This is a genomic window from Nodosilinea sp. AN01ver1 (assembly GCF_050565655.1).
GTDB lineage: Bacteria > Cyanobacteriota > Cyanobacteriia > Phormidesmidales > Phormidesmidaceae > Nodosilinea.
On sequence record NZ_JBNXVS010000044.1, the window covers coordinates 1 to 52988 of the forward strand.

The 52988-nt window shown below is 56.6% G+C and carries 50 protein-coding genes, 2 tRNA genes and 2 pseudogenes; 18 read left to right on the top strand and 36 right to left on the bottom strand.

Going from position 1 to position 52988, the window contains the following annotated elements; translation table 11 throughout:
* Positions 1-123: 123 nt before the first annotated feature.
* The 7 genes from ACQ4N7_RS24295 to ACQ4N7_RS24325 form a co-directional block, all read right to left on the bottom strand.
* Positions 124-456: a hypothetical protein gene (locus ACQ4N7_RS24295; RefSeq protein WP_430714032.1), complete on the bottom strand. Its 333-nt coding sequence runs from the start codon at positions 454-456 to the stop codon at positions 124-126.
* A gap of 169 nt (positions 457-625) precedes the next feature.
* The gene (locus ACQ4N7_RS24300) at positions 626-1996 is read right to left on the bottom strand and encodes a restriction endonuclease subunit S (RefSeq protein WP_430714033.1); all 1371 of its coding nucleotides are present in this window, start codon (positions 1994-1996) and stop codon (positions 626-628) included.
* 75 nt (positions 1997-2071) lie between these two features.
* Entirely contained in the window at positions 2072-2509 is a 438-nt protein-coding gene (locus ACQ4N7_RS24305) for a type II toxin-antitoxin system death-on-curing family toxin (RefSeq protein ID WP_430714034.1), read from the bottom strand.
* Between the two features lie 3 nt (positions 2510-2512).
* The gene (locus ACQ4N7_RS24310; protein WP_430714035.1) at positions 2513-3526 is read right to left on the bottom strand and encodes a DNA-binding protein; all 1014 of its coding nucleotides are present in this window, start codon (positions 3524-3526) and stop codon (positions 2513-2515) included.
* A 28-nt stretch (positions 3527-3554) separates the two neighbouring features.
* Entirely contained in the window at positions 3555-5771 is a 2217-nt protein-coding gene (locus ACQ4N7_RS24315) for a type I restriction-modification system subunit M (protein WP_430714036.1), read from the bottom strand.
* A gap of 152 nt (positions 5772-5923) precedes the next feature.
* Positions 5924-6394 carry a GIY-YIG nuclease family protein gene (locus ACQ4N7_RS24320; protein ID WP_430714037.1) on the bottom strand — a complete coding sequence of 157 codons (471 nt, stop codon included), beginning with the start codon at positions 6392-6394 and terminating at the stop codon, positions 5924-5926.
* A 27-nt stretch (positions 6395-6421) separates the two neighbouring features.
* Positions 6422-8974, bottom strand: a complete 2553-nt coding sequence (locus tag ACQ4N7_RS24325) for a GmrSD restriction endonuclease domain-containing protein (RefSeq protein ID WP_430714038.1) — start codon at positions 8972-8974, stop codon at positions 6422-6424.
* 808 nt (positions 8975-9782) lie between these two features.
* Here ACQ4N7_RS24325 and ACQ4N7_RS24330 point away from each other — a divergent pair.
* The 3 genes from ACQ4N7_RS24330 to ACQ4N7_RS24340 all read left to right on the top strand — a co-directional run bounded on the left by ACQ4N7_RS24330 (position 9783) and on the right by ACQ4N7_RS24340 (position 12195).
* Positions 9783-9983, top strand: coding sequence for a ribbon-helix-helix domain-containing protein (locus tag ACQ4N7_RS24330; RefSeq protein ID WP_430714039.1), 201 nt, complete (start codon positions 9783-9785; stop codon positions 9981-9983).
* Between the two features lie 395 nt (positions 9984-10378).
* On the top strand, positions 10379-10537 hold the full coding sequence (locus ACQ4N7_RS24335) for a hypothetical protein (protein ID WP_430714040.1): 159 nt from the start codon (positions 10379-10381) through the stop codon (positions 10535-10537).
* 239 nt (positions 10538-10776) lie between these two features.
* On the top strand, positions 10777-12195 hold the full coding sequence (locus ACQ4N7_RS24340) for a recombinase family protein (RefSeq protein ID WP_430714041.1): 1419 nt from the start codon (positions 10777-10779) through the stop codon (positions 12193-12195).
* On the opposite strand, the gene ACQ4N7_RS24345 is transcribed toward ACQ4N7_RS24340, so the two are convergent.
* Positions 12132-15251 carry a plasmid replication protein, CyRepA1 family gene (locus tag ACQ4N7_RS24345; RefSeq protein ID WP_430714042.1) on the bottom strand — a complete coding sequence of 1040 codons (3120 nt, stop codon included), beginning with the start codon at positions 15249-15251 and terminating at the stop codon, positions 12132-12134. The two genes, ACQ4N7_RS24340 and ACQ4N7_RS24345, sit on opposite strands and share 64 nt — an antisense overlap.
* Before the next feature lie 121 nt (positions 15252-15372).
* Positions 15373-16167, bottom strand: a pseudogene (locus ACQ4N7_RS24350) (Rieske 2Fe-2S domain-containing protein); the annotation flags it as partial.
* Positions 16168-16836: 669 nt separating this feature from the next.
* Here ACQ4N7_RS24350 and ACQ4N7_RS24355 point away from each other — a divergent pair.
* Positions 16837-18807, top strand: coding sequence for a diguanylate cyclase domain-containing protein (locus ACQ4N7_RS24355; RefSeq protein ID WP_430714043.1), 1971 nt, complete (start codon positions 16837-16839; stop codon positions 18805-18807).
* A 44-nt stretch (positions 18808-18851) separates the two neighbouring features.
* Here ACQ4N7_RS24355 and ACQ4N7_RS24360 read toward each other — a convergent pair whose 3' ends face one another.
* Positions 18852-19421, bottom strand: a complete 570-nt coding sequence (locus tag ACQ4N7_RS24360) for a hypothetical protein (protein ID WP_430714044.1) — start codon at positions 19419-19421, stop codon at positions 18852-18854.
* 6 nt (positions 19422-19427) lie between these two features.
* Here ACQ4N7_RS24360 and ACQ4N7_RS24365 point away from each other — a divergent pair, with 6 nt between their 5' ends.
* The 4 genes from ACQ4N7_RS24365 to ACQ4N7_RS24380 all read left to right on the top strand — a co-directional run bounded on the left by ACQ4N7_RS24365 (position 19428) and on the right by ACQ4N7_RS24380 (position 22793).
* On the top strand, positions 19428-20585 hold the full coding sequence (locus tag ACQ4N7_RS24365; RefSeq protein ID WP_430714045.1) for a cysteine desulfurase family protein: 1158 nt from the start codon (positions 19428-19430) through the stop codon (positions 20583-20585).
* A 164-nt stretch (positions 20586-20749) separates the two neighbouring features.
* Positions 20750-22057 carry a tetratricopeptide repeat protein gene (locus ACQ4N7_RS24370; protein WP_430714046.1) on the top strand — a complete coding sequence of 436 codons (1308 nt, stop codon included), beginning with the start codon at positions 20750-20752 and terminating at the stop codon, positions 22055-22057.
* Positions 22018-22560 carry a hypothetical protein gene (locus ACQ4N7_RS24375; protein ID WP_430714047.1) on the top strand — a complete coding sequence of 181 codons (543 nt, stop codon included), beginning with the start codon at positions 22018-22020 and terminating at the stop codon, positions 22558-22560. Before ACQ4N7_RS24370 ends, ACQ4N7_RS24375 begins: the two co-directional genes overlap by 40 nt.
* A 23-nt stretch (positions 22561-22583) precedes the next feature.
* On the top strand, positions 22584-22793 hold the full coding sequence (locus ACQ4N7_RS24380; RefSeq protein WP_430714048.1) for a hypothetical protein: 210 nt from the start codon (positions 22584-22586) through the stop codon (positions 22791-22793).
* Between the two features lie 145 nt (positions 22794-22938).
* Here ACQ4N7_RS24380 and ACQ4N7_RS24385 read toward each other — a convergent pair.
* Positions 22939-23011, bottom strand: a tRNA-Arg gene (locus ACQ4N7_RS24385).
* A 146-nt stretch (positions 23012-23157) separates the two neighbouring features.
* Between ACQ4N7_RS24385 and cobO the strand changes: the two genes are divergently transcribed.
* The 3 genes from cobO (at position 23158) to ACQ4N7_RS24400 (ending at position 25491) form a co-directional block, all read left to right on the top strand.
* A complete protein-coding gene (cobO, locus tag ACQ4N7_RS24390; RefSeq protein WP_430714049.1) occupies positions 23158-23835 on the top strand; it encodes a cob(I)yrinic acid a,c-diamide adenosyltransferase in 678 nt (225 codons plus the stop codon).
* A gap of 106 nt (positions 23836-23941) precedes the next feature.
* Positions 23942-24787, top strand: a complete 846-nt coding sequence (locus ACQ4N7_RS24395; protein WP_430714050.1) for an oxygenase MpaB family protein — start codon at positions 23942-23944, stop codon at positions 24785-24787.
* 107 nt (positions 24788-24894) lie between these two features.
* Positions 24895-25491, top strand: coding sequence for a GIY-YIG nuclease family protein (locus tag ACQ4N7_RS24400; RefSeq protein WP_430714051.1), 597 nt, complete (start codon positions 24895-24897; stop codon positions 25489-25491).
* On the opposite strand, the gene ACQ4N7_RS24405 is transcribed toward ACQ4N7_RS24400, so the two are convergent.
* The 10 genes from ACQ4N7_RS24405 to ACQ4N7_RS24450 all read right to left on the bottom strand — a co-directional run bounded on the left by ACQ4N7_RS24405 (position 25488) and on the right by ACQ4N7_RS24450 (position 34116).
* Positions 25488-25913: a YggT family protein gene (locus tag ACQ4N7_RS24405; protein WP_430714052.1), complete on the bottom strand. Its 426-nt coding sequence runs from the start codon at positions 25911-25913 to the stop codon at positions 25488-25490. The two genes, ACQ4N7_RS24400 and ACQ4N7_RS24405, sit on opposite strands and share 4 nt — an antisense overlap.
* A 188-nt stretch (positions 25914-26101) precedes the next feature.
* A complete protein-coding gene (locus ACQ4N7_RS24410) occupies positions 26102-27280 on the bottom strand; it encodes a TRC40/GET3/ArsA family transport-energizing ATPase (RefSeq protein WP_430714053.1) in 1179 nt (392 codons plus the stop codon).
* A 492-nt stretch (positions 27281-27772) separates the two neighbouring features.
* Complete coding sequence (locus ACQ4N7_RS24415) at positions 27773-28549, bottom strand: YebC/PmpR family DNA-binding transcriptional regulator (protein WP_430714054.1); 777 nt, start codon at positions 28547-28549, stop codon at positions 27773-27775.
* Between the two features lie 39 nt (positions 28550-28588).
* Entirely contained in the window at positions 28589-29644 is a 1056-nt protein-coding gene (locus tag ACQ4N7_RS24420; RefSeq protein ID WP_430714055.1) for a glucokinase, read from the bottom strand.
* 12 nt (positions 29645-29656) lie between these two features.
* Complete coding sequence (larE, locus tag ACQ4N7_RS24425) at positions 29657-30478, bottom strand: ATP-dependent sacrificial sulfur transferase LarE (RefSeq protein ID WP_430714056.1); 822 nt, start codon at positions 30476-30478, stop codon at positions 29657-29659.
* Positions 30479-30590: 112 nt separating this feature from the next.
* Positions 30591-30842, bottom strand: coding sequence for a toxin-antitoxin system HicB family antitoxin (locus ACQ4N7_RS24430; RefSeq protein ID WP_430714057.1), 252 nt, complete (start codon positions 30840-30842; stop codon positions 30591-30593).
* A 301-nt stretch (positions 30843-31143) separates the two neighbouring features.
* Positions 31144-31440: a hypothetical protein gene (locus ACQ4N7_RS24435; RefSeq protein WP_430714058.1), complete on the bottom strand. Its 297-nt coding sequence runs from the start codon at positions 31438-31440 to the stop codon at positions 31144-31146.
* A gap of 37 nt (positions 31441-31477) precedes the next feature.
* Entirely contained in the window at positions 31478-31744 is a 267-nt protein-coding gene (locus ACQ4N7_RS24440; protein ID WP_430714059.1) for a hypothetical protein, read from the bottom strand.
* Positions 31745-31903: 159 nt separating this feature from the next.
* Positions 31904-33124 (bottom strand): glycosyltransferase family 4 protein, encoded by a 1221-nt coding sequence (locus ACQ4N7_RS24445; protein WP_430714060.1) that lies wholly within the window; start codon positions 33122-33124, stop codon positions 31904-31906.
* Positions 33124-34116, bottom strand: coding sequence for a glycosyltransferase (locus ACQ4N7_RS24450; RefSeq protein WP_430714061.1), 993 nt, complete (start codon positions 34114-34116; stop codon positions 33124-33126). The genes ACQ4N7_RS24445 and ACQ4N7_RS24450 overlap by 1 nt, the downstream gene beginning before the upstream one ends.
* A gap of 110 nt (positions 34117-34226) precedes the next feature.
* Here ACQ4N7_RS24450 and ACQ4N7_RS24455 point away from each other — a divergent pair, with 110 nt between their 5' ends.
* Complete coding sequence (locus tag ACQ4N7_RS24455) at positions 34227-35135, top strand: phosphodiester glycosidase family protein (protein ID WP_430714062.1); 909 nt, start codon at positions 34227-34229, stop codon at positions 35133-35135.
* Positions 35136-35444: 309 nt separating this feature from the next.
* On the opposite strand, the gene ACQ4N7_RS24460 is transcribed toward ACQ4N7_RS24455, so the two are convergent.
* The 8 genes from ACQ4N7_RS24460 to ACQ4N7_RS24495 all read right to left on the bottom strand — a co-directional run bounded on the left by ACQ4N7_RS24460 (position 35445) and on the right by ACQ4N7_RS24495 (position 43058).
* Positions 35445-36143 (bottom strand): lecithin retinol acyltransferase family protein, encoded by a 699-nt coding sequence (locus ACQ4N7_RS24460; protein ID WP_430714063.1) that lies wholly within the window; start codon positions 36141-36143, stop codon positions 35445-35447.
* Positions 36144-36283: 140 nt separating this feature from the next.
* The gene (locus ACQ4N7_RS24465; protein ID WP_430714064.1) at positions 36284-36859 is read right to left on the bottom strand and encodes a hypothetical protein; all 576 of its coding nucleotides are present in this window, start codon (positions 36857-36859) and stop codon (positions 36284-36286) included.
* A gap of 23 nt (positions 36860-36882) precedes the next feature.
* Complete coding sequence (locus tag ACQ4N7_RS24470) at positions 36883-37809, bottom strand: zinc-dependent metalloprotease family protein (protein WP_430714065.1); 927 nt, start codon at positions 37807-37809, stop codon at positions 36883-36885.
* 76 nt (positions 37810-37885) lie between these two features.
* Positions 37886-41257 carry a single-stranded-DNA-specific exonuclease RecJ gene (gene recJ, locus ACQ4N7_RS24475; RefSeq protein ID WP_430714066.1) on the bottom strand — a complete coding sequence of 1124 codons (3372 nt, stop codon included), beginning with the start codon at positions 41255-41257 and terminating at the stop codon, positions 37886-37888.
* Between the two features lie 231 nt (positions 41258-41488).
* Entirely contained in the window at positions 41489-41764 is a 276-nt protein-coding gene (locus ACQ4N7_RS24480) for a type II toxin-antitoxin system RelE family toxin (RefSeq protein WP_430714067.1), read from the bottom strand.
* Positions 41764-42063, bottom strand: a complete 300-nt coding sequence (locus ACQ4N7_RS24485; protein WP_430714068.1) for a hypothetical protein — start codon at positions 42061-42063, stop codon at positions 41764-41766. Before ACQ4N7_RS24485 ends, ACQ4N7_RS24480 begins: the two co-directional genes overlap by 1 nt.
* A gap of 68 nt (positions 42064-42131) precedes the next feature.
* Positions 42132-42213, bottom strand: a tRNA-Leu gene (locus tag ACQ4N7_RS24490).
* The gene (locus ACQ4N7_RS24495; RefSeq protein ID WP_430714069.1) at positions 42192-43058 is read right to left on the bottom strand and encodes a M48 family metallopeptidase; all 867 of its coding nucleotides are present in this window, start codon (positions 43056-43058) and stop codon (positions 42192-42194) included. Before ACQ4N7_RS24495 ends, ACQ4N7_RS24490 begins: the two co-directional genes overlap by 22 nt.
* Positions 43059-43301: 243 nt before the next feature.
* Here ACQ4N7_RS24495 and ACQ4N7_RS24500 point away from each other — a divergent pair, with 243 nt between their 5' ends.
* The 3 genes from ACQ4N7_RS24500 (at position 43302) to ACQ4N7_RS24510 (ending at position 45824) form a co-directional block, all read left to right on the top strand.
* A complete protein-coding gene (locus tag ACQ4N7_RS24500; protein WP_430714070.1) occupies positions 43302-43667 on the top strand; it encodes an EamA family transporter in 366 nt (121 codons plus the stop codon).
* A 119-nt stretch (positions 43668-43786) separates the two neighbouring features.
* The gene (locus tag ACQ4N7_RS24505; protein WP_430714071.1) at positions 43787-44428 is read left to right on the top strand and encodes an AAA family ATPase; all 642 of its coding nucleotides are present in this window, start codon (positions 43787-43789) and stop codon (positions 44426-44428) included.
* A 277-nt stretch (positions 44429-44705) separates the two neighbouring features.
* Complete coding sequence (locus tag ACQ4N7_RS24510; protein ID WP_430714072.1) at positions 44706-45824, top strand: site-2 protease family protein; 1119 nt, start codon at positions 44706-44708, stop codon at positions 45822-45824.
* A gap of 113 nt (positions 45825-45937) precedes the next feature.
* On the opposite strand, the gene ACQ4N7_RS24515 is transcribed toward ACQ4N7_RS24510, so the two are convergent.
* Positions 45938-46714 (bottom strand): Mut7-C RNAse domain-containing protein, encoded by a 777-nt coding sequence (locus tag ACQ4N7_RS24515; protein WP_430714081.1) that lies wholly within the window; start codon positions 46712-46714, stop codon positions 45938-45940.
* Between the two features lie 264 nt (positions 46715-46978).
* Between ACQ4N7_RS24515 and ACQ4N7_RS24520 the strand changes: the two genes are divergently transcribed.
* Complete coding sequence (locus tag ACQ4N7_RS24520) at positions 46979-47467, top strand: orange carotenoid protein N-terminal domain-containing protein (RefSeq protein WP_430714073.1); 489 nt, start codon at positions 46979-46981, stop codon at positions 47465-47467.
* 164 nt (positions 47468-47631) lie between these two features.
* On the opposite strand, the gene ACQ4N7_RS24525 is transcribed toward ACQ4N7_RS24520, so the two are convergent.
* Entirely contained in the window at positions 47632-49407 is a 1776-nt protein-coding gene (locus ACQ4N7_RS24525; protein ID WP_430714074.1) for an ABC transporter ATP-binding protein, read from the bottom strand.
* A 120-nt stretch (positions 49408-49527) separates the two neighbouring features.
* A complete protein-coding gene (locus ACQ4N7_RS24530; RefSeq protein WP_430714075.1) occupies positions 49528-49728 on the bottom strand; it encodes a type II toxin-antitoxin system HicB family antitoxin in 201 nt (66 codons plus the stop codon).
* A gap of 191 nt (positions 49729-49919) precedes the next feature.
* Here ACQ4N7_RS24530 and ACQ4N7_RS24535 point away from each other — a divergent pair, with 191 nt between their 5' ends.
* Together ACQ4N7_RS24535 and ACQ4N7_RS24540 are read left to right on the top strand one after the other, a co-directional pair.
* A complete protein-coding gene (locus tag ACQ4N7_RS24535; protein ID WP_430714076.1) occupies positions 49920-50252 on the top strand; it encodes a nucleotidyltransferase domain-containing protein in 333 nt (110 codons plus the stop codon).
* On the top strand, positions 50221-50595 hold the full coding sequence (locus ACQ4N7_RS24540) for a HEPN domain-containing protein (protein ID WP_430714077.1): 375 nt from the start codon (positions 50221-50223) through the stop codon (positions 50593-50595). Before ACQ4N7_RS24535 ends, ACQ4N7_RS24540 begins: the two co-directional genes overlap by 32 nt.
* Here ACQ4N7_RS24540 and ACQ4N7_RS24545 read toward each other — a convergent pair.
* From ACQ4N7_RS24545 to ACQ4N7_RS24560, 4 genes and pseudogenes are all read right to left on the bottom strand, one after another.
* Entirely contained in the window at positions 50592-52382 is a 1791-nt protein-coding gene (locus ACQ4N7_RS24545) for an ABC transporter ATP-binding protein (protein WP_430714078.1), read from the bottom strand. The genes ACQ4N7_RS24540 and ACQ4N7_RS24545 overlap by 4 nt on opposite strands.
* A gap of 47 nt (positions 52383-52429) precedes the next feature.
* Positions 52430-52528, bottom strand: a pseudogene (locus ACQ4N7_RS24550) (DUF5996 family protein); the annotation flags it as partial.
* 12 nt (positions 52529-52540) lie between these two features.
* Complete coding sequence (locus tag ACQ4N7_RS24555) at positions 52541-52723, bottom strand: DUF5996 family protein (RefSeq protein WP_430714079.1); 183 nt, start codon at positions 52721-52723, stop codon at positions 52541-52543.
* On the bottom strand, positions 52698-52988 hold a 291-nt coding region (locus ACQ4N7_RS24560), incomplete at its 5' end, for a DUF5996 family protein (protein WP_430714080.1). The genes ACQ4N7_RS24560 and ACQ4N7_RS24555, both read right to left, overlap by 26 nt.

Here is a 52988-nt window from a genome sequence, read left to right on the forward strand (position 1 = left end):
GCCCCTTGCTCTTCAGGGTCGATCTCCGGCAGGTTTGGCTCTGGACGTGGCTGTATCGTCATGCCCCTTATGCTACAAACTTTTGCCCCATTCCCAGTAGGTCAGCTTTGTTGCGGTGACTAATTACGTCGGCGTTTCTATCACTTCTATCATTGATAGCTTTGTCATTGAGGTGATTTCCTGACGGTCTTGCTGTAAGTCTTGTGTGATTGCCTCAAAGTCAGCATCGCCCTTAAACATGCCGCCATACTTAAGCCAGGGGTTTTCGCTGACTGGTGCTGGCATGGACAGGGAAACGATCTCTGCACCAGCGAGGCGCTTTGCTAGAAGCCGTTGAATCTCTTTGAGGGCTGTAACTCGATCGCTGGCTTTTACCTGAAACGAGGGCAATTCAAGAACAGTTGCGGTGGTTTGCCCATCGGTAGAAGGTTCAATCAGAATATTCCAATTTGTCATGATGGGTTCCCTGCCTGGGTATTGCTTATAGCTTACTAGAATCGGCGAGATATATGCCACAGATGCTACATACAGCGTCTTTGCAGCTCATGACTTCATCGCTGGAGTAGCTCAGATGCCTGGGGAATGTTGAATATCGGGTTGGGGCCACGACCAGCCTGTGTGGTGGTCATCGGTTGGCCTCTGCTGGGATGGGGGCGGGTAGTTTGAGATCGCGCACGTCGATTTTGCCGGTGACGGCGTTGGTGATAAGGGCAGTTCGGTATTCTCGGAGTTTTGCGATAGCCTGAAAGATTTGAGTATTTTGTTCTTCAAGAGCCTCTATCTCTCGATCTAAAAATCTCGAAATGGCTTCTTGTTCAGACAATGGAGGTTTTGGAAAGCGGTAAAGCCTCAGTTTTTCCCCTGTCAGGTGTGGAATTGTATTTGGATTTCCTCCAGCCAAAAACACTCCTAGACTAGCTGCCCAAAACATTGTATAGAAGAGAAATCGGGGTGATTCTTCTACAGACAGAGCCCTTAAACGGTGTAGTGCCTTTTGAAAGGCTAATAAGTCTTCTGTTTCAGGAACGATTGCAGTTCTACCAACTTCGCCTCCTTCACAGATGAGAAGGTCTCCTGACCGAATCAAGTAGCGTACGTATTCATGAGAGCGAATATCCATTTCTGGCAGGTCATGCAAATTGATAACATCCCATTGGACATCAACATTCCTTAAATATGGCACGAGGTAGTCACCTGTGATGCGCCCCTCGTGCAACATTTTTCCAAGCTCGATTGAATATCGGGCATATAAAGGTGGAGTATCCCAATGTGCGGGTATTTCACCGAGCCAGTCGATGCCGGAGTCTTTCATGGGGACGGTGAGATCTAGCCCTTTGGTCACGGCTTGGCTAATGAGAGCCGTGCGCTTTTCCGCTAGCTTTCCCAGCAGCGCCTCTTTTTTGGCAATCAACGCATCGATCTGTGCTGTCTTGTAGTCGAGGAAAGTTGCGATTTGGTGCTGTTCTTTTAAGGAAGGAAGGGGAGCAATGAGTTCAGAAAGAATTCCAATATTAACTACTCCCATAGTACCGCCTCTGCTCAGTCTATCAAATTGAAAAAATGATATACTACTCGAGAGTAGGATGCCGAAATATTTTGAAAGAACGCTGCTGTGGTCAGGCCTCAGTTTAATCAGTCGTGGATTTATAATCCCTTTTTCAGCATTTTTAGGAACTACAGCGACCTTGCCAAAAGTGCCAACACAACTGACCAAAAGGTCTCCTGGAAGAACTGTATAGCGCTCCATTTCGCTATATTTTTCACTCGCCACATAGTAATCGCCAATAGTGAAGTCATTAGCTATAACTTGTTCTTGGCCATAGATTTTGTAACCTGAGGGGGCATACATATCCTTAGTTAAGGATGAACCAAAGGGGCCAGCAACTATCTCTTGGCATAAGAACTTAATTCGTTGGACTTCCCAATGCGCCGGAATCCTCCCCAGCCATTCAACCCCAGACTCCTTATATTCTGAGTACGCCAAATATCCGCCCATTACATCGCTCCCTTTGTAGGGTGGGCACTGCCCACCAAATAACCAATATTCCAATTCCTAGATTGGTCAGCGCTACTACTCCATCACCGCCAAAGCCAACTTTAACTTCAAAACTTCGCTGTAGTCTTCTTCAAAAAGCATCGACTCAACCAGCTCCCCCAGCAAATCTTTATCGATTTTCCCTTCCGCTAACCACACCGCAACATTTTCCATCTCTAGCACAAACTTTTTAATCAAAAAATCATAGCCATTTAGCTCTAGCAAGTAAGCCCCCAGCACAATGCTCGATCGTTTGTTGCCATCGGTGAAAGCGTGAAATTTGTTCACGGCAAACACGAGATGAGTGAGTTTGTGATGCAGCTCAGGGTAGTAGAGGTCATTTTGCACATGCTGTAGAGCGCTTTCTAGCAGACCAAGATTATTGACCCCAGGCAGCCCACCCGAATTTTCAATAATCCAGTCGTGTTCTTTAAGCGCATAGTCAATATCAAAATAAAAGAACTGCTCAGTCATGCCCTAGCGATCCTTCAGGCGCTTAAACACCGCCAAAATCTCTGGATCGGATAGCTGCTGTTCTAAAGACCGACTGGCCTCGCCCAAAAACTTCTCAAAATCGCTCTCGGGCACGCTCTGAATGTAGGCCTCTAGCTTTTGGTGCAGCGCATCTCTAAAACCCAAGTCGCGGCTGGCCATTTTGACCCGAGCATCTTCAATGATGGGCTTAAGAAACGGGTTAGTCTCTGCTGCATTAAATAGCGCATCCACCTCCGCCAGTTTTAGCTTGCGGCCTAATTGTTCAGACTGAGCCTGCATCTGGGCTGCTATGCCATTTTCAACACTGGCAATCGCTTTAAGCACCTCGGCATACATGGTGTCGCGGGCACTATCTTTTTTGCTGAGGCTCAAAATTTGCTTGTATTCTTGGGCATTTTCGCAAAACACCAGCTGATACACCTTATTGGTGTAAATACCGTACTTAACCTTGCCCATTTCCAAATAGTTGTCGAGGGCATCGGTAAACGCCTTGCGGTAATTGAACTCCTGGTAGGCAGCAGGTAAATAGTTACCATCGCGCTGGTTGATGTACTTGGTATGCCCCCCAGTTCGCTCCGCCATCACATCGATGACGATATCTAAAATGCGAGAGCGAATGGCGCGGGCGCGATCGCTCTCCACCAGCACCATCGCCATATTCAGCGTTGCCCGGAAGGTGAAGACCCCTAGGGCAGGCGATTTGTTACCGTAATCAATTACGGAGACATCCATCAAACCCTTGAATTCTCGTAGCTTTGCCCCCCGCAGCACCCTGTAGCCATTGGTGCTAAGCTCGTCGCTATGGCTCGCTAGGTACTTCTCAATGGTGCTCTCGCTGACCCCAAACAGTTCTACCAGCTGCTGCTTGGTAAACAGCAGCTCCTCCTCATAGTAGGTGCCCCCTAGTCCCAGGTGCTCCTCCAGTGTCTCTAGGGCGTAGCGGTTGTTTAAGATGTTTTGCCGGTCTAAGGGCGATGTCGTTAAGTCTTTGGCCATCGTTTGCCTCCCGTAAATACTTCATTCATCAGACGATCGCCCCCAGCATCTTCACGATATCCGCTTCTAAGGTTTTGATATCGGCCTCAATCTCGTGCAGGGGGCGCGGCGGCTGATACACATAGAAATGCCGATTCAGCGGTATTTCGTAGCCCACCTTGGTTTTGCTATGGTCGATCCAGGCATCGGGCACATGGGGCAACACCTCAGCCTTCAGGTAGGCCTCGCAGTGGTCGCGTACTAGCGCGAGTAGGTCATCGTGACCAGTCTCACCGTCATAGCCCAGGGGTAGCGGTAGAGCAATATCCTTCGGCAAGGGCACAATCTCAGTATCGCGCAGGTCACTGTTGGGTTCGGGGTTGCCGTTTCTGTCGCAGCACACCTCTGCGGCGGGGTCGGCTTCACTCAGCGCCGCCAAAATCGCCTTTTGCACTGGGGCGGGTAGTTTCAGGTTTGCCGCCTTCAGTGCCCCCGTCAGCACCTTGAGAAAGGCGGGGCGCGCGGTATAGAGGGTGTTGCCTTCCAGCAACCCTAGCACCGTCAGAATAGACTGTTGCAGGGCTTCCCCCGCTTTAATGTCTGCCTTGGCAGCCTTATCATCTTTGCGCTTTTTGGTAGTGGCTAGGTTTTGAAAGGCCCGCTGTTGCCAGAGTCGCTCTATTCGCTCTGGGCTGGCTTGGAAGTTTAGCCGCAGGGGCCGCTCCACGGTCATTTTGAGAAAGCCAAACTCCCGATTGTCAAAAATCTTGGAGCAGATGCGGGTTTCGAGCTTGTTTTCCACCTTGACCTGGCTAGTAGCCTCGTGCCCAAACTCGCTGTAGAGGCGCACCAACTCGGCAATATCGTCTTCGGATAGCTCATTGCGTTTGTTGCCCAGGCTTTTTTTCATCTTCTGAACGTGACGCGAGCCGTCGATGAGCTGCACTTTGCCCTTACGGTGCTCGGGCTTTTTGTTGGTTACCAGCCAAATGTAGGTGTAGATACCGGTGTTGTAAAACATTTGGTCGGGCAGGGCCACCACCGCTGCCAGCCAGTCGTTCTCGATGATCCAGCGGCGAATGTTGCTCTCCCCGCTGCCGGCATCCCCCGTAAACAGGGGCGATCCGTTGAAGACAATGGCAATTTTGGAACCGTCGCCCCCCTCGTCTGGGGCTGGGCGCATTTTGGAGCTCATGTGCTGCAAAAACAGCAAGGAACCGTCGTTGATCCGGGGTAAACCGGCCCCAAAGCGACCGTTAAAGCCCTGCTCCTCAGCTTCCTCTTTAACAAAGTCTTCCTCAGGCTTCCACTCCACCCCAAAGGGTGGGTTCGCCAGCATGTAGTGAAACTGCTTATCGGCGTGGCCATCGTGGGGCACAAAGTTGTTGGCCCGGTTCCTAGCCCCCTTCACCCCCAAGGTGTCACCGAAGACCAGGTTGTTAATGGGCTCATCCTTAATCAGCAGGTCAGAGCAGCAGATAGCGTAGGATTCGGGGTTGTACTCCTGGCCAAACAGCTCCAGGTTGGCGTCGGGGTTCTGCCGCTTGATGTGCTCTTCCGACACCGAAAGCATGCCCCCCGTCCCGGCGGTAGGGTCATAGATGCTTTTGTAGATGCCCGGTTTAAAGACATCTTCTTCGTCACAGAACATCAGGTTCACCATCAGACGAATCACCTCACGTGGGGTGAAGTGGTCCCCAGCCTCTTCGTTGGCCTGTTCATTGAACTTCCGCACCAGCTCCTCAAACACATAGCCCATGGCCAAGCTAGAGAGCCGTCCTGGGGAGAGGTCAATCTCGGGCTTACAAAACTCTTTGATGATCAGAAATAGCCGGTTGTTCTCATCCAGCTTTTGGATTTCGTTCTCAAACTCGAACTTCTCGAAGATGTCGCGGGCGCGGGGCGAAAAGCCATTGATGTAGTTGACCAGGTTGCTGGCGATGCCTTCGGTATCCCCCAGCAGTTTCTGGAAGGTCCACTTGCTAGTGTTGTAGAGAGGTTGCGATCGATCTTCCCCAATAGCCACCTTTGACAGGGCTTTCTCCAGAGCTTGCCCTTCGAAGCCCTTAGCCTCTAGCCGCTCTTTTTCCCTCAAAACGGCGTCTTTGGTTGGTTCCAGGACACAGTCCAGACGGCGCAGCACAATTAGCGGCAGCATAACCCGCCGGTACTGGGGCGGACGGTAAGGCCCTCGCAGCTTGTCGGCGATACTCCAGATAAATCCAATCAGGTCTTGATGCTGAGTCGTCGGTTGGGTCGATTGCATGGAGCAGGTGTCGTTCCAAGGTTTGCGTAGCTACTTATTCTAAGCACTGAGGCGCTATCAGCCTTGAAATCGTGATTGTTTTTGGCTTTCGGGCGATGCCCCAATCTCTATAGCATTTGGCAAACAGCTTATGCGGAGCTGCCGACAGCCATTTATCCAAGACAAAGCTGTCCCATCCACTTATCCTGTTTTTCCAAAGACCAGCCTAAAGCAGCCGCAATCTGACGCATTTTATTCTGACTTGGCTTTTCATACGACTTTCCTGGAGTAACACAGTAACCAGAAATTTTTCCATAGCTGTCGATCTTCAATTTGGGAAGTTGAATATTTAGATCTGGCTCCAAAATAGCTATCCATAAGGCCTCACAGGTATCCATTACCTTGTCAGATGAAATAACGTTTCTGTAAAGGATGCTATATGGGTCGATATGCTCAAGAATAAATGCTTTAGTGGGGCGTTTGATCCCATGCTCCTGATACCGGATCTCGATACACTTGCTCTGCCCTACATAGGTTTTGTCATCCTCGCAGAACAAGCAATATATCCCGTTGTGAACCAGATTAAATCCAAAGTCATTTAGAGGAATCGTTTCCTCGACACGCCGTTTCTGGAACCTTTTCATAAGTGCGTCCTCTAAGTTCCAGGAATCTTATGCTGCTTCTACTAAATCACTGTGTTTTTCAAACGCCTGCTGAATCAGGGCCATCACATCATTTAGCTGAGCCATTGAATCGAAACCAATTTCAACATCACCATTGCCCCAACGGCCTAGGTCAGTCACATCCCGGCATAGTCCCTTAGGATCATTGATCTCATCGAACTTCATGTTTAGGCTCAACCGTAGCCTACTGCGTTGGGGCACAACATCCACAAAGTTGGTTGAGGTCTTGTAGGCAATGTAGAGCTTCTTGAACTCCTCTCGCACCGAGGGGTCCAAATTCAAAATACGCTTCCTTAGAGCCTCAAATAGCTCACCCATTTCCCCTTGCAGGTACTCTGCATGACGGCTGCGTTCTGTCTCAGCTACCAACTCCTGGGCTAGAGCTGGCTGATGATAGTTCATGTAGCTGCTTGAATTCCAGCCCTTAAACACCTGGTAGGCATAGCGAATGGCCGATAGCCATGCTTCCAGAAAATCCTGTGGTAGTTGAACCTGGCTATTCCAACTAATTGTCGCCAGGTAAATGGTCTTATCGCCCGACCAGCGCTGCGAAAAGGCTTCCCGCTTCTCAATGACGATGCCCTCACACGTCTGGTTCTCTTCAATATCTAGGGCAAATAGTGCCTCCATTCCCCCAGCCTTTCGGCGAAAACGCAGCACCAACCACTGCCCTAGGGTGACGGAAAGGGCGTCGTTATCGCTACGCCCAGTAATTGCTAGGATGTGCTCTATCTTGTCGTAGCCAATCTGATCGACCACTTCCTGAATATATTGCTTAGCCGCCTGTAGGTCTTCTTCGCGAGGAAAGATTTGCGCCAAAATATCGGCGACGTCCGGCTCTTGTGTTGCCACTTCCACATCAGGATAGGTCCAAATCTGTACGGCCCACTCCGCCAGCTTGGCTGCTCTATCTTTAATTTCAGTTTCATCCCATTTTTCGATCTGCCCCAGCCCCTGGTTCAGAAACAGAGGACTGACCTTGAATCCACAGGCCATATCTCGCTTTTCCTGGAAGGGGCGATCGCTATATTCCGGGTTGTAGCCGGTCAGAGTCAGGTTACCAATGGTATGAAGGTACTTGGCCTGGACTTCCTTCCACTGCTCTCCCAGGTCCGACCGCCACGCTTCAGACAGCCGAGGATTCTGGGGCAGAATATGCTCGATGGTGTAATTTTCGGGGTCGGCCAACTCCTTCGGCCGCTGGTGGTTCTCCAATTTCCGTAGCAGGTAGGAACGGCTGCGGAAGTTATAGATGTCCTTGACCACAAACTCCTGGCGAAACTCTTGATCAGAAGGGAAGCGCTTATAGCTGTCCTTCCGGACAAAAGCCAGCTTGATGCTTTCAAGATAGTGCTCCCGGTCGATCTCTCGCCCTAAGTTGGCAAAGGTCTTGTTCATGGAGTTGGTGGGGATACCACAAATGACCCGCCGGAATACATAGCTCTCCACCAGCCTGAGTACCTGAATGAACTCCTCCTTGGAGAGAGTATTTTGGGAATAGTCTTCGTACACCTCTAGCAGAAACGGGTAAGACACCTCCACCCGCAGGGTATTGATATCCTGTAGCGCTCGGTTGATGTCTGGGTCAGATTCCTGACCTAAAGCCAGTCTGGCGTAGTACTTGGAGTAACGATAGACGTCTGCCATGATGTCGGCTACGGGTACCCCACTCTGCTTGTCTATGTAAGCTTTGAAGCTGTTGTAGACATCCCGAATGTTTGGGATTGTTCCGACTCGAGATTTCAGCGTCAAATAGTCCCGCATAAAGCGGTCAAACTGACCTGATTGCTCCGCCCCACCAAAAGTCTCCTCCATGGGGTACCAGTAGCGGTTGTAGACCTCCTCTTGCTCCCGTGTAGGCAGCCCCATTAGCACGTAATTGCGAATCAGGTCTGCCTGAGAGAGATCCAGTCCTGTGGAATTGAGGCTCTCAAAAATCAGCTGGGGGTTGTCGCGATCGCGATCAAGGGAGATATTGACGATAATCAGCTTTCCGAGCCCCTGGTACAGAGTGTTCAGGTCTACACCACCTCTGCGAATCTGGCTCTCAAAGTACTGGTAGTTCTCAAGAACGCGCTTTGAGGCTTCCTTGGGCAACTCCCGTTCCTCTATCAGTCGAATAAACGTTTCGCGATCGCCCTGAGTCAGCGAGAGCTTGTAGCGATCATCTCCCTCCTCCTCATTGTTGAAAAGGAAATAGTTTTCAAGCTTGCGCCGGGTAATCTCTAAGTCTTCTTCTGCCGAAGCACCGATCGCTTTACCTAAGGCCGATAGCAGCAACGAAATTGTCGTGAGCCGCTGCTGGCCATCAATCACCAGTAACTGGGGCACCGAGGCTACCTGATAAAGCCCTGCCTCGATATAGACAATAGAGCCCACGAAATGCCCAGAGACGTCCTCGTCCTGTGCCACCCGGATGATGTCAGTCCAGAGTTGCTGACATTGCTTCAGCGTCCAGCTGTAGGTTCGTTGATAGATGGGGATAACGAACTGATTGGGCTGTTTGAGGAACTTGAGCAGGTTGACTTCGGTGGCTTTCATGAGGCGGCTTTAGAGATCTGGGAGTGTAACCAGGGCACTGCAATAGATTGCCCACCATCTTGACCAAGTCAGTCAACTACTAGACTGGAATGTTGTCAATCAACTCTAAAGCAACACAAAACAAGAGGGACTAGAGCTTGCGACCTAATCCCTCCCTTGTTACCTGCGGCTTCCTTGCAGAAGCCCCGAGCAACCAATACAGCATTCTTATTTGTCCAGATTCTCCCGTCGTAACTGCCGGAATGGCTCTATTGTACCCAGTCCTTCCTTGACCCGTCGGGTCTAGTCCTTTCTCACATCTAGATTAGGGGCTGTCCCTGTTCCCACCTCCCACCTTGATTCCGTCAACGCCGCCGTCCGTGCCGCAATAATTTCCTGAGGGGTAGGGTCGGCAGAGGGCAAATGTTTCATCAATCTCTGGGCTGCATCTGGGCTTTAATTCTTCAAATCCAACACCATCGCCAAGGCCGCATCCGAGAGTAGTTGCCTAAACTGCTCCATCGCCTGCTGCTGAAACTGGGGAGCCGCATGCCACAGCTTGGCTAGCTCTGCCTGGTTGGAGTCCTCTTGTGAATTTGAGAAAGCTGCTTCAATGCGTTTTTCTGAATATTGTCTACTCAATTGAAAAAGCTTTCATGGTTACTTGCAACGATCTACAACAAGATGGTAGCATTTTAGTGCTTATTTAGGCACTAGTCAGATACTTAAAAAGCACATTGACTCGGGTGCAAGGATCAGCAGCTGTCTCTAAAGGTTTGCCTAAGTGCTCAAGGCGTAAGATAGGAGCGTGTAATCAGTGCCTGAACTTGTGAGCAAGCGTTATAACATCACCCTGCCAGACGGCATCGCCCAGGTACTCGAACACTGGGCCCAAATCGAGAACAATAAGCCGTCTACTCTAGCGGCTTTCTTGGTTGAGCGTGCCGTCCGAGAAACGATGGAGCAGGGTAAGGTGCCTCAACCCTGGGAGATCGAGGGCATTGATGCGCAGAAGCAAGGTTTAGAGTAAATACGCTTTTAAATTCCTACGGCTGAGAGTGCAGAATCAGCACTCTCGCATCACATCGACGGGAAATAGTGTCATTAACTTTGGCAAGTCAACCCAATGAAGGGCTACGTCTCGGATTTCCTGGCCTTTGTATAAGTAAAGTTTCTGAAGTACGGCATTTTTGTCGTTAAGGGGGCTTCCCTATGCTGACGATGCCATTACTCAAGACTTTACATTCGGGCAAATATTTTTGCCCAAAGCAAGACACTTGTATTACTATGACAACAGTTCAATCCGACCCCATAGTCAAATACGCTCGGTCAACCTAAACAAGGAGCCCGGCCCTAGATGCGCTCGCCTTCAGAGAGGCAGCGCCAGAGGGATCGGCTCCTTTGTTGTTTTTAGGAAGACCACCTATGGCTCAGAAGACTAAAACAGTGAGACTGCCCGTTTACTTGATCGACAAAGTTGAGATCGTTTTGGGTAAAGACGGAACCTTTAGCAGCGCTATACGAGAAGGCCTGAATCTCTGGCTAGATCTGCATTTCAAACAAATAGCTCAACAGTCAGAGTAGTTTCATTGCCAGAACTAACTAGACGATCAACAAAAAAGAGCCGCTAACGGCTCTCAATGTAGTTTTCTAAATTTCCTCATGACACATTCTAACATTTCCCGGAAAGGGCCGCCTGCCGCTGCCCCACTGGTGGAGTTTGCATTCCATCGTACGAAAAAGACGCTAAAGCTCTCCTCTCTTGCCAAAGAGGTCATATACCGTCGCCTAACAGAACTTCAGGCACAGAAGGAGGGAGGTCAATGAACAGCAATCTATCCCTTCAAGCCGATCTTGTACCTGCTATTAGGAGTGACTCTAACGTCAATAAAAGTCATACGCACCCAATAGCAGGCTCTATGCTAATTCTTGGATATGCGAGAGTTTCGACCAAACATCTTTCTCAAGCCACTTCGATACCCAATCAGGTGGCTAGGCTCGAAGCTTACGGCTGCCATAAGGTCTGGAAGGAAAGAGCTTCAAGCGGTGATAGCGATCGCTCTGAGTTCCAAGATATGATTGCCTATGCTATGAAGGCAGCCAAATCTCAGTCAGTTTGTATTGTTGTAAGCGAAAGAGAGCGGCTTTGGAGAAACCTTGAAGAACAAATGATTGTTCTTCAGCATTTATACGATCACGGAATAGAATTCCATGATTTAGCAGGGAAAATCGAAATTCATGAGCCAGAGGGACGATTAACAACTCATATTCTAGGGGCAGCCGCAGAGTTTCAACGTAACCTCACAATTAAGAAGGTTAAACGTCAGAAAGCTGAAGCTCGAGACCAGGGACTACCTCTAGGAAAGCCTCCTTTCGGATACCAATTAAGTGACGATAAGCGTCAATTAGAGCCAGATCCAAATACATGGAATATTGCAAAAGAAATTGTAAATAGGTACTTGCAAGGGGAAGGGCTCCATAGAATTTCTTCCTGGCTCTTGAAAACCCACGGAATCAAAAGGGATCGGGCTAGCATCAGTCGCTGGCTTGATTCTCCAAAAATTAGCGGGCATCAAAGATACATCATCACTGAGAAAGACGGTACTTGTGAGAAGTGGGTATATAACACTCACAAAGCTTTAGTTACTCCTGAGATTGAAAAGTCCATCATTCAACGCAAAAAAAATAACAAGGCTCATTGTGGAAATAATCAGCCGCTCTATGCTGTTTCGGGAATTGTCCATTGTAAGTCATGCGAAGTCGGTATCAACTGGTCGAATCAGAAGGAGTTCAGGTATGGAAGGTGTAAGGGGAAATTTCCCAAAAAATGCCCTCATAGCGGTACTGTTAGGGCTGATAGAGTAGAGCAGGCAATTATTACTGCGATTTGTCTTAGAGCCGATGAAATCGCAGAGGCTATCTTACCTCCTAAAGGAGATAGACCGGATCCAGAGATTTTAAAGTTGGAACAGCAGATTCAAAAGAAAAAGCAGTTTCACAAAGAAAATGGTGGAGATGGCCTTGAGCAAGATATCTGGAAACTTGAAACAGAATTAGCCCACATGCGTAACCAGATTGATGCACGGCATCAAAATAATGAGCGCAATAATGAAGTTATCCAGATGCTAGCCCAACCCACATTTTGGGATGGCATGAGTGAGCAAGATAGGAATCTGATTTATAAGGACTTGGGTATCGTTGTTTGGGTTAGGGGAAGAGAAATCGTAAGCGTTGAGCTTTGAACCCTATCATGACTATTGGGGATTGGAGCGAGTACTTTGCTGCCAGTGTTTTTTTGATCAGAGATAATAGACTGAAATGTGCTGTCTTGCTTGGTTTCTAGCCTGTCACACACCCCCCATAATTTATTACTAACAAGGGGGGTATGTGACAGGCCCTGTTCTTCCTCACGACGCTGACGTCTTCGCTGTAGGATAGCCAAAGACTCTCGCATAACCTCGACATCCAGTTGATAATATCGGGTCACTCTACCATCCTTACGGACTTGCTTAGACTGGGTCTTAAGCCCCAATTGGCGTAAGAGCATCCCCAGCATTGCGGTCGCGCTCATATCTTCTCGCAGTTGTATACCCAGCTGGTGCTTAACCACCTTGCGGTAGCGGAGGGCTTTTTCCTTGAAGTCTTTCAAATCTTCCAAACACCACTTCGTGCCTGGGGATATGAAATTTGTCAATCCAAGTTGTTCCCGACAAAAGCGTTTGAGGCTTTCCACTGAGAAATCCCAAGGAGTTAGCATCCCATCACTTTTAGCTTGCTGATTCAATATCTTAAGATCCCTATCATTAGCCACGTCCTCATCTAGCAGAGCTTCCAAACGGCTTAGTTCTAACCGTCTTATTCCACCATCATCGGCTAAAACAAAATCGGCGGTTACCTTCTCAAAGGGGACAGCATAGAAATGGGCAATTTTCCACTTCTCCAAAGCTAATCTTTCTTCTGGCTGCAAATTTTCAGATTCAGCTAGTCTAGCAGCTTCAGCATCGGTTAGATTGATAGAGTTTGCTATCGCATGTGCCTGTTCGGCATTCAGATTCTGAGTGGCTTGCCTCAAAATTTTCTGTGTTTCTGAATCGCTCTCAACATCGAGTACTCTAACTTGATGCCTTAGGCTCAATAGACGAACTTTGAGAGCCGCGCGTAAATTCAGCATCGAACTATTACGACTTGCTTCAAGTCGGCACCATAGGTCTATATTGGGGTTTTCCCATGGGTAGTCTGTTATTTTTTCTTTGGCAGCAGTTGTAAGCTGATGCTGCAATATTATTGCAGTCGCAGTTGTCTGCTCATGCAGTTTTTTCTTTAAAATTCTTGGACTTGTCTCCTTGCCGATGGGGCTAAATGCCTGTCCTCTACTCTTACACCAAATAGTTCGAGGAACAGTATTGCGAACTCTGGAAAGTGCTTGCAACATATCGGCATCAGTAGAACTGGCCCCGTAGAAAACCCCAAAAACCTTATCAAAGTGATTGCTTTCAATCGATACTCCTGTAGCCATACTAGGAGTAGTAATTACGATATCGAATGAGACCAAATTCTCATCTGGCTTCTGGATAAATTCCTGCTCTATATCTCCACCGCTGGTCTCTGAATTAATGATCAAAACTCGCTTGCCCATGCATTCAAGGTTGTCAATCAATTTCTTGATTCTCTTGGAACTCTTCAAGCTATCTGTGGCTATAAACAGTTTCTTGCCCTGTACTGCATCTTGCAAAATTCTTGCTGTTATCACCGACGCGTTGGGGCATTGAACGAATTCAACTTCCCATCCTGCAGGCTTATAGTTGTTTCTTAAAAGGAAAGCCTTTGAGCCTTCCCCTCTTAATCTTTCAAAATATTTGATAATGTCATTTGACAAATCAGCGTCAGCAATAATTACTCTTTTAGCTACTTTGACAAGAGCTTCTAGCCTTTTAAGGAGTGGCCCTCGCATTCCGTCTCGGCTACAAGTATTACTTGTCAGAAGGTGCCTTATTACCTGACAAGCTTCATCAATTACTAAATTTCCTTCTTCAAAATTCTGAGGATTAAATAGCGGATGAAGAAGACTGTCAACACAGGTGCCTACTTTGAGAGAGTAAAAAGCTTCTCCATTTTTGATCGCATTACTATTAGCCCAATCTAAGTCACCTCGGTAAACAAGATTCAGTCGCTCGCAAAGATTGCGCATGAGTGCAATCCTATGTCCTGCGAGTAGAGTCGTATCTTCATCTTTCAAGAGATTGTTGATCGTTTTTGTCTTGCCAGTTCCCATGGCGCTGGAAATTGCTATGATTCCTTCGTCTGGAATGCTTTCTGGAGCAATATGCTCAAGGGTAGGCATATTTACTACAATATCTGGCATGCGGGTTAGTTGATGGTCAAGAGCTAATTTGGCTTGAAATTCTAGGAATTCCCATGATTGATTGATCGCGCTAACAACGCCTTCTTGACCCTGAGATACAAGAAGGTCATCAATTCCTTTGCCAAACTCCGAGAGCCATTCAACTACTCTGACTTCTACGAATCCTTTTTTCAGTAGGTACCCTAGCTTGAGAATGGCACCTTGAACTCCATATTGTTTTTGGGGCTCAACTTCTTGGTCGAAAACAATATGGAACGTCCTATCTTGTATGGCGAAAAGTTCAATCTCAGGGATCAACAATGAATTGATAGGCTTACCCAAGCGGTCTTTGGTGCGATATCCGCTACGAATGCCTGGAATACCTATTGCAGCGAATCCCAGCGACAACAGTGCCCCTGCTTTCTTTTCCCCCTCTGTGAGACAAACAATTACTTGAGGATTATCCCTAACCCAAAGCCAAAATTCGCCGTCGAGTGTTTCAAGATCATCCCTCTTGAATTCCTCACTATCAGAGTCAAAAGCTTTACTAGAGCGCTTTTGGCAGAAAGCATCAAAACGTTTGCCGTACTCTTTTTGCAGTCCTGCTCTTTTAGCTACTTTGAAACCAATTCTCCAAGGAACCTTGAAGAAAGTCGCTCGATTTGCACCTCCTCGTGGTGATTCATACTTAACTATTTTGTCTGGTTTCTTGTAATCCTTACGGGGATGATCGGGCTTAAACCGAACCCAGGCCATTGGATTACAATCATCTAGCGGGTCCACGCCCTGAACAAGCCAGCCTCCTTCTGCCACGCATTTGTAAGAATCAAGCGCTTGTCGCACCTTGGACGTACAGTACTGGGCTGAATGGCCACCAAGCCCATCTAAGTAATCACCAATGAGGACCTCGTAGACCTCTTCGCCCTCAATACTTGAAATGTTGGCGGCTGTCAGCAATGGATCAACACCGCTGCCATGGATCCATTCAGCCCAATGGTGCGGCTGAATATGGTTTGGAATATTGGCTGTGCTTTGACTGAAGTAAAAGTTTCACGGGCTGTTTTGTCCGTAAGACTTAGACCACGGTCAGGGTGCGGCCAAACTGCTGGGAGGTGAGGTCGTGGTACATCAGCGCCGGAGCAATAAAGGTCGTGTGCTGGGTGCCCAGCTTGCCCTTGCGGGGGCCTTCGGGCCACAGCCCGCGAAACCCTTGCTTACCCGACTCCACCACGTCCATTTCCATCGGGGCGGCATTTTCACGCTTGCCCACGGTTTTGTGGTGGGTGTAGGGAATGTGGCTGGCGTCCAGCACGTTTTCGAGCAGGGTGAGGGCGTCGTAGGGCAGATCGCGAAAGGTGTTGAGCACCACCCAGCCGTCGGGCTCTTCATCGACGGGGCCAACGATGGGCACCTCCACCTGGGGCGCGTTTTCGGCCTGGCCGGGGTAGACAAAGAGCAGGCCCTGGGCGATCGCGGTCGGCATTGACCCCGCACAGGCTCGCGCCGACTGGTTACCCTGGCCGTTGATTTGCTGCTGGGGAATGTGAGTGCAGGTGCCGTCGCCCGCAAAGGCCCAGCCGTGGTAAGGGCACTCTAGCTCGCCAGCCTCGTTGATGCGCCCCTCCGACAGGGGGGCGAGGCGGTGGGGGCACCTGTCTTCAAACACTCGCCAGCTCTGACCATTAGCATCCCACCAGATCACAATGCCCCGCTCCAGCAGCGTAAACCGGGTGGGGGTAGCCGGATCTAGATCGTCGAGATAGGCGACGGGGTACCAGGCCTCGGCCCAGTCAAACCGGGCCGGGTCGGGGCCACCAGCGGCCAGAGGGACGGCAGAACCCGCAGACTGAGGGGCGATCGCAACGGTGGTCATGGCTAATACCTGACGGTTCATCTCTTTACATTCTGCAACATTTTCCCGTCGGGCAGCAGGGCGGTAGGGTTACTCTGAATACCGTCGAATCTAAACCACTGCAAGAGAATAGACCGTGCGGTTGCCCGCCTGCCCGCAGCCGGGGTCAAAGCATTGGACTAGCTTAAGGGGCGTTACGGGTTCTAGCGGGCTGGATCGATTTCAGCCGGCCACAACGACAGCGTAATTTGAGAGCTCAGTAGCCCTACTCAAGCTTTTTAAGGCATTAAGCGCTAATTTAGAGCTAAATATTCTGATTATTGGCAAATTGAGCCTCAGGTTGCCTCAGTTTTTGGGGTAGGGTAAGGCAAACTAAGGGGGCACTCGTGGTCAATCTTATGAGCTAGCGTGAGTCAACCTTGGCCAGGGCTTGAGGCCAAGGCGTTGGGCGTAGCAGCTATATACTGGGATTCCGCCAAAATCTAGAGACAAGTCTAGAGAGACGGGTTTGCTGCGCGGCTCGCTAGCCTCTGGTACTGCCCTCAATAGCAGCAGGCCCATCAGGTATCTGGGTGTTGATCATTTACCTCTCGCTGTGTCTCAAGAATGACGCACCACCTTCCACCCCAACCGGCTATCAGCGAAGCCACAATCTTATCGACAGTAGCCGCTGTCTGTGATGCAGCTGCTTTGGCCTACGATCTAGACCTGTTTCTACAGCAGGTGGTAGACACACTGCGGCCGCTGCTCGACACCGACCGGGTCTTGGTCTACCAGTTTTTGCCCGACCAAGATGGCATCGTTGCCGCCGAGTCGGTCGGGGCAGACTGGTTACCCCTGCGGGGGCAGCTGATCTACGATCCCTGTTTTGAGAACGGCTGGGGCGATCGCTACCGCCAGGGCCACGTTGGCGTCGTCACCGATGTGCAGCACGACGATCTCGAACCCTGCTACGCCGATTTGCTCACCCGTCTGCAGGTGCAGGCCAAGCTGGCGGTGCCGATCTTGGCCGGTTCACAGCTGTGGGCGCTGCTGATTGTGCATTGCTGCGGCAGCCCCTGCAACTGGCATCAATCGAGCCACGAGTTGCTCAGACACGTGGCTCGACAGGTCGGCCAGACCATTTACCAGAACGAGCTGGAGCGACAGCTGGCCCGGCAGCACCAAACCCGCCCGGCCCTGGAGCAGACCGAGCAGCTGTTTCAGCTGTTTACCGACCACGTCGATCAGCTTCTGTTTATTCGCGATGCGGTGTCGGGGCAGTTTTTGTACGTCAACGCCGCCTTTGAACGAATTTGGGAGCAGCCCCTCGCTGGTCTGTACGACGATCCCAGTCTCTGGCTGCGCCAGATTCATCCCGACGATTTGCCTCAGGTGCTAGCCTCGGTAGGACGCCAGTTTGAAGGCAATTCGGTGCGGCGAGAGTACCGCATTGTGCGCCCCAGCGGCAGGGTGCGCTGGATTGAGGCCCACGTGCGGGTGGTCGAAGACGATCAGGGGCAGCCTCGCTACATGGTGGGCTGGGCCGAAGACTGCACCGAGCACCGAGAGCTACAGGCCCACCTGAGAGCTACCGAGGCCACCCTGAGCCGCCGGGTGGGGCAAGAGCAACTGCTGCGGATGCTAACCGCCCGCATGCGCGAATCCCTCGACTTTGAAACTATTTTGAGTGCTGCGGTAGCCGGCATTAAGACCGTATTTAACGCTGACCGCGCGGTGATTTTTGAAATTCTGGCCGACGGCAACCGGCGCATTGCCCAGCAGGCCACCCACCCCAGCTACATCACCGTTACCGACGCCATGATTCCGCCGGGGCCGCTGTCGCCTGACTACCTGGAAAGACTGCGCACTGGCCAGCCCTACATTGTCAACGATGTAGATACGGCCATTTGGTCGTCCGAAATTATGGCCTTTCTCAACAGCATTATGGTCAAGTCGGCCATGATTGCCCCCATTACCCATCCCTTTGGGGGCGATCGCCATCCGGTGTGGGGCATTTTGGTGGTGCATGCCTGCGGCGAAAATCGCCAGTGGCAGCCCTTTGAGGCCAACATGCTGCAGCACTTTGCCGACCAGCTCACCACCGCGCTGCACCAGGCCGAGCTATACCGGCAGCTGCAGGCCGCTAACCAGGAGCTCGATCGCATTGCCAAGGTCGATAGCCTCACCCAGCTCGCCAACCGCCGCTGGCTCGACGAATACCTGAACCAGGAGTGGCAGCGGCTGGCTCGGGAGCGCAAACCCCTCAGCGTGGTGCTGGCCGATGTCGATTTTTTCAAACCCTACAACGACACCTACGGCCACGCCGCAGGCGACCAGTGCCTGATCGATATTGCCAGCGCCATTAGCCACGGCGTTCGTCGCCCGGCCGATCTGGCAGCCCGCTACGGCGGCGAAGAATTTGCCCTGGTGCTGCCCGACACCGACAGTGCCGGGGCCATTCGCGTAGTGCAGATGGTGCGTCACCACCTGCAAATTCTGGCTTTGCCCCACGGCGCTAGCCCCAGCAGTCCGACGATCACCCTCAGCTTTGGCATTGCCACGCTAGTGCCGACCCCTGGTAACCCAGCAGAGAGCATTTTGGCGGCGGCAGACCAGGCGCTCTACGCCGCCAAAGATGCCGGGCGCAACCAGTACCAGGTGTTTCAGCGGCGACCCTGACCGCCAGGGAAAACCGACGGGCTCCCAGCGAAGGCGTTAGGCCGTCAGCCCAGGGGCCTGACCAACAGCAGATATCCCAACACCAGCAGCACTACCGCTGTGCCTAGAATGCCTTGACTGACCCTAGAGCCGAGCCGGGGCAGCAGGTAGGCGGTGGCCACCAGCACCAGCACCAGTTCCAGGGTTGCGCCCAGCCGCCCGAAGTGGTCAACATCCCAGTAGGACACGGGGCTGATAAAACGCACGGAGCTAAGGGGCCAGAAGTGGCGATGGGCGTCGTCGTGGTGCAGGGGCAGATCGGCCAGGTGGTGCAGCACCATGCTGGCTCCCACGAACCCCAGCCAGTGCCGCTTGAGGGAGTAGCCCAGCGCGATCGCCCCCAGCCCCAGCGGCATCGAGTTGCCAACGGCAAAAATATCCTGCCAGGGCTGGCTGTAGTAGGCCGTGCTCCAGATCGTTTGCTCGGGCAGGCCCTGCCACCGGGCCCAGGCGTAGAATACAAACAGCGCCGCGTCGGGAATTAGCGCGCCGATTAAAATTGGCCAGGTCATCGCCGGAGAAACGGGGCGACGCAGCACGGCCAGGTTGAGAATCAGGTGACTGGGAGTATTCATGGGGCCATGGTACATCGCCCAATTTATTTAGACAGCCACGCCACTACCCCGGTTGACCCGCGGGTGCTGGAGGCAATGCTGCCATTTTTTACCGAGCAGTTTGGCAACCCGGCCAGCCTCACCCACGCCTACGGCTGGGAGGCCGAGGCGGCGGTGACGCGATCGCGCCAGACCATTGCCGCTGCCCTCAACGCCAGCCCCGAAGAGATTGTCTTTACCAGTGGCGCGACTGAGGCCAACAACCTGGCGATCAAGGGCATCGCCGAGGCCTGCTTTAGTCGGGGCCGCCACCTGATTACGGTGCAGACCGAGCACAGCGCCGTGCTCGACCCCTGCCGATACTTAGAATCGCTGGGCTTTGAGGTTACCTACCTGCCGGTGCAGCCCAACGGTCTGATCGATCTCGACACGTTGGACAAAGCCTTTCGCGACGACACGGTGCTGGTGTCGGTGATGGCGGCCAACAACGAGATTGGCGTACTGCAACCGCTGGCCGAGATTGGGGCGCGCTGCCGCGATCGCAGGGTGTTCTTTCACAGCGATGCGGCCCAGGCGATCGGCAAAATTCCCCTCGATGTAGAGGCCATGCAGCTCGATCTGGTGTCGCTGACGGCCCACAAGATCTACGGCCCCAAGGGCACTGGCGCGCTCTACGTGCGGCGGCGACCCCGCGTGCCCCTGGCGGCTCAGCTCCACGGCGGCGGCCACGAGCGAGGGCTGCGCTCGGGCACGCTGTACCCGCCGCAGATTGTCGGCTTTGCCAGGGCGGTGGAGCTGGGGCTGGAGGAGCTGGAGGCCGAGCGCGATCGCCTGATTGCCCTGCGGCAGCAGCTCTGGCAGGGGCTAGAACCCCTAGGCGGTCTGCACCTCAACGGCCACCCTACCCAGCGGTTGCCCAACAACCTCAACGTCAGTTTTGCGGGGGTCGATGGGCAGGCGCTGCTGCTGGGGCTGCGGGGAACGGTGGCGCTGTCGTCGGGGGCCGCCTGTAGCACCGCCAGCACCGCCCCCTCCCACGTGCTCAAGGCCCTGGGCCGAGACGACGCCCTGGCCTACGCCTCGCTGCGCTTTGGGCTGGGCCGCTTTACCACCGCCGCCGAGATCGAGCGCGTGGTGGCCGGGGTGACCGCCACGGTGCAGGCCCTGCGTCAGGCGGCAATTTGAGCACGGCGAAGGCCAGCGCAATGAGGCATAATGAAAACTAGCTTTGGGGTCAGGGCATCTACAGCAGCGAAAGCAGTGCCCGAGTTTGATGCACACACCGTTTTATACGCCCTAGGGCGTGACGCCAGAGGGCGCAACAGCGTGTCTAGTTCCCCAGCAGGCCTATGACAACCCAAAACCGTCAACTCGGCGATCTTCTCAAAGCGGGCATTGAGCAGGCCCGGCTGGGCTACTTTGAGGCGGCGATCGCCCATTTTTCTCAAGCCATAGCGCTCGATGCCACCTGCGCCAAAGCCTTCTACAACCGGGGCTGCGCCCACCGCGACCGGGGCTACCACGCCGCCGCCATCGACGACTTTTCTGCCGCCCTGCGGCTGGAGCCCAGCTTTGCCAATGCCTACATCAATCGGGGCAGTGTTTACCGCCTGGTGGGGCAGCTGAGCGAAGCCCTGGGCGATCTGGACCGGGCCATCGCGCTACAGCCCACGTCGGTCAAAGGCTACGGCAATCGCGGTCGCATCAAGCTGGATCTAGAAGACTACGGCGGGGCGATCGCCGACTTTACAATTGTGCTGGCTGAGCAGCCCAAGTTTGCCAAAATTTTGCTGTGGCGAGGGCTGGCCTACCTCAAGCAGGGGGCGCTGGCGGCGCTGGCCGAACCCCGGCGCGAGGCCTACCAGTGCGCGATCGCCGACTTTACCCGGCTGCTGCAAAACCAGCCCCACTGCGCCGAGGCCTACAACTACCGGGCGGTGGCCTACTTTCAGCTGCGCAACACCTACCAGGCCACCCTCGACATCAACCGCGCCCTAGACTGTCAGGCCGACTATGTAGAGGCCTATATTAATCGGGGTATGCTGCGCCACGAGCTGGGCGATTTTCAGGGGGCGATCGCCGACTACACCACGGTGCTGGAGCTCAACCCCGACCTGCAAGACCGCTCCTACAACCAGACGCTGGTGGGTCTGGCCCTGGATAGCCCCGATGCCACCCTGAGCGAAGACACGCCCCTTAACCTGCGCTTTCGGCTAGCCGACTTGTACGACAGCCGGGGGCTGCTGCGGGCTCAGGTGGGCGATACGGAGGGCGCGATCGCTGACTATACTCTGGCCCTGCGATTCAACCCCCACAGCGGCCGCATCTGGGCCAACCGGGGCCGCGTGTTTAGCCGCCAGGAAGACTACCAGGCCGCCATTGGCGACTTTGACCGCGCCCTGGTGCTCAACCCCGGCGATGCGCTGGCCCACTGCGATCGCGGCTACGCTCTCTACTTTTTAGACGAGTGGGCGATCGCCCTCGAAGACTTCAACCGCGCCGTCGAGCTGAGCCCCGACCTGGCCGAGGCCTACATTGGCCGGGGCCACACCAGCATTCGCCTGGGTCACGGAGCCAATGCCGCGATGGATGACTTTCGCAAAGCCCTCAACCTGTCATGGGACAGCCGCAAATCAGAGCGATCGCGCCCGCTTTAAACATCGATGCCCCAGACATTATGAGCAAGCAGGGTTCAGCAAGCAGCAAATACCCCTGGCTGGGCAGCGTAGTCGGGGCATTGATGGGTGGCGTAGGCCAATACTTCATCACCGCGCTCTTTTATTACTACGTGTTCAACTGGGGCGGGCCTTTTTTTCGCAATCACGCGGGCGTTAGTTTTCTTGATCTGTTGATGTCTGATCCAGCCTGGCGATTTTTGGGGCTAGCTGCCGGGATAGGGGCGCTCGGCGGTGCTCTAGGTGGCACAACGCGACGATTGGGCAGGGGCGCAGCCCTGGGCAGCGGCACGGTTGGCCTGCTCTACCTGGCGCTGTTTGTGGTGCCGCTCAACGGCATGATTAGCCTGAGCGGCGGTGGCGTCACCGACTACTCAACCGACAAGCAGGCGATTGCCCTAAGTCTGGTGGCGACTGTGGTTTGGGGGGCGATCGCAGGCACCAGTGCTGCTGCCATTAAAAGAAAATCACTGTCTCGACCTTAACGCCTTCACGTTTATATATTGGTTTGGCTTATGAATTTCAGCTGCCCGTGCGCAACCAAGAGCTGGTGCGCCTGATTGCCATTGGCGACTACGGGGCCGTGCGCGACACCATTCACCAGCTAGGGGCGATCGGCTACGCCGACCCCGATCGCTGGTCAAGACTCATGCCCACAGGCCGCGAGGGCGAATATCTCGCCATCCACACTCGCCGCTACGCGCCAGCGCCCGAGTAGACCGCTGGTTTGGGGGTAGTTTTAGCAGCGCTGTGGGGTGGCATAGCTCAAGAGGAATGGTGGGCGGTGCCCACCCTACGGTGCTAAGTACTGAAACCTGGCGCTCCACTGAGTGGAGCGATCGCAACCCTCACAATCAACAAAACGAGCATGGCAGGATTCGAACCTGCGACACCTAGAACCGGAATCTAGTGCTCTATCCACTGAGCTACATGCCCTTAGGCTGCACTATTCTAGCACCTGCCAGCGGCGTTATGATGAGGACTCGCCCCCAAACCAGTGACGATCGCGTCAATGTGTCGCGGCAGCTTAATCTGGCTAAACAGGGCCAGGCTCTGTGCGCCGCATTCTATATATAGACCCCATGACTCAACCCACCGATACCGCTAACCCGCTCGACGCCGCTGCCGCCGCCCTGACCCAGGAGGCTGAGGCAGCAGGTTTATCCGAAGATCAGTATCGCCGCAAGATGCAGCGGCGGCAGGAGGTGCAGCAGCAGCGCATCGCCGATCGCACCGTCGAGAAGGGACTGGTGATTGTTCACACCGGCAACGGCAAGGGCAAAACCACCGCCGCCCTGGGCATGGTGCTGCGTTCCCTGGGGCACGGCTACCGCGTCGCCATTGTGCAGTTCATTAAAGGAGCCTGGGAACCGGCGGAGAAAGCGGTGATGGAGCGGTTTGGCGAGCAGCTCAGCTTTCACGCTATGGGCGAAGGCTTTACCTGGGATACGCAAGACCGCGATCGCGACACCCGCACCGCCCAGGCCGCCTGGGATACCGCCCTCAGCTACATTCGCAACCCCGAGGTCAAAACCATTCTGCTCGACGAGGTCAATATTGCCCTCAAGCATGGCTTTCTCTCGGTAGAACAGGTGCTGGCCGGGCTGGCCGAAAAACCCGAGATGACCCACGTAATTTTGACCGGGCGGGGCGCACCCCAGGCGCTAATCGACCAGGCCGATCTGGTCACCGAGATGACCCTAATCAAACACCCCTTCCGCGAGCAGGGCGTCAAAGCTCAGCCCGGCATTGAGTACTAGCCCCCCCTTCGACTCCGCTCAGGGACCGTCACCCGCCCACCCATCTACCCATCCACCCGCCCACCCCCTTCGGCTCCGCTCAGGGACCATCATCTATTCATTTCCCATGGATCGCTACGCCACCCTGCGCCACGTTCAGCGCCTCGACCCCGAGCGTTCTCACCAGAAGATCTGCCATCTGCTGGCGGGGTACGAGTTTCCGTGGGATGTCACCCGCGCCCTGGAGCTAGCCCTGCTGCGCACCTTCTGCATCCCCAGCGTGTCGGCCCTGCTAGACAAAACCGGGGAGTTTCGCCACCACGCCCAAAAGCGCTACGACGACACCGGCATTGTGGTGTCGGAGGTGTTTAAGCACGGCTACGACAGCCCCCGTGGCGAGGCATTTATTCAGCGGATGAATGCCATTCACCGCCACTACCCAATCGGCAACGCCGACTATCTGTACGTGCTCTCAACCTTTGTCTACGAGCCGATTCGCTGGTGCGATCGCTTTGGCTGGCGGCCCTTTTGCGAGCAGGAGCGGCTGGCCTGCTACTACTTTTGGCGGGCGATCGGCGATCGCATGGGTCTTGCCGACATTCCACCCACCTACACGGCCTTTGAGCAGTTCAACCGCGAGTTTGAGGCCGAGCACTTTACCTACGCCGCCAGCAATCAGCGGGTAGCCGACGCCACCCGGCACATGCTGATTAGCTGGTTTCCCGCCGCCACTCGCTCCGTGGTGAACTGGGGCCTGCCCTGCCTGCTCGACCCGCCCCTGCTCAATGCCCTGGGCTGGCAGCCCGCGCCGAGAGCCGTGCAGCTGGTTGCCGCTACGGCGCTCAAGGCCCGCAGTCGCCTGCTGCGCCGCCTGCCGCCCCGCACCACACCCGACTTTTTTGTCGAGCAACCCATCCGCAGCTACCCCGAGGGCTACACCATAGAGGATATTGGGCCAGATTCGCTGCGTTAGCGCAGCTTGACTTTTAGTCAATCGCGGCTGTAGCAAGAGCCCTTTGGCACGCTAGATTTGGGGTTTTGCCCTATCATGGGAGGCCACAGCCGCTACGGATAGGTGTTATGGCGTCAGACTACCAGCCCTCGCTGCTCTCCGAGACCGACCGGCGGGCGGCAGATCTATCCTGGGCCTACAACCGCCCCGCCGGGTCAGCGATGCCCGCTGCCGAACTCCAGGGCTGGAAGCAGCGGGTGGCGCAGTTTCAGGCGACGGTGCGCTCTGGCCCTGCGATCGCCCAGGGCAGCCTGTTCGATCTCACCGACGCTTCGTCAGCGGCAGCCCTCGACCCCTTTACCCTGCCGCCCCAGAATGCGGAGTTTTGGCGGGGGCAATTTCAGGAGTCGGGGGTGCCCGCCCTCTACTTTGTGGTGGACCACGAGGCCGATCTGCTGCTCTACGTGGGCGAAACCGTCAAGTCTAACCAGCGCTGGAAGGGCGTCCACGACTGCAAACGCTACATTCTCAGCTACGTTGAGGCCCACCGAGGCCACGGGCTGACGGTGGCGGTGAATATTGGCTTTTGGCCCCACGCCGAGCGCGATCGCAAGGCTCGCCAGAGCCTGGAATTGGAGCTGATTCAGCGCTGGCGATCGCCCTTCAACAAAGAAAACTGGGCGACCTGGAGCACCCCCTTCGTCGGCGGCAAGCTAGGGACCTAGCGCCCCTGAGCACCCGGCCCTTGCAGGTAGTTCACCAGAGCAACCCCCAGCCCCCCCAGCAGCGCATAGACAACCATCGCGATCAGATTGTTGAGATCAAAAATCCGCGTGGCGTCGGCATCGGTGGGGCTGATAAAGAGGGTAGAAAACGGCGTCATAAACGGGGCCGACAGATTGTAAATCACCTGGGCAAAAGGGTTGTCGGGGTTAGCGCTCGACAGCCGCAGAAAAAACCGAATGGCCAGCAGCACCTCAAGCGCACCTACCAGCAGCGTAATGGTATTGCGCACCCAGGCTAGCCGAGCCTGCCGCTGGGCCGCACGCAGTCGGTCCTGCTCCTGCCTCAGGCGGTAGACCTCCTGGTTTTGAATCAGCTCACGCTCGTGGTCAAACTCATTGCGTCCGTGGGGTGTTTGGCTCATGGGGGTGCTATCGTTTGCATTCAACGTTCCAAGTGCCAGTCGGCAAATCTCAACCTAACCTAGCTCCAGATACACGCCTAAAGGGGTAGGGCCAAGCTGGCAACAAGAATCCCTACCACCATACCTGAATGGGCTAAGAAAGCTATAGGGCGTAGGTATGAGATAGCGAGAAACGCCGCTCCCAACCGCTAAACGCTGGCAAAGCGAATTTTCAGGTAGTCGTCCTCCATTTTGGCTCCGGCGGGCTGAAGGGCCGCCAGCGCCTGGGGCAGCACCAGGTTGCGGCGATGGTTGCCGATTCGCACGTTGAGTTCATCCGCCGACTTGCTCAGCTCAATCTGGTCTTTAGGAATGCCGGGCAGGTAAAGCTCCAGGCTGTAGTTGCCCTCCTCCTGCACCACTCGCAGCGTAGTCTCTTTGTAGTAGACCTGGGTAGGGTCTTCGTCGGCGTAGAGGGTTTCTTTGAGCCGCTGCAGCGACTCCAGCCCGCACAGCTCCTCAGAGAACAGCGGCACCTCTTTCACCGGCAGGGGGCGAAAGTTCTCGTGAATTTCGTGCTTGTACTGCTGCTGCTTGTCTTTCATAGTCTGAAAGAACGGATCCTGCACCGTGTCGGGGATGATGCGGTTGGCAATCACCAGGTCGGTACCGACGTTGTAGAGGCTGAGGTAGGCGTGGGCGCGCAGCGACTCTTTGATCACCATTTTCTCAGGGTTGGTGACCAGGCGTACCGAGGTGGTGCCCGCATCGGTGAGCACCTTCTCTAGCTCGATTAGCTGCTCATAAAATTCGTAGGGGGCGTCCATCACCTCTTTGGTGGGCAGGTTAAACCCGGCTACTGGGCGAAAGAAGGGCTGCACCAGGGGCCGCAGCGCTTCAGAAACGGCTTGGAAGGGTTTGTAGAGCTTGCGCATGTACCAGCCCGCCACCTCCGGCAGGCTGAGCAGGCGCAGGGCGGTGCCGGTGGGGGCCGAGTCGATGATCAGCACATCGTACTCGCCTTCGTCGTGGTGGCGCTTCATGCGCACCAGGCTAAAAATCTCGTCCATGCCGGGCAGAATAGCCAGCTCTTCGGCCTCAATGCCCTCCAGACCGCGGGCCTGGAGCACGTCGGTGATGTAGCGTTTTACCGCGCCCCAGTTGCCCTCTAGCTCCATCAGGGCGTCGAGTTCTGCGCCCCACAGGTTGGGCTGCACCAGGCGAGGGTCGTGGCCCAGCTCCATGTCAAAGCTGTCAGCCAGGGAGTGGGCCGGGTCGGTGCTGAGCACCAGGGTTTTGTACCCCAGTTCGGCACAGCGCAGGCCCGTGGCGGCTGCGACGGAGGTTTTGCCGACGCCGCCTTTGCCAGTCAATAACAATACCCGCATGTGGGTGTCCTCGCCTTTTCCTTATGGTTCCCTATTTCTATAATCTATAGGGTTTTTGAGGTTTCCGCAGGGTACGGCGGGGATTGAGTTGGGGTGCGATCCCCTGAGTTGTTATTTTTTCTACGCTTAAAGGTTTTTGGCGGCAACCTCTCCTGCTGTAGGGGCGAACCGTTGTTCGCCCAGCGGGGTGTCTGTCTTGATAGAGATTTGGGGACGACGTGTATGGTTTTGGCGGGGTGTTCGTAGCGCACAATTGGGGAGAATAGCTAGATCTACCGCTGGGTGCATTTCGCTGCCCCCAGACCCCCACGACCAGGGTTCACCGCCCTGGACCCAACGGAAAGAAGTGACGGATCATGGGTTTAAACGTCTGTTCTGCAAATAGGTCTCTCGGTGGCATTCAGCTGGGTAGGGTGGGCATTGCCCACCTTGATCTTTGACTTCTAGACATATTGTCTCAAGCGTTGGACGATCGCTTTCTTTATCCGCTTCCTAGGCCGCGATCGCATCCATCAGCTCCTCCGCCAGATCAAAGTTGGCGGTCACCGACTGCACATCGTCGAGATCTTCCAGGGCGTCCATCAGCTTGATCAGCAGGCGGGCCTGGTCGGGGTCATCGACCATGACGGTGGTGCTGGGCAGCCAGCGCAGCTCGGTCTGGTGGATGGTCAACCCCTGAGCCTTAAGGGCGGTGTCTAGGGATTCCAGATCGGCAGGGGCACAGAAGAGGTCGGCAGCGGGAATTTCTTCGTCACGGCGGCCCAGCACCGTAGTGAGTTCATAAGTGTCGGCCCCGGCTTCCATGGCGGCTTCTAGCAACACCTCTTCATCGCCGGGGTGAATGATGGTGACCACGCCTTTTTGCTCAAACATCCAGCCCACGCAGCCGGTTTCGCCCAGGTTGCCGCTGCTTTTGCTGAAGGCGGCGCGCAGGTCGGCGGCGGTGCGGTTGCGGTTGTCGGTCAGCGCCTCGATCAGCACGGCGATGCCGCCGGGGCCGTAGCCCTCGTAGCGGATGGCTTCGTAGCTGTTGTCGGCACTGAGATTACCAGACCCTTTGGCGATCGCGCGGTCGATGTTGTCGTTGGGTACCCCGGCGGCCTTGGCCTTATCGATGGCGGTGCGCAGCTGAAAGTTGCCCGCCGGATCGCCGCCCTGGCGGGCCGCCACAATGATCTCCCGCGACATTTTGGCAAAGACCTTGCCCTTAACCGCATCAACACGGGCTTTCTGGCGCTTGATATTGGCCCACTTGCTATGACCTGCCATACCTCACAAACGGGTGCACTGCATGCTTGATTTTATCGCCTAGGGTGCCGCCGCTCGCAGCGCCGCCCCAATCAGCCCCACCTGGGGGTTGAGCACGATGTGTACGGGCACCCGGTCGAGCAGGGGGCTGACCCGGCCCTTATGGCTAAAGGCGTCAAAGAAGGTGCCCGCAATCATCAGGGCCAAATTTTTGGCGGCGATGCCCCCGGCTACATACAGGCCGCCGTAGGGCAGCAGCTTGAGGGCCAGATTGCCCGCCTCAGCCCCGTAGGCGGAGACAAAAATCTCCATAGTTTTTTGGCAGAGGCGATCGCGGCCCTCGGCGGCAGCCAGGGAAATCACCGCCGCCGGGTCAATGGTTTTAGTCGAGAGGCCGGTCTGGCGCTCCCAGGCGGTAATGGCTTCAGCCACCTCGGGGGTTTCGGTGGCAAACTCGCGATCGCGCAAGAACTGGTAGATCGCCACAATGCCCTGGCCCGACACCACGCGCTCCACCGACACCCGCGAGATCTGGTGCTTGTCGATCAGGTAGCGCATGAGCTGAAACTCCAGCTCGGAGCGGGGGGCAAAATCGACGTGCCCGCCCTCGGAGGGAAACACCAGGGGCCGCCCGCCGGTCGCCAGGGCAAACCCCTGCCCCAGTCCGGTGCCCGCGCCGATGATCGCCACGGGGGCGTTGCCGTCGGGTTCGCCTTCTTGCAGGGTGTGAATATCCTCGGGGGCGAGGCCAAACACGCCGTAGCCCACGGCCTCGAAGTCGTTGATCAGCTCGACCCGGTGCAGGTCTAGCTCGGCCCGCAGGCGATCGCCCTCCAGCGACCAGGCCAGGTTGGTGAGGCTGGAGGTGTTGTTGACCACGGGGCCTGCGATCGCAAAACAGGCCCGCTCCGGGTCGTAGCCGTGGCCCGCATCGATGGCGGCCTGGTGCAAAAATTCTTTCACCATCGGCACCAGGTCGGGGTAGGCCTGGCTGGAGTAGGTGCGCTCAAACTCAGGTTTAAGCAGGGGCTGGCCTGAGGGCTGGGGGGTGCTGACTTCGACCAGGCGCAGAATGGTTTTGGTGCCGCCAATGTCACCGGCAAGCAAATAAGTCATAACTGGGGCGTTCTAATGGGCTAACAGGGTAGCGGGTAGCTCCTGGTTTAGCTTACCGCTGCGAAAGCCCTCTAGATCGAGGCTGACGTAGGTGAAACCGTAGCCTTGCAGCGCCTTTACCAGAGCTTCAAGGTCGGTAGCGGCGACAAAATCCTTAATATTTTCTGCCGGAATTTCGATCCGGGCGGTGTCGGCCTGCGATCGCACCCTGAGCTGCCGCAGCCCCAAATGCCGCAGATACAGCTCGGCCTGCCCCACCCGCCGCAGTTTCTCTAGAGTAATTTCTTCGCCGTAGGGAAAGCGCGAGCTGAGGCAGGGCTGGGCCGGTTTATCCCACCAGGGCAGGCCCAGCAGCCGCGAAATCTCGCGCACCTCAAATTTCGTAATGCCGACTTCGGCCAGGGGCGACCTGGCCCCCCGCTCCTGGGCCGCCTGAATGCCGGGGCGGTAGTCGCCCAGGTCGTCGGCGTTGACGCCATCGACCACGTAGGGGTAGCCGCGCCCCAGGGCCAGGGGCTTGAGGGTGTCGTGCAGCTCGCTCTTGCAGAAGTAGCAGCGGTTGACCGGGTTGGCGGCGTAGTTGGGGTTCTCTAGCTCGTGGGTGGCGACAATCTCGTGGGCAATGCCGATCGCCGCCGCCTGCACCCGCGCTTCTTCGAGATCGGCGGGCAGTAGCGAGGGAGAGTTGGCGGTGACGGCGAGGGCGCGATCGCCCAGCACGTCGTAGGCCACCTTGGCCACCAGGGTACTGTCGATGCCGCCCGAATAGGCGATCAGCGCCCGATCCATCCCGGCAAACAGGGCTTTGAGCTGGTCTAGTTTTTGGGACACCATAATCGAACGAGAGGGACAGGGAGTAGAGGCAGAGCAAAGCTACCTTCTACCATCCTACTGATAGCCTTCACGCGCTGCCTATCGCCAGCAGAGCTTCAGCCCTATCTACTAATTACGATTGGGCAAACGGCAGTTGGTCCGAGGGCTGGGGTTCAACATCAGCAACTTTGGCTAAAACGGCCTCGTATTTCGTGCGATCGCCCCGATTGGCCCGCTCCTGCAAATAGCCTTCCGTAGTCAACGCCGAAATCTTTTCAGCGATCGCTAAGGTGATGAATTGATCCATCGAAATTCCACCCTGCTCTGCCAGCGTTTGCAAGCTTTTATAAAGTGAGTCAGGTAGCTGGATGTTTAATTGACTCATCACAACGCTCCGATAGACCTTAGAAATTGTGCTGGGGTAACGACACTGATTCCAAACTGCTCGACGCCAGCGAAATTACGTGTGTTGTATGTCACCAGGCTATCACACTGGGCTCTGATCGCTAGTTTCTATTGCCTTTTTTTCTTGCATAAGGCATGTCAAGATTCTTAAGACTCTTGCCACATAGCTATTTTGTATATTGCCCCGCAGAGAAACAATGTAATCGCTTTTGAAACTAAAAAAAGAGAGGCGGCCAGGTTTATTCTGACCACTTCTCTCAATATGAATTCAACCTGCTTTGTTAGGGTTTCAACAATTTATAAATACCAAATCCGACTGCACCAACAACAACAGCGGGTAAGGCAGCCGATGCCGCTACAACTGCTACTCCACCAGCCATACCAGCACCGCCAACTGTTAATGCGCCTCCTCCTAGCCCTGCTAATGCAGAGCTCGTAGCTGCTGCACCATATATACCTGCAGCATTTGCAGCAGCAATAGCCCCTCCGTAAACTGTAGAAGCTGTCACAACTCCTGTAGCTGCGCCTGCTGCACCAGCAGTACCCATTGCAACGACATCTTTACCTTTCATAAACATCAACTCTCCTTATTTTTATTTGACTTAGCTAATAAAATTACTTTTGTTCCCTATTCATATGCTTGTAAGCTTGTAAGCCTCCATAGGTCAATAATGCACCTATCGCAACAACTCCACCTACTGGAACCATCACAGGAGCAGCTACGATAGTGGTGGCTGTTGTTGTAAAGCCTAACCACCCTGCAATGCCTGCGGCAGGTACGGTTGCAGTTACGGCTGTAGGTATAGTGGCAACTGTTATTGAACCTAAGGAAGATCCCGCAACCGTTGTAATCCCAGCAATCAATCCATTATTCATCTCCACAGATTTTGTTCTCCTAAAAAGTTTTCTTGGTTACAGATAATGGGATCGACATAGAAAAAACACGTACTGAAAGGCAAGATTTATCAGTACTACAATAAGCTTGATAGCCTCTTCCTAAGCCAGCCCTGTTCAAAATTATACTCAACCTATTTTTTCTGTTCACAGGGTGTATTTACCGTACAAAACTGCCTCGTAGGCTTCCCCCGCTTTCTCCCAGGTGAAGGTGGTTTCGATTAGCTCACGACCGCGCGCCGAGAGGGTGGCGCGCAGTTCTGGTTGGTCGAATAGCTGGCCGATCGCCCCCACGTACTCCTCCACGCTGTTGGCCCGCAGCGCCCGCTGGGGCTGGTCTACGGCCAGACCTTCGAGGCCGCGATCGCTGGCCACTACCGGCACCCCCGCCGCCATTGCCTCCAGGGTTTTGTTCTTAATGCCAAAGCCAATCCGCATGGGCACTACGCACACCGTCGCTCGGTGCAGGTACTCAGCTACTGAATCTACCCGCCCGGTGACAACCACGCCCGGCAAATTCCCCAGCGCCTGCACCTCTGCCGTGGGTTTGTTGCCCACCAGATAAAGAGTTACATCGGGGTAGCGCTGGCGCAGGGGCGGCAGAATGGCCTGGGCCAGAAATTTGGCGGTGTCTACGTTGGCGATATAGTCCATTGCGCCGACAAAGACCAGGCTGTGGCCGCCGGGGTCGGCAGGGCGGTAGGGGAACTGCACCAGATCGACGCCGTTGGGCACCACGTGAAGGGGAGTTTGGCCTGCGATCGCGGCAAAGAACTGACGGTCTTCTTCGGTGGTGATCACCAGGTCGGTGAATTTTTGGGCGTAGCAGCGTTCGTAGCGGCGCAGCAAGGGCAGGTTGAGGCGATCGCGCAGCGGCTTTTCGGCGGTCCCGGTCTGGAGCTGGTTCACCAGGGTGCCGTAGAGCGAGCTGTGAATGTCGACCACCACCTTCGGCACCCGCTGGCGGTAGCTGGGCCGCACGAAAACTTCATTGACGCTGTGTTCGCAGGTGATGGCGTCGCAGTGGCCGCCCTCGACCCACTCGTCAATCCACTGCTGCATAGCGGGGGCGTGCAGGTAGGTGGTGCTGGGGGGCGTGCCGGTGGCGAGAAAGTGGGCAAAGCGGCTGACCTTGCCAGGCAGGCCGGGCCGCAGGTCGGCGGCAGTGGGGCGGGGAAAGCAGACCAGCTTGGTGACGCAGGTGGCGAGGGTGGCAACCTCGTCGTCGGTGACTTCGGGCGATCGCTGCGTCACCAGCGTTACCTCATGGCTCTGGCTCAGGTGCTTGAGCAGGTAAAACGTGCGAATCTGGGTGCCCCCCAGGGTCGGCGGGTAGGGAAACGTCGTAGAGATGATCAAAATTCGCATCAACTGGGTTCTCCCAATCGAGAAATCATGCGGGCGGCAGCGGGCAACACGGCCTGGGCCTGTCCCTGAGTGCGGGCCTGGGCACACCACAGATCCAGCGGGGTGATCGCTAGCTCCAAAGCAGTGCCGTGTCTGCTCAGGAACTTAACGCTTGCCTGGGGCAATTCTTTTAAGCCCCAGCGCAGCAGGCGATAGCGGATTTCTCTAGCGGTAAGGGGGCGCATCAGTTCAACGCCGTGCAGGTCGTGCAGGTAGCGGTTGGAGCAGCCGTAGCGGTACCACTGGCTGTGCAGGCCCTTCAGGGTATCGCGGTGGCGATGGTAGACCACGGCATCGGCGGCATGAACAAGTTGCCAGGATGTCTCTTGCTGAATGCGCCAGCACAGATCGGCGTCACCGCCCGTAGTCAGGTGGGGACGAAAGAGGCCAACTGTACCCAAAATTTTGGCCCGCACCGCCAGGTTTGCGGTTTGGCCGTAGGGCAAAAAGGAATGATTCAGCGTGTTCTGCTGGGAGAGGGTGCCCTGGCGATCGGCGTAGCGCTCTAGCCAGTTTTGGCTGGGCAGGGCTTTGATTTCGCCTGCGACCAGGCCCACGGAATTATCGGCAAAGGGCTGCACCAGGGCGGGGAGCCAGCCCGGTTCTGGCTGGCAGTCGGCATCGGTAAAGGCCAGGATGTCTGCGGTGGCGGCGGCGATGCCAGCGTTGCGGGCGGCGTAGGAGCTTTGGATGGTGCTGGAGGTGAGGGCGCGGAGGCGGATTCCCTGAGCAGCGGCGGTAGCAGTGGCGGCTTTGAGCAGGTCGGGGGTGCGATCGCGGCTGCCGTTGTCCACCAGCAGGTACTCGACGCGATCGGCGGGGTACTGCTGCCCCAGCAGACGCTCTAACAGCTCGGGCAGATCGGCCTCGCCATTGTAGACGGGCACGATTACCGATACCGTGGGGTAAACTTTCGGCCCGGTGTCGCTGGTTGTTACGGTCGGAACGGCCATGGGCTGCAACCAAAACTGGTTCCAGTATGCCCAGCCTCGAACTGGATCGCTTGCCGCGATGGCGATCGCCAAAGCCGCTATACTGCTGAGCGCAGCCTGTAGTTGACGCTATGCATTCCCTGCTTCGACCTGCTCTCGCCGTTGGTCTGTCCACTGCGATCGGCCTGTTTGGCTGCGCCCCTTTACCCCAGGCAGACGCAGATTCTAGCCCTGAGGTTGCCCCAGAAGCGCCACCGATGCCGCCGGTTTATGAAACGGTGAGTTTGCCTGCCGCTACGGTGCATGTTGTGACGATTCCCGACCCGGTGCGCTATCCGGTGCGAGTGGCAGTGGTGGATGATCTGGCGCGGGTGGATGCGATCGCGGCTCAAGTCTGTGAACCAACAGGATGTGTAGCGGCAGCGATCAACGCCGGTTTTTTTGACCCCAACAATGGCCTCACAACCTCCCACGTTGTGCAGGATGGGGCGCTGGTGGTTGACCCCAGCCAGAACGAGCGGCTGGTGGGCAATCCAGACCTGGCCAGCTACATGGATCGCATTCTCAATCGGTCGGAGTTTCGCCGCTACGACTGTGGCGGTGCCCCCAGCTACGACATCACATTTCATAGCGACCCGGTGCCAGCGGGCTGTGCCCTGGTGGATGCGGTGGGGGCTGGCCCGCAGCTGCTACCGCAGGATACATCGGTGGAGGAGGGTTTTGTAGACCCGGCGGTCAACCGCGATGCCCTGGGTAGTCGGTCGGCGAATGCGCGATCGGCGGTGGGTATTAAGGCCGATGGCAGCGTGGTGCTGGTGATGGCGGCGCAGGTGCCGGGGGTGTCGCCCAGCGGGATGACGATGGCGGAGATGGCGGGGGTGATGGGCGATCGCGGCGTGGTGAAAGCTCTCAATCTCGACGGCGGCAGTTCTTCAACGCTGATTTACCAGGGCACCGTCCACTATGGCCGTCTCAATGCATCGGGGGAATTGGTGCAGCGCCCGGTGAAATCGATCCTGTGGGTTGAAAACCTCCCGTAGGGGCAAACGGTAGTTTGCCTAGCGCAAAGTCGATGGTTGCAAGCGCAAACCCTGGTGCAGCCGAGGTCTGGGCCAAAGCCAGACTTACCGCTGGGGGCGTTTCGATTGCCCCCAGACCCCGTCGACCAAGGCCGTTCCGCCGCCCTGGACCCAACGGAAGGATTGGGCTATGCATTGCTAAGTTGGGCAAAGTCTGTCCGTCTCAACCGTGAGCGATCCCGGAAATAGCAGATAGAGTTCTCTTGCGCCTCCGCTGTACCCCATCCCACTCATCCACCCTCCTACCCACCCACTCACCTACCCAGCCACTCACCCACCCACCTGCCTCTCGGCAAAGGCTCGATTGCGCTGAAGATTCAGCTCTAATTCCACCAGGTCGCTAAGCTGGGCGGTGAGCATTTCGGCCCGTTTGCTGGCGGCGACTTTGCGGTGCAGGGCGGCGCGGGCCAGGTCTTCGCGGCTGTTTTTGAGGGCTTTTTGGGCGACATGGTGCCAGTCGCGAACGTCTTTTTGGGCCGATTGCTGGTCGGCGAGGGTGGTGTTATAGGCGGTGGCGATGTCGCCCAGGGCTTTTTGAAAGTTGGCGCGGGCTTGTTCGGGGGTGGTGACGTGATGGTCGCGATCGGCCAGTCGCCGCAGTTCGGGCAGGTTGAGCTGGTCGGGGCGCAGGCCAAAGTTGAGCAGCTGTCGGCTCTCGCTGCGGCCCGTGGTGCACCAGGTGGCAAAGTGTTCGCAGTTGTTTTGCAGCAGGTCGTACTGGCGCTCGCCCAGGCGGCTGGTGGCCCGCTCGATCACGGTTTCGGGGGTGTAAATGACGGACTGGCGAACGGGGTAGACCGGGTTGCTCCAGGAGAAGGCGGCATAGCTGGTGCGGGCGATTTCGGCGATTTCTCTGGCTTTGCTGTAGTGAATGACGGTGTCGTCGCCACAGTCGATGCCGTGGTGCTGGTAGAGGCCTGGCACCCCAGCCAGGTCGCGCATGACGTAGATTTGATCGCCCTTGGCCATAGCTGCTGCCTCATGTCGTCTTCTTTTATAAATAGCAGCCCTGGCGCTGACCGACGGTGCGGATACACGCCCCAGGCTTTTTGGGTCGGGCGTGGCAGCGCTAGTGGATAGGCACTACAGCCAGAATTGGCGACAAATCCTTAAAATTGCAGGTCTCCCGTGGCCAGATCGAGGGTGAGGCGACCTCCAGCGGTTGGGATAGACACCTGAGCGCCATCGCGCCGCAGTTCTGGATTGCCGCTGAGCCAGAAGCCCCAGGCGGCCTGTTCGACAACCTCGGCCCGAGACTGATTGGTGACGGTCACAATATCGTCGAAGCTGTGCTGGGCTTTGATTTCTCCATCGGCCCCCATCACCACGATCGCGTAGGGGCTGGCGACGTTAATCCATTCGTCGAGCAGGATGACGGTGCCGCTGTCGTTCACCAGGCCCAGGCGGGGGCCGTAGCTGTGGGGCAGAGGGCGCGACCAGACCTGCTGGCAGCGATCGCCCCTGGTCTCAAACAGGCTCGCTGTGGTGCGCCGAGTTCCTTCAGCCTCTTGTTCTAGCGTTAAAACCAGGTGATAGGTGCCCGCTGGCGATGCGTCGTGGCGCAGCAGCGGCGGGTAAGGAATGGCATCTCGGCCCAGCATAGGCAGCGCTTGCGACAGCAGACTGGGCTCAGGTCGGGGTAGATCGGGGGGAAGTGGGGCGATCGCCAGCTGCCCTGACAACATTCCGCCAACCAAGCCGCCCAGCACTACGACCTCCTGGGTTGCCAACCCAGGTACCCCGCCAGCAGCGCCGCCGTTATAAAACTCATCGCCGGGCCGTTGGGAATCGAGCGCGGAGGTGGAGGATCGACAAAGGCCGATTCGGGCTGCAGGGCCAGATGGGTAACCGGAGGCAGAGCGTCAGGGGAGAGTACGGCGTCGGCCAACAGCGGCGTTTCAGAGACCGAAGCGGGGATGCTGTCTGCCGCCAGCCCTGGGTTAGAGCGGGTAAAACCGCTGTCGCGGACAACCTCAATCTGGCGGTTGGTGAGGCGATCGAGATTGGCACCGTCGGGGGTAATGTCGTCGAGGGTGCTGGGCGAATTGCGAAAGCCGCCGTCGGTCATCAGGTTATTTGCGCCACCGGCTCCAAAGCCCTCATGGGTGAGGCCCAGGTTGTGGCCAATTTCGTGGGCGACGGTATCGAGGCGGCCGACACCGTTGTTGAAGGTCAAAATCTCGTCATCAATTACAACGCCGTTCTGGCCAATCCAGCCCAGCCCCAGGGTGTCAAACCCTTCAAAAGGGAAAATGCTCTCCACAAACCACAGGCTGATGGGGCCACCCGTGCGGGTTGAGAAGGGGTTGCGGCCAAAGGCCCCGGCCCCGCCCGCAAAGGACAGTTCCGCAAACTCATCCTGACTGTCGATGGTGAGAAAGCGGCTGGCGTTGAGCCGGTTAGGGGCCAAAAAGCTGACGTCGAGGTTGGCCTGAGCCCAAATTTTACGGGTCGCTTCCTCAAAGGTGGCTAGATCAGCGCAGAACAGGCCAAAGTCGTCACACACCTGAATGGGCTGAATGTTGACAAACCGAGTTGGGCCGCTGCTGCCCTGCCCCTCGCCCGAGCACGAAGCCAGCGCCGCCGAGAGACCGCAAACCAGTAAAAACCGGGGCTGAAGAGGCAGGTTGACCATTGGGTGCAGGGTAAATACTTGAGTTAGGCAGCGCTTTCAGACCACCTTACCCCGAGCAACCGTAGGATCAGGGAGGTCAACCAAAAATTTTCTGTAAAATTCCTTTTTTTTGACGCTGGCCCAGCACCAATTGTTGCAGCATTTGCCCTTGCCACAGGGGCAACGACTCGTTAGCCTGCTGTAGCTGCCCCACCTGGGCCAGGTCTGACGCTGCCTCGGCCCCGCCTCCGGTCAGCCAGCGGGCAATGGGGTGATCCCACCCCTGCAGAAATTCGTCGAGCATCACCCGGTGGCTGTCGTCAATGGGAAAGGGGGTTTCGCTGGTGTCGGCCTGAGTGGTTTCGTGCAGACCTTTGCGAGGCTTGGTCTTGGCCGTTAGGGCTTTGGCGGTCAGCGATCGCCAGGTTTCGCTCAGCAGGGGAGGCAGCATAGCCAAACTCGCTGCCTCAGCCATATCGCTGGCTAGGGTAGCCATATCGCGATCGCCAATTTCGTCGCCGTAGCGGGCAAAGTCGACCAGCAGTGGTTGCAGCAGCTCGCGATCGAGCACCGTACTCAGCCCTGCCACAGCAGCGCCATCGACGGTGGGGCCGCTGGCGGCAGACAGGTGGGCCACGGCCAGGGCCAGATCTTTCTGGCTCTCGGCACTGAGGCAAAACCAGACGCGATCGCTCAGGGTCTGCCGCACCTGCTGCCTGGCCTCGTCTAGCTTTAGCGCTGGAGCCGCCGCCGGAGGTTTATTGACAACCGCAGGCGCGCTAGCGGCGGACGGCGGCGGGGCCTTGGGGGCAGGCGGTTTTGGCTGAACGGGGGGCTGAACCGATGGGCTCTCCACCATCGCGGGCTGAACCGGCAGCGCTTCAACTTGCGCCGCTAAAAAGGCCGCTTTTTCGGCCTGCCCCGAAGGTTTTTGCCCGGTTTCAGGGAGCGGTGGAGCTGGGGTTTGAGCCGCCAGAAGAGCCGCATTCTCAGCCTCTAGCGCGTTCAGTCGCGCGTCTTTTTGGGCCAGCAGGGCTGTCTGTTCGGCCAGCAGAGCTTCGGCCTCAGCTAGCTGCCGGGTCAGTTTTTGCAGCTCTATTGCCGCCGCCCCGGCCCGCACCAGGTTGCCGTAGTGGGGTTCGCTCAGATCGACCGGCTTAGCCGACTCGCCAGGTGGATAGAGCCAGCCCTGGGGGTCGCCCCGCTTGACCACCAGGCGCTGACCCTCGGGGTTGCTGATAGTCAGAATATCGATGCCGACGACGGTAGCGGTGGTAGCGGTGTAGCGGCGGTTGCTGTAGGTAAAGTCGACGTCGATGGTAGGAGCTGCAGTCGCAGACGGGGGTGTGCCCGTCGGCTCAGACAGAGCCGGTTCAGGCAGGGCCGGTTCAGGCGATTCTGCGATGGGGAGATTGGCCTCTTCGTCCGACCAGGCTGGGGCCGCGTCAAAGTCCTGCACTGGCGCTGAGGTAGGGGTGGCGATGGTCGAAGACCGACCCCGAGGGGCCGTCGCTCTGGGCAAGTCTGCCGCCGAGCCAGAGGCATACCCCGGCTCAGCCTCTTCTCGCAGCGGTGCGGGTTGATAGGCGGGCACTGCCCCCCCAACCGAAATCTTCGGGAGCGATGGCCCAGCCAGACGAGCGGGCACCGCAGCTGCCGTAGAGCCTGCCCTGGCCCCGGCTACCGGACTAGCCCCCGCTGCCAGCTGCACCCCCACCAGCTCCAGTTCGACGCTAGTGGTGCCCTGCCACTCGTTTTGCTTCAGCTTGTAGGCGACATCGAGGCGATCGGGCAGGGGGTAATATTCGCCCCAGCGCCAGGCGATCGCCTTGATCGTCGTATTGCCGCCCGCTTCCCCCAGCACCAGCTTGAGGTGGTCGCGGTTGCGGCCCACGGTCTGCTGCTCCAGCACCCGCAGGTTCGGTGTCCAGAATACCGGGTCGGGGTTCTCAATGCCGCAGGGATGCAGGTGATCGATCTGGTCAAACAGGCCCTGGTCGATGTCGCTGAGCTGGGCCTGAGCATCAATTTTGACCAGGGGCTTGAGCAGATCGACCGAGAGCGTCTGGCAGGCGTAGTGGGACAGCCGCGTGGTCACCTGGCGCAGTCGGTTAGCCAAAAACGAGAAGCCCCCCGCCGCCCGGTGGCCGCCAAACTTTTCCATCAGGTCGTGGCAGCTCTGCAGGGCGGCAAACACGTCAAATTCAGGAATGCCCCGCGCCGAACCGCGAATGATTTTGTGGTCGTCGTCTTCATAGGTGCCAATGAAGACGGGCACGCCGTAGCGCTCCACCAGCCGCGAGGCCACAATGCCAATCACGCCGTGGTGCCAGCCGGGATGCACAACTACCAGCACGCGATCGCGCTCCAGATCCACCGTGCCCAGCGCCCGCTGCTGCTCACACCAGGCGATCGCCTCCTGCTCAATACTCTGGCACAGGTCCTGGCGGGTGCCGTTGATCTGCTCACACTGCATGGCCCGCTCCAGCGCCACCCCGACATCGTCGGTGGTCAGCAAGTCGATCACAATCTGCGGTTCGCTGATCCGGCCCACCGCGTTGATGCGCGGCCCCAGGCGAAAGCCAATGTGCTCGGGCTTCAGCGGCTTGCTCTGGTCGGCCAGCCCCGCCACCTGAATCAGCGCCTGAATGCCAAACAACCGCGATCGGGGCAGCAGCCCCAGCCCCCGCCGCACCCAGCGCCGATTTACCCCCGTCAGTGGGGCCAGGTCAGCGATCGTACCCAGGGTAAACAGCTCCAGCAGCGGCCCGGTCAAGTCTTGGGTGCGGCCCAGCGCCTGGGCCAGACACACCGCCAGAATGTAGGCCACCCCCACCCCCGCCACCCCCCGGTAGGGCGAGGTTTCGCTCAGCAGCTTGGGGTTCAAAATCGCGTTGGCTGGCGGAATTTCGGGGGGAACGTCGTGGTGGTCGGTGACAATCACCGCCAGGCCCAACTCTCGCGCTCGCGCGATCGGAGCCACCGCCGCAATGCCGTTATCTACCGTGAGAATGATGCTGACGCCCTCGGCGTAGCAGTCCTCCACAATGCGGGTATTGATGCCGTAGCCCTCGGCCATACGGCTGGGAATGAGGTAGCTAACCTGCGCCCCCAGCGCCCGCAAAGCTCGCAGCAGCAGGGCGGTGCTGGTCATGCCATCGGCATCGTAGTCGCCACAGATGGCGATCGCCTGCTGTGTGCCAATAGCCTCCACCAGCAGCTCCAGACTCGCCGCCAGGTCAGGAAATTCGGCCAGGGGCGACGGCAACTGCTGCCGCTCAGGGTCGAGAAAATCTGCCGCCTGCTCAGAGGTGACAATGCCTCGGTTGATCAGCACCTGAGCCAGCAGCGGCGACAGCCCGGTAGCCTGCGCCAGCGATGCAGCTAATGATGCATTGGCCGTTGCCACCTGCCACCGCTGTAGGGGCAGGCCAGTTGTTGCAGCAGGCGAAATCGCAGAGTCAGTCACAACACAGGGGACACTAGATCATGTGCACTTATCATAGCGGGAGTTCCCGATTTGATTAAACCCGGCTTGGCCCCCCGCAGCCATTCGTAACCCAGCCAGTTTAGAGCACTATGCCAGATCTAGCTGATGGAGCAAAAATCTTTCAAATCAGCAAGTACTCGTTAAAAAGTTAGCTTTAGCGACCTGGTGCGATCGCTGATCAACCTTTTGAAACGGCGGGGAAGAAGCTAATTAGGGAAACTTGCGATAGATATCTTGCCGATGCCGCACTCGGCGAAACTCAACAACCTGGTTTTCTTGATCAATTCGTAAACCCAAACGGTAAGAGCCAAAGCGTACTTTGTAGAAATCATCGTATCCCTTTAGCTTTTCAACTCTGCCAGCACTAGAAGGGTTTTCTTGAACTGCATTGCCGAAGGCAAATCCTTCAATCTGTTGCCTAATTCTTTCTGGGATTTTCGCCAGCTCTTTGTAAAACGTTTTCGTATACCTAACTTGCCAATCCATTAGCCTTCCTTGGCCAAAACTGATTGATAAAAGGCTTTACCAGCTTCTTCGTCCAACCAGTCATCATCGTCAACCTCTTCCATAAGTTGACCTAGGGCTTGATCTTCTAGCCAGTCCATTAGAACCTCAGGTTGAGTGTTCAACAACTGCGCTAACGTAAAAATTGATACCTTAGGCTCTTCAGAAAAGAAAAGAACACCGGGAATATTTTTAGCTTTCAAGAACCTTAAAAATAGGTCTGGTTGAATGCCCAGTATCGAAGCCGATGTTGAAAGATCAAGCGTTAGTGATGTGGTCATTGCGTTTAAGCTAGATGAACACAGGAGAGTTATCAACTAGGAAGAAGATTACTCAATATTTATAGTCATGGGCGGAGCGAGACTCGAACTCGCACAACCGAAGTCGCCACATTTTGAGTGTGGTGCGTCTACCAATTCCGCCATCCGCCCTTGGATGGACTCTCATTATACTCGACTGCCGGGCGTTTAACCAGCTGGTAGTAATCATTCGTGCTGGCCCAGCGATCGATCTCCCTGGCCCGCAGTACAGGCACCGGGTGAGTCAGATCTTGGGTGCGAATTTGCCGCAGGGCGTCGCCCAGGGCATCGGCACTGAGGCTGTCGTAGGCGCGGGCCTGATCGATAAAGGCGTCAACGTTAAGCTGGTCGATGAGCGAGGGCGAGCCGCCGCAGAGCTTCATCAGCAGTGAGGCCACAACGCGGGGGTCTTGGGCGACGAGGAGAGCGGCGCGATCGCAGGTAAACTCGGCACAGCGCACCCACTCCATCAGCCGACTTTGCAGACTTTGGGCCAGCACCCCGCCCAGGGGCAGACTGCCCGCCGCCAGAGTCAACAGGTTGGCCAGGGTGAGGTAAACACTGTGCTCACACTTGAGGTGGCCCAGCTCGTGGGCGATCACCGCCTGGGTTTCTGCTGGCGTCAGCAATTCCAGCAGGGCCGTGTGGATGACGATGAAGGGCTGTTCGCCGCGCATGGCAAAGGTGTAGGCATTGGGCACCGGGTTTTGGCGCACGTAGAGCTGGGGCACCTCCAGGTCAAGAATCTGGCAGGCTTCGACCAGCGAAGTGTGAAGATCGGGCAGCTGGCGATCGCTCACCTGCACACTAGAGGCCAGATGGTCGAGGTGAAACATCCGCTCCGCCAGCGGGGCCAGGGCCATCCGCACCATTACATCGAGCCCCGGCAGCTGCTTCAGGGCGCGGGTGGCTTCAAGATCGAGGGGATGGCGAAACTGGTCGGCGCGCAGCCCAACCAGAAGAGTTTTGCCGGTCATATATTCAGGGAGCTATGCAGTGCCTTCCATCGTAGCTTGGGAAAATAAATCTCATCCAAGTCCAGAAGTAGAGTTCTGTCGGCGGAAAAACTACAGATCTCGAGCTGGACTTGTTATGGGGCTTGGGCGACGGGCCAGTTTCCCTTCACCTCAAAAGTTCGCTACTATACCTCTCTAGCATCTATAGCTGACGCTACTAGCCGCTTATTAACTGCGCTCCAAATACCTGTTTAAGGAAACGCCGTGACGATTCAGGAATTTAGTCTGCTGCTAGCGGCGGTGCTGGCCAGCGCCTGTGGTCAGCTGTTCCTCAAGCTGGGAGCGATGCAGCTCGGCCAGGTTACCAGCGCCAATGCCCTTGGCCACATCTTGAGCATTGCCACCACCCCTGCGCTAGTCGCTGGGTTAATGGCCTACGGAGTCGGCGCGGTGCTCTATATTCTGCTGCTCACGCGGGTTGAACTCAGCGTTGCGGCCCCGGCGGCTTCAATGATCTACCTGGCCTCGGTTTTGATTGGCGTGCTGGTCTTTAAGGAAGATTTGTCGCTCGGTCGCCTGGTCGGGCTGGGGCTGATTATGGGTGGTGTGGTGCTGGTGGCTTCTCGGTAGCGGTAGGTGCAGCAAAGACAACGCCTCTTGATGTCCTATCAGGCAAAGCCGACAATGGGGCCAGGCGATCGCTAGGCTCAAAACAACGGCGTTGCTTGCCCCCATCCCATGCCCATCTCATGATTGTGACCGTCGCCAGCTTTAAAGGAGGCGTGGGCAAAACCACTACCGCCATTCACCTGGCGGCTTTTTTGCAGGGCTACGCCGAAACCTTGCTGATCGACGCCGACCCCAACCAGTCGGCCCTGGCCTGGGCCAGTCGGGGCGAGCTACCCTTTGTGGTGGTCGACCAGTGGCAGGCTGGGGCCATTGCTACCCCCCACGGCCATGTGGTCATCGATACGCCAGCGCGGCCCATTGCCGAAGACCTGGCCCTGCTGGCGACTTCTTGCGATCTGCTGATCTTGCCGACGACTCCCGATATTCTCGCCCTCGATGCCCTGGCGATGATGGTACAGCACCTGGCCGGGCTACCCATCGCCCCCTACCGCATTCTGCTGACCATGATTCCGCCTTACCCCAGCCGGGCCGGAGCTGAGGTTAGAGACATGCTGCTCACGACTGGGCTACCGCTGTTTGAGGGCGGTATTCGCCGCTACGCCGCCTTTCAAAAAGCCGCTCTGGCCGGTACAGCCGTCTATGACGTGAAAGACCCCAAGGCTGAACTGGGTTGGCATGATTATGTCGCCGTTGGTCAAGAGGTCTTGGCGCTAGCGCTTGACGTGGAAAGTCAGGGCAACGAGGAAGAGATCGATTCCTGAGCGGAGTCGAAGGAATGGGCTTATGAAATAGACACTCTGCCTAGGCTAAATGGACAGCCGAGACGGCTACCTCACATAACCACAAACCTTTCCTCCTCACCTTCCTCGCCTCTCTCACACACCTCACCCCCCACGCCAACCCACCCGATTTCCTTCGGTTCTCACCACCTTTGCAGGATTAGAGCCTCTTTAACAGTTCGTTACAATAAGGTCATTGGATAGGAGATGCGTTTCACAGCCAGTCTTTCTGTCCGCAGGTTTAATTACGAGGTGCCCTATGAACGGCAACTTACGGGTAGGGAATCTGTTTGGTATTCCCTTTTATGTGAATGTGTCCTGGTTTTTGGTGCTGGCCCTGGTGACATGGCAGTACGGCAGCGGTTTGGCGGCGGCGTTTCCCACCCTGGGTGGGTCGCTGCCCTGGGTGCTGGGGTTGGCGGCGGCGCTGATGCTGTTTGCCTCGGTGCTGGCCCACGAGCTGGGGCACAGCGTGGCGGCGATGCAGCAGGGCATTGGCGTCAACTCGATTACGCTGTTTTTGTTTGGCGGTTTGGCGGCGCTAGAGAAAGAGTCTGAAACGCCGAAAGGGGCATTTCAGGTGGCGATCGCAGGCCCTCTGGTCAGTTTTGCGCTCTTTGCGCTGTTCTCTGTGGCCGGGCTGGTCTTGCCCCTCTCTGGTCCGCTGGCCGGAATCGTCACGCTGCTGGCCTACATCAACCTGGCTCTGGGTGCCTTTAACCTCATCCCTGGTCTGCCGCTGGATGGCGGCAACGTGCTGAAATCGATTGTGTGGAAGATTACCGGGCAGCCCCACAAGGGCTTGGTGTTTGCCAGCCGCGTGGGTCAACTGCTGGGCTGGACTGCGATCGCCCTCGGGATTGGCTCTGTCTTGGGCATCAGCCCTGTGGGCAGCGTTTGGACCCTGCTAATTGGTCTATTTCTGCTGCAAAATGCCAACCGCACCGCTCAGTTTGGCACCGTGCAGGGCCGTCTGGCTGGCCTGACCGCAAAAGACGCTGTGGCGCAAGATAGCCCGGTGGTAGAGGCCCATACGTCTCTGCGTGAGTTTGCCGACAATGCTCTGCTGGCCGCCCCCTCGGCCTGGCGCAAGTTCTTGGTGGCCGACGAAACGGGGCTGCTGGTGGGTACAGTGCTTGTCGATGCCCTCAAGCAGGTGCCCCGCGAGCAGTGGGAAGACACCACCGTGGCCGCCATTATGGAATCTGCCGGTGACATTGTGACCGTGGGTGCCGAGCAGCCGTTGATGGAGGTCATCAAGACGCTAGAAACCCGCAAGATTCAGGCGCTGGCGGTGATTGGTAACGACGGCTCGCTGGCCGGTTTGCTGGAGAAGGCTTCGATTCAGGCGCTGCTGCAATCGCCTCAGGCGGCTTAACCCCTGCTTAAAGCCCGTTAGCAAGCGCCTCAGCTCAAACGCAGATCAGCTTCGTCTGGTCTGCGTTTTTTGCGGTCGGTTGACATCGTAAGCGCAATAGCGATCGCTATATTTCAAACACCGCTATCGTCTGGCTGAACGCTCGTGCCGGTTGCTAACGTCACCCGATCGACTAGCTGCTGAATGCGATCGTAGTGGGCACCTTTCCAGTAGATTTGGCCACAGCTCTGGCAGCGCGAAAACGCGTCGTAGTGCAGGCGAGTCAGGGGCGGAATGCGATCGCAAATTTCGGCTTTATCCACAGCAGTTAACCGCCCGTTGCAGCGGGGGCACCGCTCTAGGGGCGCAACGGCATTGTGCAGATGAAAGCGATCTAACACCTCTTTAGCCTGCTGCTCTGGCACGTGGGAACGAACAATATACCCATGAGTCACCAGGCTGCGCTTGAGCAGCCCCCGGTCTTGGGTCAGCAAAATTCGCTGCTGCTGGCTAGAGATTTGGGCCAGTTCGGCATCGCCGTAGTCGCGGCGATAAAGGGCGTCAAACCCGAGCAGTCGCAGGTAGGTGGCAAGCTTGCCCAGGTGCACATCCAGCACAAATTTGATCTGGGGCAGGGGGGCAGGGCGCACCAGCGAGGTGCCCCCAACCTCAAGCGATTTGAAGTGAGGATAAACGCTGACGCGATCGCCGTTTTGAGTCAAGTAGTCAAACCCTACTGATTTGCCGTTGACAAGAATTAAATCGACTTCGGGATGCGGCACTCCCAAAGATTCGATCGCATCTTTAATCGAGGCCGGTTCATTCAGCCAGTGAATGAACTCTGTCTGTTTGCGCTCTGGCGCTAAAAAATCATTTAACTCGGCATAGAACCGAAACACCAGCCGCTGCATCGAGATCACTGGTTTACTGCACTGCAGTCATCGTAACCACCCCCGCAGGGATCGCGTCTTAGCCGTACAGAAGTGACTGGATTCAAGCATTTCATGCTCAGGTCATTAGTGCTTTCCCTGTCTCCAGGCTAGCCCTGTTTCTGGCTCACGACAGAGGGAATGGGGCAAATATTAAGTTAAGTTACACACAGCCAGTCAAGGCACAGAGCGCCAAATCTGTGTTCTGCTGCCCATTGCTAGCTCAACTGTAGAACAGGATTTTTTATGACCAATTACACAGCCGCAGTCAACAACTCTGACCAAGCCATATCCATTTTTCAACGCTTAGACGTAGACGAGCAGCTAGCGCTGTTGTGGTTCGTCTATGAGCAGATGGGCAACTCAATTACCCCTGCTGCACCTGGCTCAGCCTCCCCAGAAATCGCGACAGGCCTCTACAACCAGGTTAAGGAGCAAGAGCAGCAGCAGCAGCTCGACACCATGCGTGCGATCGCCCGCAAAGACCACGCCAACCAAATTAGCCGCGAGTACGGCTCTCTGGCTGCTAATACCAAACTAGCCTTCTGGTACTTCCTGGCCCAGGGTATGACCAGCGGCGAGATCATCCCCATGCCCGACGACTACAAACTCACCAGCCAGGGCCAGGATCTGCTGGCCGCCCTCGAAACCATGGGCTTTGAAGAGCAAATCAATATTCTGCGCAGTGCCGCCGAAGGCATGGGCAGCGAACCCGCCAGCGGCGCTAACGTGTAGGTCAAAATCCCCCTGCATAGCTTCACTCAGACATTCAAAGGATTGTCCCGACCGGGGCAGTCCTTTTTTTGCGTTGCTGAATTGGGGATGGTCGGGTGGGAGGTGGGCAGTGCCTACCCTGGGGTGTTCGGGAGTGGGCTCGTTGCCAGTCATTCCCTGCCCCCTTACTCTGCCGTACCGAGCTGAAGCGCGTAGAGATTGGCGTAAACTCCCCCCTTCGCCATCAGCTCGGCGTGGGTGCCCCGCTCCACAATCTCGCCCTGCTGAATTACCAGCACCTGGTCGGCCTGGGTGACGGTGCTGAGGCGGTGGGCAATGACAAAGCTGGTGCGGTTTTGCAAGAGGGTTGCGATCGCATCCTGCACCAGCCCCTCCGTGCGCGTATCGATGCTGCTGGTGGCCTCATCGAGCACCAGAATGCGGGGGTCAATCAGCACCGCGCGGGCAATGCTCACCAGCTGGCGCTGGCCCTGGCTCAGGGGTGCGCCCCGCTCGCCCAGCCGGGTGCTGTAGCCCTGGGGCAGGGAGGTAATAAAGTCGTGGGCATTAGCGGTCTGAGCCGCCGCCTCAATATCGGCATGACTGGCGTGGGGCGCACCAAAGGCAATATTTTCGGCCACGGTGCCGCCAAACAGCAGGTTGTCCTGCAGCACAATGCCAATCTGGCGGCGCAGGCTCGCCTGCGTTACCCGACGCACGTCAATGCCGTCGATCTTCACCGCCCCCTCCGACACATCGTAAAACCGCATAATCAGGTTGATAATCGTGCTTTTGCCCGCCCCGGTTGGCCCCACCAGCGCGATCATCTGCCCCGGCTGGGCGCAGAGACTGACCTCCTTCAGCACCCGCTGGTTGGGGGTATAGCCAAACCCCACCGACTCAAACCGCACCTCACCGGCGATCGGGGGCATCTCGGTGGCGTTGGGGGCGTCTTGCAGGGTAGCGGGCTCGTCCAGCAGCAGAAAAATGCGATCGAGCCCCGCCAGCGCCGACTGAGCCTGGGTGTAGAACTGGCTGAGAATCTGAATCGGGCGAAAGAACTGCTGCACGTAGAGCAAAAACGCCGTCACCGTGCCCACCGTCATTGCCCCAGTCACCGCCAGGTAGCCGCCGTAGGCCATCACCCCCGCTGTGGCCAGGGTATTGAGAAAGTCGATGGAGGGCAAAAACGCCGCCGTCACCGCCACCGCCTGCACGTTGGCCCGGCGGTTGGCGGCGTTGAGGCTGTCAAATTCTTCAATGTTGAGCTGGGTGCGGTTAAAGGCCTGGGCCTCTTTTACGCTGCCAATGTCTTCTTCCAGCTTGGCCGACAGGTCGCCGATGGTCTGCCGGGTGACGCGAAACCGCCCCCTGGCCCAGCGGGAGAAAAACCCGGTGGTAAAAATCATCAGCGGCACCACCAGATTGCTCAGCAGCCCCAGCTGCACGTTGATCGCCAGCATGGCGATGATGATGCCCACTAGGCTGAAGGTCTGGCCCAGCACCTGGGGAATCGTCAGGCCAAAGGCCTGGTTCACGGTATTGACATCGTTGAGCAGGCGGCTCATCAGGTCGCCCGCTTCGCTGCGATCGAAAAAACTGACGGGAAGACTCTGAATTTTGTCGAAAATATCCTGCCGCAGCTGCCCCAGCAGCTTTTGCACAATGCCGCCCATGCGCCAGATCTGACCCCGAATCGCCCAGACGCCAACGATGTAAATGACCGTTAGCAACCCCAGCATCCACAGCAGCCCTGGTAGGTTGCCCGCCAAAATCAGGTTGTCGATCGCCCAGCCAATCAGCAGCGGCCCGATCGCCTGAGTCGTAGCCCCGATTGCCACCAGCAGCAGGGCCAGGGGTAACTCCTGGCGGTAGGGCGTAAAGTACCGCAAAAACCGCCCCATCGTCGAAAGCCTGGGCTTGGGTTCTGTTGAGGCATGGGCGGGTGCAGCGAGGCTCATCGGTAGTCGTTCCTTAACGCTTTAGCCGACAAAAGTTAGTCGGATTTCCACTCGGCTTCTGGGATGTCAGCACTGGTCATAATGCTGCGTAACGGGCAGTCAATTGACGTCACCGCCCCATCAAACAAGGATCTCCCGCAACACCGAACCCAGCTCTAAATTAAGGGGTTCTGCCTCAAGATACAGCTCAATCGCCTCTCGAATGTTGTCTAAAGCTTCTTGCTCGGTTTCACCCGCAGAAACGCAGCCCGGCAATTCCGGGCACCAAATCGCCCAATCTCCGGTTTCTGTATCAGGCTCAAGCACCACACGCCATTTCATTGCTTTTCCTCGCCCATAGTCAAAAGCTGGCATCATGCTAGCATTCAAGCCGTTGTGGTCATGGCAGCGCTGTTTGATCCTGGCGATCGCTTTACCAGCAAGCTCTCGCCATCCTCGAACCCAAGTTAGGGGCCAAGCACCCCTAGACGATGGCCACCTATTAGCCGGACGATATGCCCTCACCAAGAGCCATGATCACAGAGCAGCAAATTCACAGACTTTGTCAGTCGATCGCCCATCAATTTAGGCCAGAGAAAATCATCTTGTTTGGCTCCTATGCCTATGGCAGTCCTAGAGCAGACTCAGACGTTGACCTGTTGATTGTCATGCCCCATAAGATTCGCAATGCTGAGATGGCAATGGCCATATGGCGGGCGATTCAGCCAAATTTTCCGGTTGATTTAATTGTCCGCTCACCCAGTGAATTGGTTTGGCGTTATCAGGAGTATGATCCGCTTATTCGTACCGCTGTAGATCAGGGAACTGTTCTCTATGAGCAAAGTCATCCAGGAGTGGATTCGTAAAGCGGATAGCGATTGGAGAACCGCTAACCTGATTTGGGAATCTCCAGAGCCGAACTATGACGCGGTCTGCTTTCACACGCAGCAGTGTGTAGAGAAGCTGATGAAAGCACTCTTAATCTTACGCGAAAAAGTTCCCCCTTATACCCATAATCTGGTCAGTTTAAATGAGTCTTTAAAGGAGGTCTATGCAGAGTGGATAGCTGAGCCTGAGGATTTACAAATGCTGACTTTGGGAGCCACAGCCTACCGTTATCCTGGTGATGATGCAACTGCCCAAGATGCAGAAAACTGTCTGAGAATTGCGGATCAGCTACGCGCCCGCGCACTAACCCTGCTCAGTTAAATATGCGCTTTCTCCACAATCGCTGAGGACTTTACCTGCGATTCTAAAATTACGCCGTAGAGGGGGCTGGTGGCCATCAGGTGTTCGTGGGTGCCCTGGGCGACCAGGCGACCTTTATCCATCAGCAAAATGCGATCGGCGCTGCGCACGGTGCTGATCCGCTGGGCCACCACAAAGGCGGTGCAGGTGCGGCGGCGCATCAGATCGTCGAGGGCGGCCTGGATCTGGGCGGCGGTTTGGGCATCGACGGCGCTGGTGCTGTCGTCGAGAATCAGAATGTTGTAGTCGGTCAGCAGGGTGCGGGCGATCGCAACTCGCTGCTTTTGCCCCCCCGACAGCCCCACCCCGCGCTCGCCGACGATGGTGTCGTAGCCGTCGGGCAGGCTTTCCACAAAGTGATGAATTTGGGCGGCTTTGGCGGCGGCAATCACCTCATCCAGGCTGGCCTCGGGCCTGGCGTAGGTAATGTTGGAGAAAATGGTGCCCGAGAACAGGGTGGTCTCCTGAAAGACGGTGCTGATGCGCGATCGCAGGCTTTCGAGCGTAAAGTCGCGCACGTCGCGGCCATCGATGCGCACGGCCCCGGCGGTGACATCGTAAAAGCGGGGAATCAGGTTGGTGACGGTACTCTTGCCCGAGCCGGTCATGCCCAGGATGGCGATCAGCTCGTTGGGCTTGGTTTCAAAGGAAATTTCGCACAGGGCCGGGCGGGTGGCACCGGGGTAGCGAAACGATACATTTTCAAAGGTGACTCTGCCGCCGCAGGCCGTAAAGGGGACCGCGTGGGGGCGATCGCGAATATCGATGGCCGCGTCAATCACCTCGTAGACTCGCTCAGCCGAGGAGGCCGCCTGGGCGATCGCCGGAGCGGCAAAGCCAATCAGCAAAATTGGCTGCACAATCAGCAGCAGGTAGGCGTTAAACGCCACCAGTTCGCCCACCGAAAAGCGATCGCTAATTACCGCCGCGCCGCCATAGCCCACCACCGCCACCACCACCAGGTTGCTGGCCAAAAAGATAAAAGGGAAGGTATTGCGAATCGCCAAAATGGTCTTCATGTTGGCGGCGATCAGGCCGTTGTTGAGCTGGGTGTAGCGATCGCGCTCGACCCCCTCTCGCACAAAGGCCTTGACCACCCGCACCCCCAGCAGGTTTTCCTGCAAGACTGCATTCAGGTCGCTGAGCTGCTCCTGCACCTGGCGAAACAGCTCGTTGTTGCGGTTAAAGAATCGCGCCATCAGCCATCCCGCCAGGGGCACCACCGTCAGGCTAATCAGCGCCAGCCGCCAGTTCATAGCCAGGAGAATAGTGGCGATCGCCACCAGCGTTGCCGCGCCGCTAATCACCTGCACCAGGCTGGTGCTGAGAAAGGTGCGAATTTGCTCAATGTCGCTGGTGACGCGGGTGAGCAGCTGCGACGTCTGGGCCTGGTCGTGGTAGCTAAAGCTGAGGACTTGAATTTTGCTAAAAATGCGGTTGCGCAGATCGTAGACCACGCTCTGCGACATCGCCTCGGCGCAAAAGCTCTGGCCAAAGTTAAACAGCCCCCGAGCCAGGGCCGCCACCACCAGGGCCGCACCACTCTGGAGCACCACCGTCAGGTTATTTTCGGCAATGCCCTGGTCGATGGCCCAGCGAAACAGCTGTGGCGTCACCGCATAGGCCGCCACCAGCAGCAGCGCACTCACCAGAGCCCCCAGCGTTAACCAGGGATAGCGCCTGAGGCTGCCCAACACTCGCTGTAGCTGCTCTAGAGAAGATCGATCCTGAGACTGAGACTGCACCAATCGCCTGCTCCTACAGCGCCTGCCTCATTCTAGACGGTGTGCTTCAATCACTTGAACCAGGTCTGGCGCAGGGCGGCGGTGTCCCAACTTGCTCGCTTCGCCGCCGCATCGCAGGTGCTGTGCAGAAAGCTCAGCAGCGCCTGGTCGGGGTCATCGGCCTAGCGCACGGCGTCGTAGGGTTTGGTGTTGATTGTAACGGCCAGGCCCAGATCGGCGAGGGCGTTCATAACCGCCCGGTAGAAGTCGGCCACCGATCGCGGCTGTAGAGCGATGGTGCGCACACGGCTCTCGCTGGTGGCAATGCGCAATTGGTGGTCAAAAAAGTCGAAGTCGATTTGCAAAGATCTGATCGTCGTGGGGGATGGGGCCGGTGGTCAGCCCGCGCACGGTCAGGTAGAGCGGCACATGCCAGGAGTGATTGATCCAGGGTGTTTGCACCAGGCGAATTTTGCCAACGATTTGTGTCCACAGATGCAGCGCTGGTTGACTGACAAAACTAATCAGCGCCATAGCAGTACGTGTGTATTTTGAACTCGATTCGATAGGTGCGCTGCTCATGCTGTTTCCGAGACGCCATAGCGGGTTCAGGATCGCGGTTATGAGTGA

Excerpts from the sequence above, each read along its gene's own strand:
- ACQ4N7_RS24455 (WP_430714062.1), top strand. The coding sequence starts at position 34,227 with ATGCATTCCCTGCTTCGACCTGCTCTCGCCGTTGGTCTGTCCACTGCG.
- ACQ4N7_RS24510 (WP_430714072.1), top strand. The coding sequence starts at position 44,706 with ATGAACGGCAACTTACGGGTAGGGAATCTGTTTGGTATTCCCTTTTAT.
- ACQ4N7_RS24525 (WP_430714074.1), bottom strand. The coding sequence starts at position 49,407 with ATGAGCCTCGCTGCACCCGCCCATGCCTCAACAGAACCCAAGCCCAGG.
- ACQ4N7_RS24405 (WP_430714052.1), bottom strand. The coding sequence starts at position 25,913 with ATGAGCCAAACACCCCACGGACGCAATGAGTTTGACCACGAGCGTGAG.
- ACQ4N7_RS24520 (WP_430714073.1), top strand. The coding sequence starts at position 46,979 with ATGACCAATTACACAGCCGCAGTCAACAACTCTGACCAAGCCATATCC.
- ACQ4N7_RS24445 (WP_430714060.1), bottom strand. The coding sequence starts at position 33,124 with ATGCGAATTTTGATCATCTCTACGACGTTTCCCTACCCGCCGACCCTG.
- ACQ4N7_RS24430 (WP_430714057.1), bottom strand. The coding sequence starts at position 30,842 with ATGAGTCAATTAAACATCCAGCTACCTGACTCACTTTATAAAAGCTTG.
- larE (WP_430714056.1), bottom strand. The coding sequence starts at position 30,478 with ATGGTGTCCCAAAAACTAGACCAGCTCAAAGCCCTGTTTGCCGGGATG.
- ACQ4N7_RS24320 (WP_430714037.1), bottom strand. The coding sequence starts at position 6,394 with ATGAAAAGGTTCCAGAAACGGCGTGTCGAGGAAACGATTCCTCTAAAT.
- ACQ4N7_RS24530 (WP_430714075.1), bottom strand. The coding sequence starts at position 49,728 with ATGAAATGGCGTGTGGTGCTTGAGCCTGATACAGAAACCGGAGATTGG.
- ACQ4N7_RS24310 (WP_430714035.1), bottom strand. The coding sequence starts at position 3,526 with ATGGCCAAAGACTTAACGACATCGCCCTTAGACCGGCAAAACATCTTA.
- ACQ4N7_RS24420 (WP_430714055.1), bottom strand. The coding sequence starts at position 29,644 with ATGACTTATTTGCTTGCCGGTGACATTGGCGGCACCAAAACCATTCTG.
- ACQ4N7_RS24470 (WP_430714065.1), bottom strand. The coding sequence starts at position 37,809 with ATGGTCAACCTGCCTCTTCAGCCCCGGTTTTTACTGGTTTGCGGTCTC.
- ACQ4N7_RS24535 (WP_430714076.1), top strand. The coding sequence starts at position 49,920 with ATGATCACAGAGCAGCAAATTCACAGACTTTGTCAGTCGATCGCCCAT.
- ACQ4N7_RS24305 (WP_430714034.1), bottom strand. The coding sequence starts at position 2,509 with ATGACTGAGCAGTTCTTTTATTTTGATATTGACTATGCGCTTAAAGAA.
- cobO (WP_430714049.1), top strand. The coding sequence starts at position 23,158 with ATGACTCAACCCACCGATACCGCTAACCCGCTCGACGCCGCTGCCGCC.
- ACQ4N7_RS24340 (WP_430714041.1), top strand. The coding sequence starts at position 10,777 with ATGAACAGCAATCTATCCCTTCAAGCCGATCTTGTACCTGCTATTAGG.
- ACQ4N7_RS24335 (WP_430714040.1), top strand. The coding sequence starts at position 10,379 with ATGGCTCAGAAGACTAAAACAGTGAGACTGCCCGTTTACTTGATCGAC.
- ACQ4N7_RS24485 (WP_430714068.1), bottom strand. The coding sequence starts at position 42,063 with ATGACCACATCACTAACGCTTGATCTTTCAACATCGGCTTCGATACTG.
- ACQ4N7_RS24375 (WP_430714047.1), top strand. The coding sequence starts at position 22,018 with ATGGGACAGCCGCAAATCAGAGCGATCGCGCCCGCTTTAAACATCGAT.
- ACQ4N7_RS24465 (WP_430714064.1), bottom strand. The coding sequence starts at position 36,859 with ATGTTGTCAGGGCAGCTGGCGATCGCCCCACTTCCCCCCGATCTACCC.
- ACQ4N7_RS24295 (WP_430714032.1), bottom strand. The coding sequence starts at position 456 with ATGACAAATTGGAATATTCTGATTGAACCTTCTACCGATGGGCAAACC.
- ACQ4N7_RS24450 (WP_430714061.1), bottom strand. The coding sequence starts at position 34,116 with ATGGCCGTTCCGACCGTAACAACCAGCGACACCGGGCCGAAAGTTTAC.
- ACQ4N7_RS24300 (WP_430714033.1), bottom strand. The coding sequence starts at position 1,996 with ATGGGCGGATATTTGGCGTACTCAGAATATAAGGAGTCTGGGGTTGAA.
- ACQ4N7_RS24515 (WP_430714081.1), bottom strand. The coding sequence starts at position 46,714 with ATGCAGCGGCTGGTGTTTCGGTTCTATGCCGAGTTAAATGATTTTTTA.
- ACQ4N7_RS24410 (WP_430714053.1), bottom strand. The coding sequence starts at position 27,280 with ATGCGGGTATTGTTATTGACTGGCAAAGGCGGCGTCGGCAAAACCTCC.
- ACQ4N7_RS24435 (WP_430714058.1), bottom strand. The coding sequence starts at position 31,440 with ATGTTTATGAAAGGTAAAGATGTCGTTGCAATGGGTACTGCTGGTGCA.
- ACQ4N7_RS24360 (WP_430714044.1), bottom strand. The coding sequence starts at position 19,421 with ATGAATACTCCCAGTCACCTGATTCTCAACCTGGCCGTGCTGCGTCGC.
- ACQ4N7_RS24400 (WP_430714051.1), top strand. The coding sequence starts at position 24,895 with ATGGCGTCAGACTACCAGCCCTCGCTGCTCTCCGAGACCGACCGGCGG.
- ACQ4N7_RS24540 (WP_430714077.1), top strand. The coding sequence starts at position 50,221 with ATGAGCAAAGTCATCCAGGAGTGGATTCGTAAAGCGGATAGCGATTGG.
- ACQ4N7_RS24460 (WP_430714063.1), bottom strand. The coding sequence starts at position 36,143 with ATGGCCAAGGGCGATCAAATCTACGTCATGCGCGACCTGGCTGGGGTG.
- ACQ4N7_RS24315 (WP_430714036.1), bottom strand. The coding sequence starts at position 5,771 with ATGCAATCGACCCAACCGACGACTCAGCATCAAGACCTGATTGGATTT.
- ACQ4N7_RS24370 (WP_430714046.1), top strand. The coding sequence starts at position 20,750 with ATGACAACCCAAAACCGTCAACTCGGCGATCTTCTCAAAGCGGGCATT.
- ACQ4N7_RS24505 (WP_430714071.1), top strand. The coding sequence starts at position 43,787 with ATGATTGTGACCGTCGCCAGCTTTAAAGGAGGCGTGGGCAAAACCACT.
- ACQ4N7_RS24395 (WP_430714050.1), top strand. The coding sequence starts at position 23,942 with ATGGATCGCTACGCCACCCTGCGCCACGTTCAGCGCCTCGACCCCGAG.
- ACQ4N7_RS24415 (WP_430714054.1), bottom strand. The coding sequence starts at position 28,549 with ATGGCAGGTCATAGCAAGTGGGCCAATATCAAGCGCCAGAAAGCCCGT.
- ACQ4N7_RS24365 (WP_430714045.1), top strand. The coding sequence starts at position 19,428 with ATGGTACATCGCCCAATTTATTTAGACAGCCACGCCACTACCCCGGTT.
- ACQ4N7_RS24325 (WP_430714038.1), bottom strand. The coding sequence starts at position 8,974 with ATGAAAGCCACCGAAGTCAACCTGCTCAAGTTCCTCAAACAGCCCAAT.
- ACQ4N7_RS24480 (WP_430714067.1), bottom strand. The coding sequence starts at position 41,764 with ATGGATTGGCAAGTTAGGTATACGAAAACGTTTTACAAAGAGCTGGCG.
- ACQ4N7_RS24495 (WP_430714069.1), bottom strand. The coding sequence starts at position 43,058 with ATGACCGGCAAAACTCTTCTGGTTGGGCTGCGCGCCGACCAGTTTCGC.